Raw genomic sequence first — 57,671 nt, 5'->3', positions numbered from 1 at the left:
TTCCTTGATGACGCTGTGAGAGGTGGTGGCGACCCAGCCCGCGAAAATCGAAAAGGCCGCGCTTGGCGCGGCCTCGAAGGCAAGGGCGATGAGGTGCCCGGGTCGATCCGTCCAAGCCCGCGCCGGTTGCACCCGGCCGCGAGCCTGCGTTTCGCCGGATCAGCTTTCGTCGTCTTCCTCGCGGTTGACGATGTCGCTCATGTCGTCGTCGCCTTCTTCCTCGTCTTCGAGGAAGGTGTCGTCGTCATCGTCGCCCAGATCGACGTCGTCTTCCTCGTCGTCGCCGAGATCGACATCGTCGCTGCCGCCCTTGGCCTCGTCGTCGGCCTCTTCGAGCGAAACGGTGTCGGCGCTTTCTTCCTTCTCGTCGTCGCGCTCTTCCACTTCCTCATCCTGATCACGCACGCTGCTCGCGGGCGAGCTCGTTTCGAAATAGGTGCGCGGATAAGCGGTGCCCGTATAGGGCGACACGATCGGATCCTTGTTCAGATCATAGAATTTGCGGCCCGTTTCCGGGTCGATGCGTTTTGTTCCGAGCTTGGGATCGGCCACGGCTGAAAACCTCGCTTGAGAGCCTTTTTCGTCCCTTAGACACAGATGCGCCGAGCCGTCAAACGCAAATGGCGGCTCTTGGGCCATGCCGTGCGAAAAGCGTTCACGGATGCCTTGTGATGCGCTAGGGCACTGACGCAATCACTGAAAACGACCCGAGCACGCGTCCGCCTATGTCCCACGACCAGCCGCCCCGCCCCGCCACCGCCCATCGCGCGCATAGCCTGAAAGGCCATGTGCGCCTGCCGGGCGACAAGTCGATCTCGCATCGTTCGATGATGTTTGGGGGCTTGGCGTCTGGACAGACGCGGGTGACCGGCCTGCTCGAGGGCGAGGACGTGTTGCGCACGGCGGACGCCATGCGCGCCTTCGGTGCCCGCATCGAACGGACGGTCGGAGACGATGGTGGCGCGGAATGGGTGATCGACGGCGTCGGCAACGGCGCCCTTCTCGAGCCGAAGGAACCGCTGGATTTCGGCAATGCCGGCACCGGGGCGCGCCTCGTCATGGGCTTGGCCGGCACCTATGACATGGAAACGACCTTCACGGGCGACGCGTCGCTTTCCAAGCGCCCGATGGGCCGCGTGCTCGACCCGCTGCGCCTGATGGGCGTGCAGGTGCTGCAGGCTTCGCCCGGCGATCGCATGCCGATCACCCTTCGCGGACCGCGCTTTGCAGCCCCCATCACCTATCGCGTGCCGATGGCCTCCGCGCAGGTGAAGTCGGCCGTGCTGCTCGCTGGCCTCAACACGGCCGGCGTCACCACCGTGATCGAGCCTGTCATGACGCGTGATCACACCGAAAAGATGTTGGTCGGTTTCGGCGCCAGGCTCGATGTCGAAACGGATGCGACGGGCGTGCGTACGATCCGAATCGAGGGGCAGGGCAATCTTTCGGGCCAGCGCATCGCCGTGCCGGGTGATCCGTCCTCCGCCGGCTTCCCGCTGGTCGCGGCCCTTCTCGTTCCGGGCTCCGAGGTGGTGATCGAGAACGTGCTGATGAACCCGACCCGCACCGGCCTGATCCTGACATTGCAGGAAATGGGCGGCGACATCGAAGTGCTCAACCCGCGTCAGGCGGGCGGCGAGGATGTGGCCGATTTGCGCGTGCGGGGCTCGCACCTGCGCGGCGTCGTGGTGCCGCCAGAGCGCGCGCCTTCCATGATCGACGAATATCCGGTGCTCGCCGTCGCCGCCTCCTTCGCGGAAGGCGAAACGGTGATGGATGGGCTCGATGAGTTGCGCGTCAAGGAATCGGACCGCTTGGCGGCCGTCGCGCGCGGGCTCGAAGCCAACGGCGTCGATTGCACGGAAGGCGAGGCCTCGTTGACCGTGCGCGGCCGTCCTGGCGGCAAGGGCTTGGGCGGCGGCACGGTCGCGACCCATCTCGACCACCGCATCGCCATGAGCTTTCTCGTGATGGGTCTGGCAGCGGAAAAGGCCGTGAGCGTGGACGACACGCTGATGATCGCGACCAGCTTCCCCGAATTCATGGGGCTGATGGCCGATCTGGGTGCGGAAATTTCCGACGTGGAAACCGCACGCTGAACCATGGGCGCGCAGGCTGAATTTTTCGCTTCCGCGCTTACCACGCTTCTGCTTTACGCGATGCTCGGCATTCCTTTCGCGGTCTGGTCAGGCAAGATAGCGTTCGCGAGCGCCTCGGTTGAGGTGGATGGCAGGTCGCGCGGAAGACCGGGCAGGGCGGCGACAGTTTTCCTTCTCATTCTGCCGCTCGTCCTGATCGCCTTCTACGTCGTCAGCGGCATCGGGCGCGTGGAGGTGGACCCGCTTGGTGTCGGGGTGGCGGTGGCTCCGGTAGAAAAGCCGGTGAGTGAATGGGGTGCGTATGCTTTTCTCGCTCTCTCGCCCGCCTTCGGCTCGATCCTGGGCTATATGATCGGCACCATCCTCGCCGGAAAAAGCCTCGCCGGAAAAAGAAAGACGAACGCATGAAAACCAATCTGGTGATCGCCATCGACGGTCCAGCCGCGTCCGGCAAGGGCACGCTGGCAAGGCTTCTAGCGGAGCGCTATCGGCTGCCCTTCCTGGATACGGGTCTGAGCTATCGCGCGGTCGCGCAGATGCTGTTGTCCAAAAACCTGCCGCTCGATCGCGAGGAACTGGCGGCGGAGGAGGCGGGACGCGTCGATCTCGGACGCATGGACAAGGCCATGCTGTCGCTTCACGCGGTAGGCGAGGCGGCGTCGCGGATCGCGGTGTTTCCGATGGTGCGAAGGGTGCTCGTCGAAAAGCAGCGTGCCTTCGCGCAGAATCCCAAGGGGGCGGTGCTCGACGGGCGCGACATCGGCACGGTGGTCTGTCCCGATGCCGATGTGAAGATCTATCTCACGGCCTCGCCGCAGGTCCGTGCCGAGCGTCGCTTGGCCGAGATCGAGGCGCGAGGTGGCACGGGCGATCTGGAAACGATCCGCAAGGACATAGAGGCCCGCGATGCGCGTGACAGCGGCCGCGCGGATTCGCCCCTCAAGCCTGCAGCCGACGCGCACTTGCTCGACACAAGCGAACTCGATATAGACGCCGCATTCACTGCGGCCTGCGCCATCATCGACAAGGCGTTGGACGCAGGAAGCTGAGCCGGCCCATGGGGCGCCAGTGTTTCGCATCGTTGCGGAAGGCGGCGCAAATCCCCATATCGGCACCATAACCCGTTCTGCCGGATTCCATTCGCGCCGGACGCCATCCTGACCGGATGGCTCGTTCAGGTCTCGTACCTGTTCCGGAATCCTCCGCAGAGCAAACGCAACACGAACCCATACCCGGCGCTGCCTCTTCATGAAGAGGCGTTTCCAGGAGATCAAATGTCACAAACCGTTGCCCAATCGGCAAACCCCAGCCGCGACGATTTCGCGGCGCTGTTGGAAGAAAGCTTTTCCGATGGCCATTCCGGTGAAGGCCAGGTCGTTCGCGGCCGCGTCGTCGCCGTTGAAAAGGACATGGCCATCATCGATGTCGGCCTGAAGGTCGAAGGCCGCGTTCCGCTCAAGGAATTCGGCGCCAAGGCCAAGGACGGCCAGCTGAATGTCGGCGACACCGTCGAAGTCTATGTCGAGCGCATCGAAAACGCGCTGGGCGAAGCCATGCTCAGCCGCGACAAGGCACGCCGCGAAGAGTCGTGGGTCCGCCTCGAAGAGAAGTTCTCGCGCTCCGAGCGCGTCGAGGGCATCATCTTCAATCAGGTCAAGGGCGGCTTCACGGTCGATCTCGACGGTGCGGTGGCGTTCCTGCCCCGCTCCCAGGTCGATATCCGTCCGATCCGCGACGTCACGCCCCTCATGCACACCCCGCAGCCCTTCGAGATCCTCAAGATGGATCGCCGTCGCGGCAACATCGTGGTGTCGCGCCGCACTGTGCTCGAAGAGAGCCGTGCCGAGCAGCGCTCGGAGATCGTGCAGAACCTCGAAGAAGGCCAGGTGGTCGAGGGTGTCGTCAAGAACATCACCGATTATGGCGCGTTCGTGGATCTGGGCGGCATCGACGGCCTGCTGCACGTCACCGACATGGCATGGCGCCGCGTCAACCATCCGACCGAGATCCTGCAGATCGGCCAGACGGTTCGCGTGCAGATCATCCGCATCAACCAGGAAACCCACCGCATCTCGCTCGGCATGAAGCAGCTCGAGAGCGATCCATGGGGCGACATCGGCACCAAGTATCCGATCGGCAAGAAGATCCACGGCACGGTCACGAACATCACCGACTACGGTGCGTTCGTGGAACTCGAGCCGGGCATCGAGGGCCTTATCCACGTGTCCGAGATGTCGTGGACCAAGAAGAACGTCCATCCGGGCAAGATCCTGTCCACCTCGCAGCAGGCGGATGTGGTGGTGCTCGAGGTCGATCCAAGCAAGCGTCGCATTTCGTTGGGCCTCAAGCAGACGCTCGAGAACCCATGGGAAGCCTTCGCCCGCAATCACCCCGTCGGCACTCAGGTCGAGGGCGAGGTCAAGAACAAGACCGAGTTCGGTCTGTTCATCGGCCTCGAAGGCGATGTGGACGGCATGGTGCACCTTTCCGACCTCGACTGGCAGCGTCCGGGCGAGCAGGTCATCGAGGAGTATCAGCGCGGCCAGATGGTGCAGGCTCAGGTTCTCGACGTCGATGTCGAGAAGGAGCGCATCTCGCTCGGCATCAAGCAGCTCGGCCAGAGCGGCGGCGGTGCTTCGAACGAGGTCTCGACGGGCGGCGAGCTGCGCAAGAACGCCGTCGTCACCTGCGAAGTGATCGCGATCAAGGATGGCGGCATCGAGGTGAAGCTGGTCGATTTCGGCTTCGACACCTTCATCAAGCGCAACGATCTGTCGCGTGACCGCGACGAGCAGCGCCCCGAGCGCTTCACGGTCGGCCAGAAGGTCGATGCCCGTGTGATCGCCTGGGACAAGAAGACCAAGAAGCTGCAGGTCTCGATCAAGGCGCTCGAGATCGCCGAAGAAAAGGAAGCGGTTGCCCAGTACGGATCGACCGATTCCGGCGCTTCGCTCGGCGACATTCTCGGCGCTGCCCTCAAGGGCCGCGGCGACGAGTAAGCTTTTCAGAAGCTTCAAAACAAACCCAAGCCCCGCGGGAGCGATCCCGCGGGGCTTTTTCTTGGGTTCCGACCATGGTCGTGGTCGAAGCCAGACCCTTGGCTCCAAGGTCCGCGCAGAAGTCTCGGCCGGATCGACCGCTACCATCCGGGCGGCCATTCTCCACCTTGTTCGAAACACGAGACCGAACTCGGCATAGACGGTTCGGCGGGATCACTGGAGAAACCCCCATGAAACTTTCCCTTTCCACGGCAAGCCTAGGCTTGGCCCTCGCGCTCGGCTTCTCGGCCGCCCCTGTTGCCGTCCAGATTTCCAAGGAAGGCATTCGCGTGAGCGAAGCTCAGGCGCTTGCCCGTCGCGGTGCCGACGATCCGGCAGGCCATGTCCGCCAGGGACGCGGTGCCGATGACCCGGTCGGCCATGTGCGCGGCGGCGATGACCGTGCTGGCGATGACCACGGCGGCAATCGCGGTGGCAATCGCAATGGCGGGGATGATCATGGCGGAAATCGTGGCGGCAGTGGCAATCACGGTGGCGGTGACGACCATGGTGGCAACCGTGGCGGTGGTGGCCATGAGGGTGGCAACCATGGCGGCGGGCACGGCTCGGACGACTGATCCAACCGGCGGGCGGCGGTTGCCATCGCTGCCCGCAAGCCCTTTTCGCCCAGCCGTCCTTTCGCAGGGCATGACGTCCGACCATGGTCCGGCGACACGCCCTTTTCGCTGGCGCATAATCAAACCGTTGTCATTGATCTCCTGAGGGGACGGATGACGGCTTCAAGCAACGCAGCGGTTCCATGGCAGATCCTCGAACGGCCCCGACCCGAAAACTTTCGCCCGTGCGGTTGCCGCAGAACGTCTGCCGAGCGTTTTTTTGCGCGTCCTTCTTGTTCACTGCAACTGCCGGCATGACCCTGACCCTTATGCCTCAACCAGCTTTCGCCAAGGATGGTGGCAGCGGCGGAGGCCATGGCGGATCGGGTGGCAGCGGAAGTGGAAGCGGAAGCAGTGGCGGCAGTGGCCATGATGGCGGTTCCAGCGGAAGTGGCTCGGGCAGCGGTGGCGGATCGAGCAGTGGCGGTTCCGGCAATAGCGGTCATGGCGGCAGCGGCGGCGATGATGGCAACGGCCATAGCGGCGGATCGGCAAACAGCGGCCACGGCAACAAAGACGATCGGGGAGAACGTTCCGGCGGCCGGCGCGACGGCAGTGAAGCCCGAAAGGGGGATGATCGCCGCAGCGACGTGATCTGGTCCGATCACACGGGCAATGCCGTCGAGTTGCGCTATGGAGATGGCTGGAGCGAGGCCGTTCGCGACAGTCGCTACACGTTGCGCGATTCGAGCCGTCGCGTGGTCATTGATCGTCCCGCGCGCCGATCGGACCGTGCGCGGCTCGAAGCCGGGCTGCCCTGAGCGCTCGGCTCTCTAGTCCTTGCGCCAGCTTTCGCGTGCGAGCACGGCGGCTTCCGTGCGGTTGCGCACATGCAGCTTCTGAAGCACGTTGGTCATGTAGTGCTTGACCGTTTTCTCCTGCAAGGTGAGCTTGCGGCCCACTTCCTTGTTGCTCAACCCGTCTGCGACGAGGCGCAGGATTTCGGTCTCCCGCTCGGTGAGTGAATCGAGCGGCGAAGCCTTTTGAGCTTCTGGCCGGCCGCCGCTCTTCATGCTGCGCAACAAGCGCGCGGCAAGGCGAGGCGAGACATAGGAGTCCCCCTCGGCCACCGTCGCCACCACATCGAGCAGCTCTCCGGCATCCACACCCTTGAGCACATAGCCTTTCGCGCCGGCCTCAATGGCCCCCATGATATCGGCATCCGCTTCCGATACGGTCAGCATCGCCACATGCGTGTCAGGCGCGGCTTCGCGAATGCGACGCGCGGCCTCCACGCCATTGCCGGGCATGGAAATGTCGAGCAGCGCCAGCGTGGGCCTGTGGCGTGCGACGAGGGCCACCGCATCGTCCGCGCTCGCACCTTCGCCCACCACGTCGAAGCGCCCGTCATCGAGCAGCGTGCGCACCACGCCCGCGCGATAAAGCGGGTGGTCGTCCACGACGACCAGCGTCGCTTTCGTGTCAGTTTCGGTCATCATTGCCTCCCGTTTCCAGTCCGATGCGCATCGTGGTTCGGGCGAGCTGGCCCTTTTCCGAGTGAAAGCTGAAATGCCCCCCGAGACTTTCCACCCGCTCGCGCAGCCCCGACAGGCCGAGCCCGCCCTGTCGGCCTTCCCGCTCCGCATCGTTTGCCGGCGCATTCTCCGTCACGAGCAACAATTCATCGCCTTCCCGATGCGCTATGATCCTCTGGCCGTCGCCGCCAGCATGGCGGTAGGCGTTGTTGAGGCTTTCCTGCACGAAGCGGAAGACACAAATCTTGAGTGCCTCGCTCGCATCGTCAGGCAAATCCGGCGATAGCGTCAGCGCAACATGCGTGCCTGTGCGCCGCTCATGCGCTGCGACGGCCTGTTCGATCACCGCAACCAGCGAAGCCGCGCCGATTTCGGGGAGCGACAGCCCGGAACAGATATCGCGGATGTCGCCGATGGCTTCGCCCAGCGCGCCCTTGACCAGACGCAGGTCTTCGAGCCGGGTTTTTTCATCACGCCCTTTGGCGAGACCGTCGAGGCGCAATGCGGCCAGCCCGATCAGCTGCGCGGGTCCATCGTGGAGATCGGCGCTGATACGGCGCAGGTAGCGCTCGTTGAGCTCCGTGCCGCGCGCCGAGGCGCGTTCGACGCGCAGACGCAGGAGACGGTTCTGTTCGGCGAAACGCTCGGCTTCCGCGATCCGGTCCTTGAGAGCCGCGCGCTGCTGCTCGATCGTGCCGCTGGCCTGCCTCACGATACCGAACAAAGCAAGCCCGATCAGGGCAGCCGCACCGCCGACGATGCCGCCCGTCTGCCACCGTGCACGCGTCAAGGCCTGCTTGAGATCGGTTCCGTTCTCGTAAAACTCGACCACCGCGATCACTTCGCCCGTCCAGGCCTTTCGGATCGGGGAGTAGATTTCCAGGAGCGGCAGGTTCTTCGTGCGCTCGGCCGCGCTCTCCTCATTGTCGAGCTTGTCGAATTCGTAGACGACGCGCCCGCTGAGCGCGCCTTCCAGTTCTTCGAAAAGAGGAAAGCGGCGGCCAATCAGCGTTTTGTCCTCGGCATAGGCGATCAGACCGTCGGGTTTCCAGATCTTCACCGACACCACGCGCGCACCGAGCGCACTGCCTTCGAGCGATTCCTCGATGGCGCGCACCGGGCCGATCGAAAGCGTGTCGGACGCTTCCAGTTCCTGTGTGAGCGGCGTGATGAAGCTGTCCATGTAAAGCGCGGTCGCACTCGCCGTGCTCGACACCACATTGCGCTCGATGATGCCTGTCACCCACACACCGATGAGGATGGCGGCGAGAAGCATGACGATGCTGCCCGTCAAGGCAAAGCGCGCCGAAAGGCTCATCTCCTTGAAGGAGACGGGAAGCTCGCGAAACGACGAACGGGCGAGGGCCATTCCTCGCTGCTAGAGCGGTTGAAGGGCGAGCGCAACCGACGGGCGGCGAGGGTGTGTTCGGACCAAGGTCCTAAAGCGCGGCCAGTTGGCGGAGAAGTCCAAGAGGTGGAGATGACGTGGCCGCCTGCACCTCAAACATCCAGTGCCTCACGCACCTTGGACGCCAACTGTTCCAGGCTGAACGGCTTGGGCAGCAAGCCGCGCGTGTCGAAGGCACGGTCTCCCATCACCTGCGAACCCGTATAGCCGCTGGTGAAAAGCACCCTGAGATAGGGCCGTGCCCGCAGCGCGAGTTCCGACAGCTGGCGGCCGCTCATGTCGGGCATCATGATGTCGGTGAAAAGGAGGTCGATCTTCTCGCCGCTTTCGATGAGCCGAAGCGCTTCCGTGGCATTCGCGGTTTCGACCACTTTGTAGCCGAGCTCGCGCAGAGCATCGACGGAAAAGGCCCGCACGCGCTCTTCGTCCTCCACCACCATCACGATCTCGCCCGAGCGCGCGCCTTCCGTGGAAAGCGTCTGGCGCGCGCGTGGCAAGCTGTCCGCCTCGCCCTGGAAGCGGGGCAGGTAGATCGAGACCGTGGTGCCCGAGCCCAGCTCCGAATGAATGCGAACCTGCCCGTCCGACTGGCGGATGAAGCCGAAGACCTGGCTCAGGCCAAGGCCCGTGCCCTTGCCGACGCCCTTGGTGGTGAAGAACGGATCGAAGGCCTTGGCGATCACGTCTTCCGACATGCCGCTGCCCGTGTCGGTCACCGCGATGCGCACATAAGGGCCGGGTTCGATCCCTTGGGCTGCATCGCCTTCCAGCGAAACATTAGCGGTCTGCAGCGTCAGCTGGCCGCCATCCGCCATCGCATCGCGGGCATTCACGCAAAGGTTCAGAATGGCGTTCTCGAGCTGGCTCGGATCGGCCCGCGTGCGCCAGATGTCGCGTTCGAGCACGGTTTCGATGCGGATATTGTCGCCGAGCGTGCGCGACAGGAGCTCGATCATGCCTTCCAGCATCGCGTTCGGATCGACGGCTTCAGGCGTCAGCGGCTGCTGGCGCGAAAAGGCGAGCAGGCGCTGGGTCAGCGAGGCGGCACGCTCCGCCCCGTCCATGGCGCCGTCGATGAAGCGGCCGACATCCGTGTCGCCGCGCGCCAGCCGGCGCTGCAAGAGGTTCAAGCCGCCGATCACGACCGCCATCATGTTGTTGAAGTCGTGCGCGATGCCGCCGGTGAGCTGGCCCACCGCCTCCATCTTCTGCATCTGCCGGACCTGGTCTTCGGCCTTGGCGAGCCGCGCCTGGGCAGCCAGACGCTCGGACACGTCGTAAGCGAACTGGTAAGCCGCGATCAGCTGGCCGTCCTTGTCGCGTAGTGCATTGAACTTCAGCTCATAGAAGCGGCGCGCATGGGCCGAATGGCCGAACTCGCTGATGAGTGTGAATTCCTCGCCATTGATAGCGCGTTGCCATGGGCCGCGTATGGCTGCCTGATGGTCGGGATATGGGGCGAGCGCTTCGAGAATGGACTGTCCCACTTCCGGCCGGACGCCATAAATCTGCTCGAACTCGTTCGCCGCCGCCTTGTTGATGGCAAGCCAGCGGAAATTCGGATCGACCACCTGCACGAATGCGTCGGTGGTTTCGAGCACGGTGGCGAGCAGGTTGCGCTCGGCGGTGCGCTCGGCGACCCGCTCCTCGAGCAGGGCATTGAGTGCCTTGATCTCGCCTTCCACGCGACGCCTCTCGACGGCCGCACGCGTTCGCTCCGCGACTTCGCGCATGAAGGAAAGGTCGTCTTCCGTGTAAAGGCGCGGCTCGGCATGATTGAGATAGAGCAGCGCCACGAACTCGTTGTTCTCGGTCAGCGGCATGTTGACGAAAGAGCGCGCGCTGATGGCTTCCAGAACATCCGAGGTATCCGCCGTGCGCGGGTCGGTCCGGGAATCGGTGACCAGAGCGGTGTCGCCACGCTTGAGATCGTCGATATAGGAGCCGTGATCCCGGAAATGCAGCGTGCCGGCGATCGTCTTGATGCCCGGCGCGTTCCAATCGCGCTCCACGGTGATCGTTTCCGCGACCGGATCGATCGTGCCGTAGCCCGCGCGTGAGACGCCCAGCGTGGTGCCGAGCGTTTCCGCGCCCGCATAGGCGATGTCGACCGGATCGGTGAGGTCGCGCAGGCGGTCGCTGAGCTCCAGAAGGGCGGCGCGACGGCGCATGACCGCTTCCGCCCGGCTGCGCTCCACCGCATCCCAGGCAAGTTGCGCGACTTCCTCGACAAGCAGGCGCTCGCGCTCCGACCAGCGGCGCGGAACGGCATGGCTTGCATAAAGGCCCGCTTCCCAGCGCTTTCCGCGAATCAGGGGAATGTTCATGCCCGCCTGGGTGCCCAGTGAGCGCACACGCGCCATGCCTTTGGAAAGCACGGGCTCTTCGCCCTCGAAGATGAAGGGGCGGCCGCCGCGCAGGGTCCGCTGATAGTCTTCGCCGAAGGAGGCGAGCGTCACGGAGCCCTCCGGAACGGGCAGCGTCCCATCGCTCCATCCGGTCTGGTAGTGGACATGACGATTGTCACTCACACTGTAGAATCCGACGCGCGTGATGCCGAGATAGCGCCCCAACCGCTCGGCGGTCAGGGCCATGACCTTTTCCGGCGAACCCGAATTGCGCTGCTCGTTGGCGAGCGCATAAATGAAGTCGCGGTCTTCCTTGGCGGTGCGCGTGGCGTTTTCCGCGACACGACGATCGGTGATATCGAAGGCGACGCCGGGAAAATGCAGCGGCGTGCCGTCATTTCCCCGCGCGCATCGGCCCTGTGCGATAATCCAGAGCGGTTCACCGTTTTCGCGAAGCACGCGATACTCGCTGGCGAAGTCTTCGCCAGTGCGAAGCGCCTGCTGGATTTCTCCTTGCACGCGCGGCAGGTCTTCGGGGTGGATGCGGGCGAAGAATTCCTTGATCGGTGCGCCTTCGGCCGCCAACTTCGGATCGACACCGAAAAGGTTTGCGAAACGCTCATCCGCCGTGACGCGGTCGGCCTGCACATCCCAGTCCCACGTGCCGAGGCCGGAACCGGCGGAAAGGGCGAGGCGCAGGCGTTCGTTCGCGTCGGACAGGGCCCGCGTGGCGGAAACGCGGTCGGAAACATCCGTCGCTTCCACGAAGATGCCGGTGATCGTGTCGGAGTCGTCGCGGATCGGCTGATAAACGAAATCGAGCAGGCGCTCTTCACTTGGGCCGTCGGGCTGCCTTTGCAGCTTCACCGGCATAGCATGGCCGATGAACGGCTCGCCCGTCTGGAAAACGCGATCGAGAAGATCGACGAAGCCTTGGTCTTCGACCTCCGGCAGCGCGAGCCTGATCGGCCGTCCTTCGACTTCGCGATGGCCGATCAGGGCGCGATAGGCCTTGTTGACGATCTCGAAGACATGATCCGGCCCGCGTAACAGTGCCATCGCGCCTGGAGCCTGGCGGAACATCTCGCGCAAGCGGTCGGCATCCTTGCGGCGTTCGCGTCCGGCTATCACCTCCTGCGTATTTTCGAGACATGTGCAGAACATGCCCAGCACATCGCCCGACAAATCGTCGTGCACCGGCGTGTAGCCGAACGAGAAGTGTGTTTCTTCCGGATACCCATTGCGGGTCATGGTGAAGGCGATGTCGTCCATCGAAGTGGAAACACCCGCATAGGCTGCTTCCATGATCGGTCCGACCGTGTCGATGATGTCGGCCCAGACCGCATTGAACGGCTTGCCGAGCGCCCAAGGGTGCCGCGCACCGCATAGCGGCGCATAGGCATCGTTGTAGAGCATCGTGCGGCTCGGACCCCAGGCGATGAACATGGGCTGGCGCGCGGCCAGCATCACCCGAACCAGTGTGCGCAGTTCGGCCGGCCAGGAAACGGGCGCGCCGAGCGGCGTCTTTCGCCAGTCGAGCCGACGGATCAGTTCTCCCATCTCGCCGCCCTCGGCGAGAAAGGACGGAGACTTCGCTGGCATGGTCTCGCTCAACGGCATGAGTCCCACATCAGACCTCTCGACAGAGAGATGAGCGAGCAGAAGGCACCGGGCCGGAACCGGGCAAATGAGAAGCGGCAAGGATGGTGGCGCTGTGAAGTCAAAGGCGGCTCAGTGCTGAAGGAAACGGGCCGCATGGCCACAGAGTGCGGGCAAGACTTAATGGGGCGCGACCCTCTGTCAAGAACGGGAAAGGTAAGCTTCGCGTGGGCTGCGGCGCCACAGGAAGGCTTGACGGACGCAGCGGACGCTGGCACCGCTCTGATCACCATGAACGATATCGCGCGCGAAACCAATCTTTCCCCTTCAGCCCACATGGCGTTGCGCACCCGCACGGCTGCTGCGCATGAGGCTATTGACGGCGCTTTCGCCCGCTTCGACTTGGCCGATCGCGACAGCTACCGCGCCTTTCTTCAAGCGCATGCGCGCGTTCTCTTTGCGCTCGAAGCCATGCTCGAATCCGAGTCCGGCCTGCCTGTCTGGCGCTCGCGAAAGGAGGCGCTCGACGCCGATCTCGCATCGCTTGGTGACACGCGTCCCGAGCCGCTTGCGATCGAACCGATCACGGGCGAGGCGGCCCTGCACGGCCTTCTTTACGTTTTGGAGGGCTCGCGGCTGGGCGGCAAGCTCTTGTCGCGTCAGGTCGGCGAAGGCCTGCCCTCGGCATTCCTTGCCGCCACCCACGAAAAAGGCGAATGGCGCGCGTTTCTCTCGCATCTCGACCAGCGCGCGCAGGCGAACGGTCCCGAATGGCTGGATCAAGCGGTGGACGGCGCTTCGCGCGCTTTCACGCTTTACGGCCATGCCGCCAAGGCGGCCTGACTACCGGTTCAAACCTCGTTATCCGCAGCGCTCAGTCCGTCGGCGCTTTCGGTCGGCGCCATGACGACGACGCGCATGCCTGGATCATTGCTGCCGTAATCGATCGTCCCCGACAGGCGGTCGACCATGGCACGGATCATCTGCGTGCCGAAGCCGCGGCCCGCGCTTCGGCTTTCATCCAGTTCCATCTTTTCGAGTCGTGTCGAGCCCTTGCCCTGATCGGCCACCACCAAGCGGAACTGGTTGCGGTACTGGTCGAGTGAGATCGCGATCGGCCCGGCCGCACCGTCATAGGCATATTTCGAGGCATTGATCACGAGTTCCGTCAGGATCAGGCCCACCGTCACCGCGCGGTCCGCCGAAACCAGCACGGGCGAGATGTCGAGCCGCATCTGAGCGGCCCACTCCTCGCCCATGGTGCTTTTCATGTCCTCCACGAGTTCTTCAAGATAGCGGCTCAAATCCACCGCGCCGACGCTGTCGTTGCGGTAAAGGCGGCGGTGAACGAGCGCCACGGCGGACAAGCGCCGCTGAGCCTCCTTGAGATGGTTCGACACCACCGGATCGTTGGCCTGGCGGCCTTGCAAGCCGAGAAAGGCCGAAACCAGCTGCAGGCTGTTTTGAACGCGGTGGTTCACTTCCTTGATGAGGTAGTCCTTCTCGCCCAGCAGCGCTTCCTTTTCGGCGACGAGCGTCGTCAAACGGCGGTTGAGCACGCGCAGCTGGCGGTTCTGACGCAGGTCGAGAAGCGCGCGGCGCAGCCGGTTCGCCGCTTCGATCTCGACCAGCGTCCAGGGACGCGACTGACCACGGACGGTTTCGCTCCAGTTTTCGAAGGAGGTGCGCGGAGTCAGGATCGCGTTGCGGTCATGCGCCACCGCCTTGTGCGGATTGCCGGCCCAGTTGATCACGGCGATCTTTTCCGCGCGGAACCAGAGATAGAACTCCGGCTCATCGCCTGAAATGCGCAGGGCAAGCAGGCCGCTCGCGCGGTCGGCGAATGTCTCGGCCAGCGCGAAATCGGTCGGCAGGCGATAGGTGGAAAAAGTCTCCGCCATGCCGCGGTCCGTCAGCCAGCGGACGATGCGGCGGATATCGGTGGCAGACGGTGTCCGCTCTGTCTGGCGGATATCAGGGCCGCGTACCAGCGCGAAGCCGTCTGCCCCGAACAGGCGGCGCATGTCCTCGCCGGTGGAGTGAAACAGCGCGTCGAAGGTCGTATCGGCGTCGAGTTCGGACAGGATCTGGTCCTGGCCGGTGCGCAGGCGCAGGCGCTCACGATAGATCTCCGCATCCTCACGCGCCTTGATCTGGCGCGACAGGCTGGCCGCCAGCGCCTGGGCCGCCGCGCGCGTTTCGAAGGGAATGAAGCGGGACTGGTCGTGGTGGCAGGCGACGAGCCCCCAGAGCACGCCGTCCTTGACGATGGAAACGGATGCCGAGGCGTTCACTTCCATGTTCTTGAGATACTGCACATGGATCGGCGAAACCGAACGCAAGCCCACATCGCTCAGATCGATCGTGGCGAAGCCTTCGCCGGGCCGGATCGGTTGAGGCAGGTAGGAAACGTCCGGGATCACGCGGATGCGGTTGCGCACATAAAGCGCGCGGGCCTGTCGCGGAATATCGGATGCCGGAAAATGGTGATTGAGAAAGGCGGACTGGCCCTCGGCTCGGTCTTCGGCGACGACCTCGCCTGCGCCATCATCGAGAAAGCGATAGATCATGACGCGCGCGAAGCCAGTCAGGTCGCGGAACGCGGTGGCTGCGCGCTCGCACAAGTTCTGCAGATCGGTGGAGCGCTCGAAGAAGCCGTTCCACACGTCGAGGCGTGCCAGCATGGCGGCGGCCGAGATGGGTTTCTCCGTTGCGGGCTCAAGTTCTGCCACGAGATAGGTGCCCGAGCGATGCAGCGTCACGTCAAGCCGTTCGGAAAGCCCGTTTGTAGCACCGAGCGACAGCCCGCCGCCGGGCCCGAGATCGGTAGCCGCGAGCGCCGCCGTCACATCCGCGCCGACCAGATCGGGCAGCGAACGGCCGAGCCAGTCGGGGGTCAGTCGCGTCTCGATGTCACCGGCGCCCGCCACGACTTCCAACGAAGACGCATCCGCGACGAGCAACAGGCCATGCGGCTGGATCGATCCGGGAACGTGGATCGGCTCGCGATCGCAGGCATTGAGCGCCACCTGCATGTCAGGCGTGGCCTCGGTCGCGTCCGAAATCTGAGCGGTCAAGAACTGTCCTCTCGGGGAAAGGATGGGCGGGCACCACGCCTGGCATCAGCCGTTGACGCAACTGCGGAAGAATTTCAGCTGACTCATGACGGCTGCAATCCCACATGACAAGTCAGGTGCAGCGACAGATGGGGAACATGATCAATGAAAACAATGAAAATTGATTGCTCGGTCCGCTCCAGCCGACCCTCAGGCGTACAGACTTGGTTTGCGGAAGACCGAAACATGAAGGGAGCATGTTTTCACGAACGCGACGACATCATCGGACTAATGCTGTCCGGCTGCATGGACGCGAGCTAGTCATGTCGCGCGCCCAGCTCTGCCACGCCATCCGCCAGCGTTTCCTGGTGCAACTGCGCTATGGCGACGATCGTCTCGCCCGCGTCTTCGCCCCTCACGTGGTTTACCGCTCGTCTGCCGACAACCTTCTTGTCGGCGGCTCGCAGCTCTTCAATGCGGCAAAGCCCGAAGACGACGAAGCGCCGCGCTTCCTGGCTTTGACCAAGATCCATGATCTTCGCGTGACCGCCGAGCGTTTCGAGCCACGCTCGTGGTTCGACCCCGCGGATGAGCGCTTTCGCGAAGGCACCGTCTGCCACATCTTCCAACAGGATTGATGCCACGGGCATGCTCCAGCCTACCATTCCGCACGATGCGGCGGAGTGGAAGCGGTCAATCACCAATTTTGCCTGCCACAATCCAAAGGTTAACGGCTGGGCGATCGACAATGTCATGACGGTTGTCACCAAGCAGTTCGCCGACATGACCAGCCCCGAAGTGATGGTCTATTTCAACAAGCGTGGGTGAAGCAACGACTCGGTCGGCAAGCTTGTGGCCTGGGAATCCGACAATCAGGCAACCGGCGAGGAGGGCGCCAAGCACTTTGTTCAAGAGAGCAAGGACATTTGAACCAAGGGGTTCCAGAGGATGTCGCTGAAAAGATCGAGGCCACACTGTAACATACGGCCTCTCCAAGCCGGCTGAAGGCGTGTAGCGCGTCAGCGCCACACTGCTCGACTGACGCACGAGATGGACGTCCAAACGAATGGGGCTGCCGGAGTGGCAGCACTCTGTCGGCGGTACGGCAAGCCTTGTGCATATCGGCACGCGCGCGTGTAAACTCCTCGGCAGAACGCATGGCTCAATCCCCGCGACTCGCTGCATGCAGTTCCGCAACGAATCTATTGTTTTCCTTCTGCGAGAATACCGTTCGCTGGAAGCTTTCGAGCGCTGCTTAACGCTCCATACTGCCCGCTTCCGGCAAGCAATGCCGCGTCGCATGCGGTTGCGTTCGTATGGCCAGCCAAGTTCGCCCTGCCGCGTTCCGCGGACAGGACCGTTGACCAGACCCGAGCGGGTGGGCGAGCGAGGTCATCGTCTGCGATATGCTGCCGGCCTATGTGGAGTATCGGCCCTTTGAATGCTGGACCTTCGGATTAGAATGCGATGGCACCACTGTCCTGAACGCCAAGACAGCGCTGGACTTGGCTTGCTGGGACGTATTCGGCAAGTCGGTCGGCATGCCAGTCTGCGATCTTCTAGGCGGACGCTGCGGCATGTTGCTTCGCCGGCCGCGCGATAATTGCATACATGAATCTTACGGTGGCCGGTCACCTTACCAGATCCGGCCTTCGCCGCTGCCCCAGTTTTCCTTGACGGTTTCCATAGCCACGTTAGTGGAGGTGCTAGCGACGTAGGGAAGCTCGGAAATTCGCTCGCCCAGCACCTCGCGATACCGGCGGATGTCGCGCGTTCGGATTTTCAGGAGGTAGTCGAAACGCCCCGCGATCATGTGGCATTCCTCGACTTCCTTGATCTTCTTGACGGCTAGATTGAAGGCATGCAGTGCCTCCTGCTGGGTGTTTGACAGCTTCACCTCGGCGAAAGCGATGTGTTCGAGCCCCAGTCTCGAGGGATTTATGACGGCCTTGAACCCGTCAATATAGCCGTCCGCGATCAGTCGCTTCATCCGCAGTTGGCATGGCGTCTTGGACAGGCCCACCTTTTCCGCCAGATTCGTTACTGAAAGCCGTCCGTCCTCGGATAGCGCTTCGAGGATTTTCCGATCAAACTGGTCGATTTCACTCTTAAGGCTAGTATCTGTGGTCATTCTCTCTGCTACGACAGTCAATTTTGATCAAAGACGCCTAGGAGTTAGCCTAATCAGGTCTGAAATCACATCGGAAAGTTGGTAGGGTCTCACCATATGATCCTCGCGGATCGAAAACGACCGTCCCGTCTCGGGCCATGCCGCAGCCCGGAAGGAACGGTTCCATGAGTGCCATCTGGAAACACACGACCCATGTCCGCTGCATCTGCTTCCCTGAGGTTGGTTGAAACGGAACCCGCACGGCCGTTCGCGGATTTCGCGCCACCAATCCGCGCGCAGTCGCCGCTTCGCCAAGCGATCACCGCCGCCTATCGCCTTCCCGAAACCGAATGCCTGCCTCTGCTTGTCGAGGCGGCAAGGCTGCCCGAGAGTTTGAGGGCTGAAGTGGCTGGAACGGCGCGAACCCTGATCGAAGCCCTGCGGGCCAAGCACAAGGGTAGCGGCGTTGAGGGCTTGGTGCAGGAGTATTCCTTGTCGAGCCAGGAAGGGGTAGCACTGATGTGCCTTGCCGAAGCGCTGTTGCGCATTCCTGACAACGAAACCCGCGACGCCCTTATCCGCGACAAGGTCGCCGAAGGCGATTGGAAATCGCATCTCGGCGGTACCAAGTCCATGTTCGTCAATGCCGCGACATGGGGCCTCGTGGTGACTGGAAAGCTTACCTCCACCGTGAACGACCGGAACCTCGCGGCGGCCCTCACTCGGCTGATCGCGCGTGCCGGAGAGCCGGTCATTCGCCGCGGCGTCGACATGGCGATACGGATGATGGGCGAGCAGTTCGTCACGGGCGAAACGATTGCCGAGGCGCTCAAGCGTTCCCGGCCGCTCGAAGCGCGGGGCTTTCGCTATTCCTATGACATGCTGGGCGAGGCCGCGACCACGGCGGCCGACGCAGCGCGCTATTTCCACGATTACGAGAACGCCATCCACGCCATCGGCAAGGCTTCGGACGGGCGCGGCGTCTCTGAAGGGCCCGGCATTTCCATCAAGCTTTCCGCCTTGCATCCACGTTACAGCCGGGCTCAGTCCGGCCGCGTGATCGGCGAGCTTCTCCCGCGTGTGAAGCAGCTCGCTTTGCTCGCCATGAAATATGACATTGGACTCAACATCGACGCCGAGGAGGCCGATAGGCTCGAACTGTCGCTCGACCTCCTTGAAAGCCTAAGCTTCGACAAGGAGCTGGCTGGCTGGAACGGCCTTGGTTTCGTCGTGCAGGCCTATAGCAAGCGCTGCCCCTTCGTGCTCGACTTCATTATCGACCTTGCCCGCCGCTCCGACCGCCGTATCATGGTCCGCCTCGTCAAGGGCGCTTATTGGGACGCCGAGATCAAACGTGCCCAAGTCGAAGGCTTGGAAGGCTTTCCGGTCTATACACGGAAGGTCCACACCGACGTGGCCTACATTGCATGCGCCCGCAAGCTCCTAGGAGCGCGCGATGCCGTGTTCCCGCAATTTGCTACCCACAACGCCCAGACGCTCGCCGCCATCTATCATTTGGCCGGACCGGATTTTCGGGTGGGCGAATACGAATTCCAGTGCCTTCACGGCATGGGCGAGCCTCTTTACGACGAGGTGGTTGGCAAGGAAAAACTTGGCCGCCCCTGCCGCATCTACGCGCCGGTCGGCACGCATGAGACGCTTCTGGCCTACCTCGTGCGGCGCCTTCTCGAGAACGGCGCCAACTCGTCCTTCGTGAACCGTATCTCGGACCCTAGGGTTTCCGTCGACGATCTCGTCGCCGATCCCACCGATGTGGTCGAAGCGATGCCTGTGATCGGGCTGCCTCACGATCAGATCGCGTCACCAGCAAAGCTCTATGGTCGTGAGCGTCGCAATTCGACGGGGCTCGACCTTTCCAACGAGAACACACTGGCCGCGCTCTCCCGCATCCTCGAGGCCAATGCCGCTGCTCGCCTGCACGCGAAGCCGCTCCTGGCCGACGGCTCGGAGGAAGGCGTGACGCGGCCCGTGATTAATCCGGCAGACCATTCAGACGTCGTGGGATCCGTCACCGAGGTCGAGGTGGAGGATGCATCGTGGATCGCGCGCCTGGCCGCAAAGGGCGCCGTACAATGGTCCGCCGTTCCGCCTGCCGAGCGTGCCGCATGCCTGGAAAAGGCCGCCGACCTGATGCAGGATCGCCTCGAGTTCCTGATGGCGATCGCCATGCGCGAGGCCGGAAAGTCTGCGGCGAACGCAATCGGCGAGGTGCGCGAGGCAATTGATTTCCTGCGCTATTACGCGGTACAGGCGCGCAAGACCCTTGGGCCGTCTCACGCACCGCTGGGAGCGGTTCTCTGCATCAGCCCCTGGAACTTCCCGCTGGCTATCTTCACGGGACAGGTCGCGGCAGCCCTCGTTGCCGGCAATGCGGTGATGGCGAAGCCTGCAGGCGTCACCCCGCTCATTGCATTCGAAAGCGTGAGAATCCTGCACGAGGCCGGCGTGCCGCGTGGCGCGCTGCAATTCGTGCCAGGCAGCGGCCGTCTCGGAGCGGCGCTTGTCGCCGCGCCTGAAACGGCAGGCGTCATGTTCACGGGTTCGACTGAAGTCGCGCGGCAAATCCAGACGCAACTGAGCGAGCGCCTCTCGACTACGGGCAAGCCCATTCCGCTGATCGCCGAGACCGGTGGCCAAAACGGCATGATCGTCGATTCATCCGCGCTTGCCGAACAGGTCGTCGCCGACGTCATCGCGTCCGCCTTCGACAGCGCCGGCCAGCGCTGCTCCGCGCTTCGCGTGCTCTGCCTTCAGGAAGAGGTCGCCGACCGTACGCTTGCCATGCTGAAGGGCGCGCTTGCGGAATTGACCATCGGCCGCACCGATCGCCTCCGCATCGATATTGGCCCGGTCATCAACGAGCCGGCCAAAACGGAGATCGACAGCCACATCGAGAGGATGCGCGCGCTCGGCTGCAAGGTGGAGCAGCTGCCGCTGCCGGCGGGCACAGAGCAGGGCACCTTCGTGGCTCCCACGATCATCGAGCTGACGAAGATGTCGGATCTCACGCGCGAGGTCTTCGGCCCGGTCCTGCACGTGATCCGTTATCGCCGCGAGGACCTCGATCGTCTGATCGATGACGTGAACAACTCTGGCTACGGTCTGACCTTCGGCCTGCATACGCGACTGGACGAGACAATCGAGCATGTCACGGGCCGCGTGAAGGCGGGCAATCTCTACATCAATCGCAACATCATCGGCGCCGTGGTCGGCGTGCAGCCATTTGGCGGGCGCGGGCTGTCTGGAACGGGGCCGAAGGCGGGCGGTCCGCTGTATATCGGCCGTCTTGTCCAGCATGCGCCCGTCCCGCCGCAGCACAGCTCGATCCACACGGATCCGGCGTTGCGCGATTTCGCGTCGTGGCTGGGCCGCAGGGGACACAATGCGGAAGCGGACGCGGCACGTGAATTCGCCGGCATGTCCGCCTTGGGCCTGCAATACGAATTGGCGGGGCCGGTTGGCGAACGCAACCTGTACGCACTCCATCCGCGTGGCCGGATCCTTTTGGTTCCCACGACGGCTGGCGGGATGTATCGCCACGTGGCAGCGGCGCTCGCGACCGGAAACACCGTCGCCATCGACCGTGCATCCAATCTCGAATCAGCCCTTACAGGGCTTCCCGCTTCGGTTGCCGCAAGGGTTTCCTGGACCTCGGACTGGAACAAGGACGGACCGTTCTCGGGCGCGCTGATAGAGGGCGACGCCACACGCGTAAGCGTCGTCAACAAGCAGGTCGCGGTGCTCGATGGACCGCTCGTTCTCGTCCAGTCCGCGACCACCGAAGAGCTGACCGAGGATCGCGAGGCCTACTGTCTCAACTGGCTGCTCGAAGAGGTTTCGACCTCCATCAACACTGCGGCAGCAGGCGGCAACGCCAGTCTCATGACGATCGGCTGACGATGGCGATCATGACCTCGACAACGCGACCGGAGGCCACGCCGATGAATTCCACCGACGAGCCAAAGGAACAAAGGGCCGACGGGCTTCTCCAGAGATATCGGCCCCTTGGCATCCGGGCCGTGCTGACGGCTTCCACGGTGAAACCATCCGTTGAGCAGCCCAAGCCTTCGGTTCAGGAGCCGCATGGACGCCTGCCGGCGGGCTTTCACATGCCACATGACTTGGACGACTGACGAACGGCAGAGCGCAAAGTCGAAGCCAAGTTGAGCAATGCCCTCATCTGCGTCCGACTCGATGCAAGCGGGAAACGTGATTTTGAACGCAGACTTGGGATCGCCGTTGATGCGCCCTTCGCGAAAGGATGCAGTCTGAAACGAAGCGTTCGAGAACAACTGGCTAAGTCGCCGACAACGGAGTTCATGAAAGGATGCCTTTGATGAACCGGTCGCTTCAACCCTGATTGCGGCAGTTCATTGATCAAGGCCAGCGCGATCGGCTGATCATCAACCTATGCTTGGTTGATGCCCGGACCATTGATGGTTCGCTGCCAAGCCGACTGCCAGTTGCACAAGCTCGTTCTGATAAGCTCTCCCGATGGCCTGTCCCGCGAAAACGATGCGGTAGATTACTGTCGCCACGAGGAGGTCCATGAGATGATCTGGGGCAGGTGCCGGCTCACCGCGTTCAGCAGCTCGCCAGACGAGCGTTTCGAGGTTGGCGAACGCTTAGTCTGCCGCAATCCGTGCCAGCGAGACGTTTTCAACACGCTCGCGGATCATCGCGCGACAAACCCCTGTTGAGATGTCTTCCATGAACTGGCCGAGCCGAACGAGGAGATCGCCTTCCAGTGTTTCAGTGCTGACGGGTTGGTGCGGCTAGTCGGCACCTCGCGACCAGACATCATCGGCCGCAATGGCGCACTGCTGGCAAACGACCTGCGCGTTGCGTCCTTGTATGCCGAACTCCGGCGCATCCCGGATGTCGACGAAGTGGTCGAAGATCTGTCAACGGCGCTGCCCGAATTTCATCACGAGGGCACCTATCACAAGCTCAAGGGAAAGGCGGGTTTGTCTGGCTTAAACCACAACTGACGCCACGCCAGCAGCATGATATCCTCGCGCTCGGGCTGCCGGGCGTTGGGCCCCGCCTCGGGATCAAGCGCTTCTATCCCGACGAGAGTCAGATGGCCCATGTTCTGGGCCTCACCAACATTGACAATCAGGGCCTGTCGGGCACGGAAAAGTGGATCGCCCAGCAATGCTTGGTCGGTCTGCGCATGAGCTGGCTTGGAGTAAAGGGGGCATTCGAACCTGTTCAGCTCTCGCTCGATGCGCGTGTCCAGCACATCGTGCATGATGAACTGACCAAGGCGATGGCGTTGTACAAGGCGACGACGGCCGGTGGCATCATCCGCGATAACAAGCCGATGAACGATGCGAGCCTCCGCCGCTGCCTTCAGGACGGTCTCATGCCGGAAGACTGGTACCGTATCCTCAACGCCCGCGTGTTCTTCTGGCTGTCCAAAAAGCGTCTGCTCAAGCTTCTCGCGGCGCGCTCCTATGCGCAGACCGAGCATGAGGTGATCACAATCGACGCGCGGCCCCTAGTCGAGGCCCATCGCTGCCAGATCACGCTTTCGCTCATAAACAGCGGGGCCACCGGCAGGTTTCCCGTGAAACGCGGCCTTTCCACCTTCCTGTCCCTCGATGCCTATCCTTATGCCAAATGGCGCAGGAAGCGAACGAAGGACGAGCGCGCCGTGGAGCTGGCCGTGCTTGGCGGCGTCCCCGACATCGCCCGCTTCACCCGACGCGTGGTGCGGATGAAGGGGGACCGGGAGGTCGCGGTGCTGTTCGAGGCGTCTCAGTCGCCGTAGCCGATGACGCCTTTGGTTTCCACGAAGTCGTGGATGGCCCAATCGGCATATTCGCGGCCATTGCCGGACTGTTTGTAGCCGCCGAAGGGCGCGAAGGTGTCCCATTCCGGATAGTTGATCGAGACCTGGCCCGCGCGCAGCCGGGCCGCCACCTTGCGTGCATTCTCGATCGAGCCCGACTGCACATAGGCTGCAAGCCCGTAGACGGTGTCATTGGCGATGCGCACCGCATCGTCTTCGTCCTGGTAGGAGATGACCGAAAGCACGGGGCCGAAGATTTCCTCGCGCTCGATTGTCATGCCGGGCTTCACATGACCGAACACGGTGGGCCGCACATAGTAGCCGCGATTGAGATGCTCGGGGCGCCCCGGGCCGCCGGCCACGAGCGTCGCCCCTTCCGAAATTCCCTTTTCGATGAGGCCCTGGATCTTGTCGTACTGGATCTGGCTGACGACCGGGCCGAGCTTGGTATTCTCGGCTTGCGGGGCGCCCACCACATGGGCGTCGGCGGCCTTCTTGGCATAGCTCAGCGCTTCGTCGTGGCGGTCGGCCGGCACAAGCATACGGGTCGGCGCATCGCAGGACTGGCCGGAATTGCCGAAGCAGCCTTCGACGCCTTTGGTCACCGCTTCTTCCAGGTCGGCATCGGGCAGGATGATGTTGGCAGACTTGCCGCCGAGCTCCTGCGCCACGCGCTTGACGGTGTCGGCTGCCGTCTTTGCCACGATGATGCCCGCCCGCGTCGAGCCGGTGAAGGACACCATGTCCACATCCGGGTGCCCGGCCATCACCTGGCCGACCGCAGGGCCCGTGCCCTGCACCATGTTGTAGACGCCCTTGGGTATGCCGGCCGCTTCCATGGCTTCGGAAAAGATCACGCCGCTGATCGGCGCGATCTCGGAGGGCTTGAGAACCACCGTGCAGCCTGCCGCAAGCGCGGGAGCCACCTTGCAGACGATCTGGTTGAGCGGCCAGTTCCAGGGCGTGATCAGCGCGCAAACGCCGATCGGCTCCTTGACCACCATGGTCGAGCCACGCCTTTCCCGCCACTCGAATTCTTCTAGCCCCTTGATCGTCGCCTCGAAATGGGCGCGTCCCGCCCAGGCCTGCGCGTCGCGCGCCCACCCGATCGGCGCGCCCATTTCCTGGCTGACGGCCTGCGCGATATCCTCGAAGCGATTGTTGTATTCTTCCAGCATACGCTTGAGCAGGGCCAAACGTTCTTCCGGCGTGGTCTGAGAGAAGGTCTCGAAGGCCCGCTTGGCGGCCGCCACCGCCTTGTTCACATCCGCCTCCGAGCCCACGGAAATCTGGGTGTAGGCTTCTTCCGTGGAGGGATCGATCACATCGAGCACGGCAGGCACAACAGGATCGACCCATTCGCCGTCGATGAAGAACTGGAGATGGTGGGACATGGGATCGCGCTCCGAATTGGCTCGCGCGATCCTAGCGTGGAGTTGCGAGCGTGGGGAAGGGCAGGCGACGCTTCCTGTTGGGGCAGCGACGGGACGGCTGGGGTGTCGATGCAGGCGGCCAAGCCACCCCGCCCCTTACTGCTTGAGATAAGCTTCGAACGCGTCCTTCCAGTCCGGATGCCACCGTGACAGCGGCGGGCGGTTCTCGACGATGTCGCCGGCGGCCCATGCGATCCGCTTTTCATCCAGCGCGCGGGACACGTCATTGTCCGGGCAAAGAATGTAGAAATCCCCGCGCTCCAAGCTCTTGAGCATGAAGTCCGCCGTTTGCTCGGCCGTCCAGGCGCCGGCCGGCTTTTCAGTCCGCTCGCCCTTGGTCAGTTCCGTCCAGACGAAGCCCGGAACAAGGAGATGCGCCGAAAGCCCGCTCGCCCCTTCCGTGTTGCGCAACTCATGTGCAAGCGCTTCCGTGAACACCTTCACACCTGCCTTCGCCGTGTTGTAGGCCGGGTCGCCGGGTGGCGTGGTGATGCCCTGCTTGGAGCCCGTATTGATCACGAGACCCGGGCGACCGCGCCGGATCATGTTGGGCACGAAGGCGCGGGTGCCGTGGATGACACCCCACAGATTGACGGCGAACACCTTCTCCCAGTTACTCAACGGTCCAAACAGGGCGCTGCCGGGTTGGATGCCGGCATTGTTGACGACCACATCCGTGCCGCCCCAGCGGTCAGCGATGGTTCTCTCGAGCGTGGCCAGGGCTTCGGGGCTCGAAACATCGACCTCGTCGGCAAGCACTTGGGTGCCGTCCTTCGCATCCGCCCGCACGGCCTTAAGTGCAGCATCGAGCCGTTCGCGGCCGAGATCGGCGATGGCGACGTGGAGGCCCAGCCCGGCGAAGCGCTTGGCGATCGCTAGCCCGATGCCCGAGGCGCCCCCGGTGACGACGGCGACCGAGCCGGGCTGAAGAGCAGGGTGGGTCATGGGACGTGCCTTTCGGGTTCTTGCTGAGCGCCGCATAACTGGCGCAGAGCGCCACGCAAGGCGAGCCCCGAACTGGACTTTGGCCCGTCGCCCATGCTTAAGCGCAAAGGATCAAAGGGAGGAATCTTACAGTGCTCAAGGGAATCGATCCGCTTCTCAATGCCCGCGTGCTCGGCGCGCTGCGTGCCATGGGCCATGGTGACGACCTCATCATCGCGGACGCGAATTTCCCGGCCGAATCGATCTCCAAGCAGACCGTGCTCGGCTACCCGCTTCACATCGACGCCTCCGCCACGGATGTCGCCCGCGCGGTGCTTTCGCTCTATCCGCTCGACAGCTTCGTGGACGATGCGGCCGCGCGCATGGAAGTGGTCGGCCGCCCCGACGAGATCACCGATGTGCAGCGCGAGGTGCAGAGCGAAATCGACAATGCCGAAGGCAAAAGCTGGCCGCTTGTCGGCATCGAGCGCTACGCCTTCTATGAGCGCGCCAAAAAGGCCTTCTGCGTGATCCAGACATCCGAGCGCCGCTTCTATGGCTGCTTTGCCTTCCGCAAAGGCGTGATCGCACCCGAAGCCTGAGAGAAATCGCATGAGCAAGCCCCTCGTCATTCTCGGCGTGTTCGTGGCGGATGCCGCCTATCGCGCTCCCCGCCAGCCTCGCATCGGTGAAACCATTCTGGGGCTCGACTTCAAGCTCGGTCCCGGCGGCAAGGGCTCGAACCAGTCGGTGGCAGCCGGGCGTTTGGGCGCGGATGTGTCCTTCATCACGCGCCTGGGAACCGACGACTTCGCCCGCATGGCGAATGAGATATGGGCGGAAGCGGGCGTGAAGCCGGCCATCATCGAGACGCCCGAAAGCTACACCGGCTCGGCCTTCATCTTTCTCGAGGAAGCCACCGGCAACAACGCCATCATCATCGCGCCGGGCGCTGCGGCACTTCTCTCGCCCGCCGATATCGAGAAGAACCGCGCGCTGATCGAAGGGGCTGGCGTCTTCATCACCCAGCTCGAACAGCCAGTCGATGCCGCCCGGCATGCCTTGGAGATCGCGCGTGCCGCGGGCGTCACGACCATCCTCAACCCCGCCCCCGCAGCAAGCCTGCCGGATGAGATCTTCACCCTGTGCGACTATCTCACGCCCAACGAGTCGGAGGCCGAGGAGCTGACGGGCATCGAGGTGCGCACCGTCGATGATGCCCGCCGCGCTGCCGACGCGCTGCTCGCCAAGGGCGTAGGCACGGTCATCGTCACGCTCGGCGAAAAAGGCGCGCTGCTTCATTCCCGCGACGGGTCGGAGCACCTGCCGGTCGTGTCCGCCGGTCCCGTCAAGGAGACCACCGGTGCGGGCGATGCCTTCAATGCCGGTTTCGCCACAGCCCTTGCACGGGGCGACACGCCCTCGAATGCGGTGCGGTTCGCGACAGCCGTGGCCGGCATCTCGGTGACGCGCGCAGGCGCGGCACTCTCCATGCCGACGCTGCAAGAAGTCGAGGCACTGCTCGCCAGGAACTGAATACGCAAATAACTTGACTTAATCAGTCATCTTTGTTCGATGGGATATCTCAACAGGCATCATCATCGAGCATGAGTTTCCATCCCCGCATGGACAGCCGGATCGAGGGCTTTACGCCTCTCGAACCTCTGCGCTGGCGCGGCTGGGCGGGGGCGGTGGCCGATATCTGGACGGTGGCCTGCGCGGAGAATGCCGGCGGGCAGTATGTGTCGCCGAATTCGCGGCTTTTCGTGATGCTGGAAGGTGCGGCGAGCGGTGCGATCTGGCTGGCCGCCGAGGGCGATGATGCGACGGTCAAGGTCACTTGCGAGAACCCCATTGCTTTCGTGCCGGCCGGCTGCGTGGTCTATAGCCGCGTCGAGGGGATCGCGCGCCTGTCTCACCTCGACATCCATTTCGATCTTGGGGCCTTGCGGCGCAAAGCGGGCATGACGCTCGACGAGGACCGACTCGTTCTCCCGCGCCTCGGCTTCGCCGATCCGCGTATTCTGGCTTTGGCGGGTCTTGTCGCCGACGAGGTGCGCTCGGAAAATCCCTTGGGCGATCCTTACGGCGAGGGAATGATCACCTCGCTCTTTCTGGCCCTATGTGGCGCCCCCCAGCATCGCCCGCGCCTGCCCGGACCCCGGCTGGGGCCGACCCAGCTCGCACGTGTCACCGGCTTTCTGAACGCGAATGCGTTGCGCAATGTGCGGCTGGAAGAACTGGCGAGCCTCGCCGGCCTGTCGCAATCCTATTTCGCCAATGCCTTCAAAGCCTCGGCCGGCGTGACCGCCCAGCAATATCACGCGGAAGCCCGGCTCGGGCGCGTCAAGGCGCTCTTGTCCGAAACCGATACGCCGCTCAACGCGCTGGCCTTGATGACGGGCTTTGCCGATCAGGCGCATCTGACCCGTGTCTTTCGCCGTCTCACTGGCACCACGCCCGCCGCATGGCGGCGCGAGCATGTTGCAAAAAAGCCATAGGGTCTGGAATCGCGGCGCCGATTCGCAGGATCAGTCAAACCGCCGCAAGAGCGTTCAAGCCTTCGCTTTAAAACCTGATGTAACGACTCCGCTTATCAAAGCTCCGTCTGGACTGGCTTCGTGGGGAAGCGGGACGGTGCGGTTCGGGTTCGGGGAATGGGTAAGATGATGCGTCAAGGGCGGACGGCACTTCTGGGCAGCGCGGCCATGCTATTGGTCATGATCGGCGGTCAGGCCCACGCGCAGGAAAACGGCAACACCGCGCAGCTCGAAGAGGTCGTGGTGGAAGGCCAGGGTGGGGGGCAGGGTGCCGCGACCGGCCCCGTTGACGGCTATGTCGCCAAGGCGACCGCCACCGGCTCCAAGACCGCGACGCCGATCCAGGAGATTCCGCAGGCTGTGTCCGTCGTCGGCCGCGACGAGATCGACGACCGCGGCGCGCAGAAGGTGGATGAGGCGCTGCGCTACACGGCGGGTGTCTTCTCCCAGCCCTTTGGCAACGATGCCGACACCAACTGGATCTATGTGCGCGGCTTCGATGCCACCCAGACGGGTGTCTATCAGGATGGGCTTCAGCTCTACGGCTACGCCTTCGGCTCCTTCTTCGTCGACTCGTATCTGCTGGAACGCATCGAAGTGCTGAAGGGGCCGGCCTCGGTTCTTTACGGTGGCGCCAATCCCGGTGGTGTCGTCAATTACGTCTCCAAGCGCCCGACGCCTGACGCGTTCAACCGCTTCGAAGCGGGCATCGACTCTTTCGGTGTCGGTTATTTCGGATTCGACATCGATGGCCCCGGCACGGTCTCGGGCGGGTCCGATGGCTCGCAGGGCGGGGTCGACTATCGCGTGGTCGGGCGTCTTTATGGCGGCGAAGGCTTCTACGATAATGAGGAGCAGTTCCGCGGCGTGATCTCACCGAGCATCACATGGAGCCCGGACGAAGCGACCAAGCTGACGGTGCTTGCCAATTACACGTACATGGACAACCTCCACGGCGTCGGCTCCTTCCTGCCTTATGTCGGCACGGTGGAGCGCGCGCCCTTCGGCCGCATCGATCGCGACTTCAATCCGACCGAGCCGGACATCGACAATTACAGGCGCAACCAGGCCTCGATCGGCTACGAATTCGAGCATACCTTCGACAATAACGTAACGTTCCGCCAGAACGCACGCTACAGCCACGCCAAGCTCGAGGAGGCCTATCTCTACGGCAACGGGCTGACCGCCAGCGGTTTGCTTCTCGACCGTGTGAACTTCTCCCACGACACCGAGGTCGGCTCGTTTCTCATCGACAACCAGGTGGAGGGCAGGGTCAACACAGGTCCCGTCGAGCACACGCTGCTTGCCGGCATCGACTACAAATACTTCAATATCGATCAGGTGCAGAGCTCGGCGCTGTTCGGCACGACCACGCCGATCAACCCCGAAGATCCGGTCTATGGCGTGCCGCAGACGGAGCCTGTCTCCTACATCAACCAAGACCTGACCCAGCAGCAGCTCGGCGTCTATCTCCAGGATCAGCTTCGTTTCGGCGGCGGTTGGCTGGTGACGCTGAACGGTCGCTATGACCGGGTGTGGACGGATACCGAGGACGGCCCGACCTTCTACGCGCCGACGCAAGACAATCAACGCGATGGCACGGACGGCCGGCTTTCGGGCCGTGCGGGCATCGCCTACGAGTTTGCGAACGGCGTAACGCCCTATGCGAGCGTCGCCACCTTCTTCAATCCGGTCATCGGCGTGGACTTCTTCGGTGACAACTTCACGCCTGAAACCGGCGAGCAATATGAAGTGGGCGTAAAATATGCCCCGACCTGGTTCGATGGCATCGTCACGGCTTCGCTCTTCGATCTGACCCGTCAAAACGTCGTCACCACTTTGGAAAACAATGCCTTCGCCAATGTGCAGGTCGGCGAAGTGCGTTCGCGTGGCTTCGAGTTCGAAGCCAAGGCCAATCTGGACGCCAACTGGCGCATGACTGCTGCACTCACCGCCTTCGATCTCGAAATCACCGAGGACGATGATGCCAGCCTGATCGGCAACCAGCCCTTCCTTGTGCCCGATACGCAGGCTTCGCTGTCGCTCGACTACACCTTCCATGAGGGTGCGCTCGACGGTTTCACGGTGGGCGGCGGCGTGCGTTACATCGGTTCGTCCTGGGCGGATCGCGCCAATACGCTGGAAGTGCCATCGGCAACTCTCGCGGATGCCAAGATCGGCTATAAGAAGGACAATTGGGGCGCCGACCTCGTGGTGACCAACCTTTTCGACAAGGACTACGTCGCCGGGTGCCAGGGCGCGAATGTCTGCTCCTACGGCGAAGCCCGCAAGGCGTTGCTCAAGGTGAATGTCGAGTGGTGACGGTTGAGAACCTTTCCGCTAGAACCGCGCCCGGCTGCAGCCGGGCGTGAGCTTTTTGGCGCCATGAAGCCCTTCTTCGCCCAAGGCAGCCGCATGCCGGTTACCCACGCTCTGATCGCACCCGTGCCGCCGTTTGGCGGTGTTCCCTCCTAACCGGGAGTTTCGTTTGCCATGAGCATCAGCCTGCCGCCCAGCGCGCTTCGTGCTGCCGCTCGCATCGCGCTTCCCGATCCGAGCGACACCATGCATTGCCTGTGCGACCGCTTCCGCGAATGGGGCGATGTGCGGATCGATGGAGCGAACGCCTCGATCACCACCTCTTTCGGCTGCGCCTTTCTGTGCGCGGAAAAGACCATGCTGCGGCTCGAAGCCGGCGGCGACGATCCGACCAAGTTCGCCTATGTGAAGCTTTCGATGGCCGAGCATCTGCTGCAGCTCGCCAGTGAGGCCCGCATCGTTTGGATAGGCGATGGCGCGGCCGGCACGCCGCTTCCTTATTTCCGCGAGATGCAGGTGGTGGGCGCGCGGCAACTGACGCCGCATATGCGCCGCGTGACACTGAAGGGCAACGATCTCGCGAGCTTTGCCGGCCCCAGCATGCATATCCGCCTGCTTTTTCCGCCTGAAGGTGTTTCCCCACCCCAATGGCCGGTGAATGGCGAGGACGGCCGCCCGCTTTGGCCGACCGGCGCCGAGCGGCCGGTTGCGCGCATCTACACGCTGCGCCGCATCGATGTGGGGCGCGGCGAAGTCGAGATCGACATGGTGCTCCATGAGGGTGCGACTTCGCCCGGCAGCAGCTTTGCCGCAAGCGCCGAGCCCGGTGATATCGTCGGCATGACCGGTCCTGGTGGCGGAACCGTAGGCGAGGCGGACCACTATCTTCTGGCCGGCGACGAGACCGCGCTTCCCGCCATTGCCCGCATCCTTGAAAATCTGCCCGAGAGCAAGACGGCCACCGTCTTCATCGAGGTGGCCGATGCCCGCGAGGAGCAGACGATCGAGACCAAGGCCCGGGTCGATCTCCACTGGCTGCACCGCAACGGTGCCGAGCCCGGCTCGACCACGCTGCTTTCCGATGCTATTGCGGCCGCACGCTTGCCGGAGGACCGCTCCAATTTCGTCTGGAGCGGCAGCGAATGCGCGGCCTTCCGCCTGATCCGCAAAAACCTGCGGAGCGAGCGCGGCCTGCCCCGCGAACAGCACCTGGCCGCCACCTATTGGCGGCGGGGCCATGCTGGCGAGGATGCAAGGAAAGACGGCTGACAGTGCTTGCTCAGGCTCCGAAACCCGAAAAGGCCGGCGCGCTTCTGCGCCGCTTCTTCGGCTATTACCGTCCGCACCGGAAGCTGTTTCTGCTCGATTTCGGCTGCGCGGTTTTGTCGGGCCTGCTCGAACTCGCCTTTCCGCTCGCCGTCACCGCCTTCGTGGACCGCCTCCTGCCAACCGGCCAGTGGGGCCTGATCCTGGCTGCGGCCGCAGGCCTTCTCGCCCTTTATATCGGCAACACGGCGTTGCAGGCCATCGTGGTCTATTGGGGCCATATGCTCGGCATCAACATCGAAACCGAGATGCGCCGCAAGAGCTTCGACCATCTCCAGAAGCTGTCCTTCCGCTTCTTCGACAACCACAAGACCGGCACGCTGGTCGCACGCCTGACCAAGGATCTCGAAGAGATCGGCGAGGTCGCGCACCATGGTCCGGAAGACCTGTTCATCGCGGTGATGACCTTCATCGGCGCCTTTGCGCTGATGCTGTTCGTCAATGTCGAGCTAGCGCTGATCACCGCGGCCATCGTGCCGGTGGTCGCCTGGGTGACGAGCCGCTACGGCGCGCGCATGACGCGCAACTGGCAAGCGCTTTATGGCCGCGTCGCCAATTTCAACGTGCGCATCGAAGAAAATGTCGGCGGCATGCGCGTGGTGCAGGCTTTCGCCAACGAGAACCATGAGCGCGGGCTGTTCGCGAAGGACAACGCCGCCTATCGCCAGACCAAGCTCGATGCCTACCGCATCATGGCCGTCTCGACCTCGCTTTCCTATCTCAGCCTGCGCCTCGTGCAGCTGGTGGTGCTGGTCTGCGGCTCGTGGTTCGTGCTCAAGGGCGAACTGACGAATGGCGGTTTCGTCGGCTTCCTTCTGCTCGTCAATGTCTTCTTCCGCCCCATCGACAAGATCAATTCGGTGATCGAAACCTATCCGAAGGGCATTGCCGGCTTCCGCCGTTACCTTTCGCTCCTGAACACCGATCCCGACATCGCCGACACGCGGGGCGCGGTCGATGCCCCTAAGCTCTCGGGTGCCATCAGCTTTCGCGATGTGGGTTTCGGCTATGAGCATGGCCGTTCGATCCTGTCGCACATCAATCTCGAGGTGCGACCCGGTGAAACAGTGGCCTTTGTCGGGCCTTCGGGTGCCGGCAAGACCACGCTTCTCTCGCTCCTGCCGCGTTTCTATGAAGTCGGAGCGGGTTCGATCGAGGTGGACGGCATCGACATCCGCAACCTGACGCTCGCCTCCTTGCGCTCCCAGATCGGCATCGTGCAGCAGGACGTGTTCCTGTTCGGCGGCACGGTTCGCGAGAACATCGCCTATGGCAGGCTCGACGCATCAGACGCCGATATCCGCGAGGCCGCACGTCGGGCGCGGCTCGACGAAGCCGTGGCTGCCATGCCCGACGGGCTCGATACGATTATCGGGGAGCGCGGGGTGAAGCTGTCGGGTGGGCAGAAACAGCGACTGGCGATCGCCCGCATGTTCCTCAAGAACCCGCCGATCCTGATCCTGGACGAGGCGACATCTGCGCTCGACACCCAAACCGAGCGCGAGATCCAGCGCTCGCTGGCCGAACTGTCGGAGGGACGCACCACGCTTGTGATCGCCCACCGTCTGGCGACAGTCCGCGATGCGGATCGCATCGTGGTGGTGGACCGCTCGGGGATTGCCGAAGAAGGCTCGCACCAAGCGCTCCTCGAACTGGGCGGACTCTACAGCCGCTTGGCCCAAGCGCAGCATCACTGAGCCGGGTGCGAGCGCTCGGCGAGGGAAATCCGCCGACGTGTTTTGCTTTTTGACACGATAGGGCTTGCGTTTCGGGGAACCTTCCAAGAAAAGCTGACATTAATTCTCCACAAATCGGTGCTTCCAGCGCTGGCTCATTGTGACGGGTTCGATGTCGAATTTTTCTCTGATGCGCGGTCTGCTGATAGCGGGCCTTTTGGTTTCTGCGAGCGGTGCCGTTTTGGCGCAGGAGGCGTTGCCGCCGGCACAAGCGCCCGCGCAAACCGCGCCAGCAGAGGCCACACCGACCCAAGCCGCTCCTGCACCGGCGGCCCCCGCTGCTAGCGAGCCAGCGGCACCTGCGCAGACTGTCCCTGCTCAGCCTGCGCCGGATGCGTCAGCATCCCAGCCAGCGACGCCCACGGCGTCGAGCCCTGGCACGCCGGCACCGGCTGCATCATCGAATAGGGCAACGCCCGCTGCCGAGCCGGTTGCGGAAGGCCGCTCCGTCAATCTCAGCCTGCCACACGATTTGTCGCCATGGGGCATGTTCATGGCCGCCGACTGGGTGGTGAAGGGCGTGATGATCGGCCTAGCCTTCGCCTCGCTCGTCACCTGGACGGTGTGGCTCGCCAAGACGCTGGAACTCGGCGCGGCGCGTGTCGCTGTGGGCCGCGCGCTGAACGTTATCACCGCGTCCGCGTCGCTGCGCGAGGCCTCCGATAAGCTCGGCAGGAACAAGAGTGCTGCCGCGCGCTTCGTGCATGCCGCCGCCGAGGAGGGCCGTCTGTCCAATGCGGCCCTCGACCATTCGGGCGGGGAGGGCCTCAAGGATCGCGTCGCCTCGCGCCTGTCGCGTATTGAGGCAGGTGCCGCGCGCAAGATGAGCCGAGGCACGGGCGTGCTCGCCACCATCGGCTCGACCGCGCCCTTCGTCGGCCTGTTCGGCACGGTCTGGGGCATCATGAACTCGTTCATCGGCATCAGCCAGGCGCAGACCACGAACCTCGCCATCGTGGCACCCGGCATCGCGGAAGCGCTTCTCGCGACAGCCATCGGCCTCGTCGCCGCTATTCCAGCGGTGGTGATCTATAACGTGTTCGCGCGTGCCATCACCGGCTACCGCCAACTCCTTGCCGATGCCTCCGCCGGCGTCGAGCGTCTGGTCAGCCGCGATCTCGATTTCCGCAATCTGCCCGCGAGCCGGGCCGCCAAGCTCGCGGCGGAGTAAAGGGCGATGGCTTCCCGAATCCGCGAAGGCGGCGGCGACGATCTCGAGGAGAACCACGAGATCAACGTCACGCCCTTCATCGACGTGATGCTGGTGCTCCTGATCATCTTCATGGTGGCGGCCCCGCTTGCGACGGTGGACGTGAATGTCGACCTGCCTGGCTCCACAGCTTCGCCCACACCGCGCCCCGACGAGCCGGTCTTTCTGACGGTGAAGGACGATCTGAGCCTCAACCTCGGCAATGAGATCGTCGCACGCGACCGTTTCGGCGCGACCCTCGATGCCCAGACCGGCGGCGACAAGAACGCCCGCATCTTTCTGCGTGCCGACAAGGCGGTACCTTACGGCGACATGATGGAAGTGATGAACCTCCTGCGCGGCGCGGGCTACTTCAAGGTGGCGCTGGTCGGGCTCGAAACGCTTTCGGGCGCGAGCGCAGCGCCTGCGGCCAATCCGTGAGCCGCCCGCGATGAGCGCTTCCGGCTTCGCCGCTCCGGAATCTGCCATGCCGCAACTGCCTTCCTTGCGCGAGGCGGGGCTGTGGGGCGGTGCGGCGGCATTCGTGCTCGCGGCGCACTTGGGAGCTGCCTACTACCTTCGCGACATCGAGCCGGCTCCCGTGGAGAATGCGGCGCTCGAGCAGTCGATGGAAATCGAACTCGCACCCCTCGTCATCGACACGCCCGAAAGCGTGCAGAGCGAAACACTGGCCGAAGCGCCCCCGGTCGAGGAGGTTCTTCAGCCCGAAGAACTGACGCCGTCGGTCGAGGAAACCGTGCCCGAAGAGGTGACGGAAGCACCACCCGAAACGGTGACCGCGGAGACGCCCGCACCCGTGACGCCGGAAGAGGTCGTGCCCGAGCCGGTCGAAACCGCCGAAGCCCCGCCGGTCGAGGAAATCACGCCTGAAACGCCGGTCGAAGAGGTCGCGCCCGAAGCGCCCGAACCGGTGATCGAGGAACAGATCTTCGCCGCGACCCCCGAGGTCGAGGTGCCGTTGCCCTTGGCACGGCCCGAGATCGTCCGACCCGAGCGGCAAGTCGCGCAGGAACGTCCACGCCAGCGGCCGCGTCCCCGGCAAGAGCGCCCGGTCGAGCGCCGCGAACAGCCGGTACGCGAGCGCCCCGCCCCACGCCAGCAGGCGCGCTCCGAAGCCTCGCAGGCGCAACGCGCCCCGCGTGCGCCGCAGGTCAGCCCTGCACGCTGGCAGGGTCAGGTCGTGGCGCGCATCCGTCAGTTCACGCGGCGTCCCGCCGGCCTTCAGGGCGAGGGCACGGCATCGGTGTCCTTCACGATCAACGATTCGGGCGCCATCACCTCGGCGCGGGTCGCGCGCTCGTCCGGCGATCCGGAAATCGATGCGGTGGCGGTCGCCATCGTCCAGCGCGCATCGCCGGTTCCAGCGCCACCCGAAGGGATCGCCACGCGCCGCCTGTCGGTGCCGGTTCGCGTCAAGCGGTAAGGCGAAGCCGCCTGGCGGGCCGGCGCTGAACGATCGGCCCGGTTCTCACGCTATCGCCCGCCGCGCCACCCAGCGCGGATAGAGCACGCCGAGCGCCAAGCCCCCGATCACCAGCCCTGCTGCCCCAAGCTTCCAGGCCGGCAGCGGTTCGCCGAGCCAGAAGGCCGAGGCGCTCATGCCGAAGATCGGCACCAGAAGCGCCATCGGCGTGATGCTCGCGGCCGGGTGCCGCGCAAGCAGCCAGCCCCAGACAGAATAGCCGAGCAGCGAATTTGCCGCCGACTGCCAGAGGACTGCGATCCAGGTCGGCAAGTCGGCGGCGAGGAGGCCCGCGCGGATTGCCGGCCAGCCTTCGAGCAGGAGGGACAGCACGAAAAGCGGGGGAAACGAGAATAGGCTCCCCCACACGACGATGGGCAGGATGTTCTGCGCGCCACTGCGCTTGGCTGCCATGTTGCCACCGGCCCATGACAGCGAGGCGAGCAGGGCGAGACCCAGACCCAAAGGCGTGGTCGAAGCGTCGGTGTTGAGTCCGATCACCAGAATGCCGGATGCCGCGAGCAGCACGGCGACCAGCTGAAACGCGCGCACGCGCTCGCCCATCAGCCAGACCGAGAGCCCGATCGTGAAGAAGACCTGGCATTGCAAGACCAGCGAGGCGAGTCCGGGTGAGATGTGCCCGCGCATGGCGACGAAGAGCAGGCCGAACTGCCCTGCGCCGATCATCAGCCCGTAGCCTGCGAGTGTCTTCCACGGCACGGGCGGTCGGCGAATGAACAGGGTGGCGGGAAACACCACGAGCAGAAAGCGCAGGCTGGCGAAAAGCAGCGGCGGCAGATGGTCGAGCCCGATCCGGATCACCACGAAGTTCGTTCCCCAGATCGCGACTGTCAGAAGCGCGAGGAGCAGGTGGGAGAGAGGAAGGGCAGCCATGGCGTGGCGCTTGTTCCAGATTGCGGCGACACTGCCAAGGGCAGGACATTGTGCCAGCACGTGCGCGCACTCGCAAAACTTGACAATCGTAGTTTAGAATAATTCTAAGTTCTTGATCCTGCGACGTTTTTGCCGTTCCCGTTTGCTTGACTCTTTCGCAACCTCCGTCCTAATGCGGGTCCATGGGAGGTTGACGGCATCGTTGGCGTCCCGGCCGGCAGGCTTTACAGTCTGCCGTGCTCAACAAATCATGACATCGCATGTTTCCGCGGCCCACCTATTGGCAGGCGCGGTTTTCGCAGGAGACTCGCTCATGTTCCCCACGCTTTCGACACCGCGACAGGTGCGCCTGTGCTGGGCCTTTGCTGCCGCGACCGCATTGACCGCCGCTGTCTTCGTCCTGCCCGCCCGCGCGGCGGAGACCGATCCGAAGGCTGTCATCAAGACCTATGCCGACATCGCGCAGGCCGGCTATGAGGATTCGTTGAACACGGCGAAGGCTCTCGACGAGGCCGTCAAGACGCTGATCGCCGAGCCGAACGATGCGACGCTCGAAGCTGCACGCACTGCCTGGAAGGCCGCGCGCGTGCCCTACCAGCAGACCGAAGCCTTCCGCTTTGGCAATGCCGCCGTGGACGAGTGGGAAGGCAAGGTGAATGCCTGGCCGCTGGATGAGGGCCTGATCGACTATGTCGATCCTTCCTATGGCACCGAGTCCGACGAGAACGCGCTTTATACGGCCAATGTGATCGCCAACACGGAGATCGAGATCGACGGCGAAAAGGTCGATGTCTCGGTGATCACGCCTGAACTCCTGTCGGGCAAGCTGCAGGAGGCCGGTGGCATCGAAGCCAATGTGGCGACCGGTTATCACGCTATCGAGTTTCTGCTCTGGGGGCAGGATCTGAACGGCACGAAGCCCGGTGCAGGCAAGCGGCCCGCCACCGATTACAACACGGCAAGCTGCACCAACGGCCATTGCGACCGCCGCGCGCAATATCTCAAGGCCGCGACCGACCTGCTCGTCTCCGATCTCGCCGATATGGCCGCGAAATGGGGACCAGACGGTGAGATCCGCAAAGGCCTCGAAGTGGAAGCTGCGAACACCAGTCTTTCCACGATCCTCACCGGCATGGGCTCGCTTTCCTATGGTGAACTGGCCGGCGAGCGCATGAAGCTTGGCCTGCTGCTGCACGATCCGGAAGAGGAGCATGACTGCTTCTCCGACAACACCGACAAGTCGCACCTTTACGACGCGATCGGCATCCGCAACGTCTATCAGGGCCGCTACAAGCGCGTGGACGGCTCGGTGGTCGAGGGCCCGTCGCTGCAGGCGCTGGTGGAGGCCGCCGATCCGGCGATCGATGTCGAGCTGTCCGGCAAGCTCGACGCGAGCGTTGCCGCCATGGAAGCCATGACCAAGCGCGCCGAGGGTGGCGAGGCCTATGACCAGCAGATCGCGGAAGGCAATGCCGAGGGCAACAAGACCGTACAGGCGGCCATTGACGCATTGGTGGACCAGACCAAGTCGATCCAGCGCGCGGTTTCGGTGCTCAAGCTCGATGCCATCGCCTTCGAAGGCTCGGACAGCCTCGACGCGCCCGACAAGGTGTTCCAGTAATGCGAAGGGCCGGAGCGCACGAACACGGCGCTCCCGACAAAATGTGATGCCGCTTCGAACGCCTGCCGCCTGTGCGCGACTTGACGCGAACGGCGTTCGAAGACAAAGCGCAGAGCGGTTCCGACTGCGCCGTTATCGCGCCGGACCCTCTGGGCCGAGCGATCCATGAACCGACCATTTTTCAAGCGGCATACGCTTCTGGCACTGCTTCCTGTGATGGGAGCAGTCGGCCTTGGCTTGGCCGTGGGTTTCGCGCCCGCACCCCATGCGCAAGCCGAAGCACCGGCCCTGCCCGCCACGCGCAACGACCTTGATCAACAAACGCTGAGCCGCGTGGTCCGCGTCACCACGCCGACGCTCGACTTCTCCAAGCCAGAAGATTTCGAGAACATGCCCGGCGGGGCCGCGACCACCAGGAAACGCGTCAACAGCAACATCTTCTCGCAGTCTTCGGCGAACATCACATTCGAGCAGGAAGGCACGTTCAAACTCGGCAATGCGCTGTTTCGGAAAGTCTGGGTTTCCGCCCCTTCCTCGACGCAGGCCTCGGACGGTCTCGGACCGCTCTTCAACGCGCGCGCCTGCCAGAACTGCCACATCAAGGACGGCCGCGGTCATCCGCCCGAAGGCGGAGCGGATTCCACCTCCATGCTGTTCCGCTTGGCGCATGCACCGACGACGGATGACGAAAAGACCAAGCTTGCGGACAAGCGCCAGCTGGTGATTCCCGATCCGGTCTATGGCGCGCAGCTCCAGGAACTCGCGGTGCCCGGCCTGAAAGGCGAGGGGCGGATCGACATTTCCTACGAGGAAATTCCGGTCACGCTCGCAGGCGGCGAAACCGTTTCGCTGCGCAAACCGAGCTACCAGGCGAAGACGCTGAGTTATGGCCCGCTCCATCCGCTGACGACACTGTCTCCGCGCGTCGCGCCGCCGATGATCGGGCTGGGGCTGGTGGAGCAGATCCACCCGGCTGACATCCTGGCCCATGCCGACCCGGACGACCGCGATGGCGATGGTATCTCCGGCCGTGTCTCAATGGTGCGCGAACCCAGGACCGGCAAACCCGCGCTCGGCCGCTTCGGCTGGAAGGCGTCGGTGCCCACTATCCGCCAGCAATCGGCCGAGGCCTTTGCCATCGACATGGGCCTTTCGACCCCCGATGTGCCGCTTCATACGGGCGACTGCACCCAGAACGAGCCGGACTGCCTCAGCCTGCCCAACGGCGTGCAGAAGCGGCTCGGAGACACCGAAGCCCCTTCGCCCGTGCTCGACCTCGTGACGTTCTATTCGCAGAACCTCGCCGTTCCCGCCCGCCGCGATGCGGGCGATGCGGACGTGCTCAAGGGGAAGCAGGCCTTTTACGGTGCGGGCTGCGCCTCGTGCCACATGCCCAAATATGTGACGCGCAAGGATGCGCCCTACCCGGCCCTCGGCTTTCAGCTGATCTGGCCCTATTCCGATTTCCTGCTTCACGACATGGGCGAGGGGCTTGCGGACGGCCAGACGGTGGGCGATGCAGGGCCCACGGAGTGGCGCACCGCGCCGCTTTGGGGTATCGGCCTTACCAAGACCGTAAACGGGCATACATTCTTTCTCCATGATGGCCGAGCCAGAAATCTGTCCGAAGCAATCCTTTGGCATGGCGGGGAAGCGAAACCTGCGCGAGACCGCTTTGCCGCGTTGCCAAAGCCGGAGCGCGATGCGTTGATCCGCTTCCTGGAATCGCTCTGATGGCAAAGCTTCTCGCAATGCTCTTGATGGCCGCGCTAGCCCTTCCCCTGAATGGTGGCAGCGTGAGCGCGCAGGACAATGAAGCGCCGGCCGCGCCCATTGCCGCAGCCCCGCCGCCTCCCGCCTTTCAGGATGCCACGCCCTTCCTGCAAGGCGCCGTGGATGGCTTCGTGCGCCCTGCCTATCGTGCCTTCCGCGATCGCGCTCAAGGCATGGCCGATTCCATGCGCAACCTTTGCGAGAAGCCGTCGAGCGAAGCTTTGGAGGCTGCGCGCGACACCTTCCGCAAGACCGTGCGTGCCTGGGGCCAGGCCGAGATCATCCGCTTCGGGCCGATCACCGAAAGCAACCGCCTCGATCGCATCCTGTTCTTTCCCGACCGCAAGGGCACGGGCCTGCGCCAGATCCAGCAGGCGCTCGCCCAGAAGGACGAGTCGGTTGCGACCGCGGAAACGCTTGCGCAGAAAAGCGTGGCGATGCAGGGCTTGGGCGCGCTCGAATATCTGGTTTGGGGCGATGGCTCGGACGAGCTGGCCGGCACCGATGGTGCGTTTCGCTGCCGCTTCGGTCGTGCGGCAGCCGAAAACGTGGCAGGCATGGCCCGCGCGGTGGATGCCGCATGGACCGACCCCAAGGGCTTCACCGCACAGTTCACCAACCCCTCACCCCCGAACCCGCTTTATCGCACGGGCTCGGAAGCCCTGGGCGAACTGCTCGGCGTCTTCATCGAGGGTCTCGAGCGCACCCGCGACGTGCGCATCAAGGGTTTTCTGGGCGACAATCCTGAATCCGACAAGCCCAAGCAGGCGCTGTTCTGGCGTTCCGGCATGACGCTCGCCGTAATCGGCTCGAACCTCGCGGCATTCTCGAGCCTGTGGGAAGCCTCGGGCCTGCTCGCGGCCCTCCCGCGCGACCAGCGCTGGGTGGGCGATTCCGTGCGCTTCGAATTTGCCAACGCCAACAAGGCCGCGGCCGACCTCGACCGTCCGGTGGGCGACACGCTCGCCGAGCCGCGTCTGCGCTCGCGGCTCTCCTACCTCTCGCTCGTCACCTCCAGCCTGTCAGAAATCCTGGGTGTCAGGCTTTCCGGTGTGCTCGGCCTGTCCGCCGGCTTTTCCTCCCTCGACGGGGATTGACCGCATGCTTCTCGGCCGGCGTGACTTTCTGAAAGGCGCCGGGGCGCTTTATCTCGCCAGCCTCGGCACCCATGCCCGCGCGGGCGTGGAGGACGCCGACGCGCTTTTTGCCGCTGCCTTCCAGCGCAAGAGTGGCGGGCACGGTGTGGCCATCATGGGCGAGAACGGCCTGCCGATCCATCTGGTCGATCTGCCCGATCGCGGCCACGACATCGTTTTCGACCGCGTCTCGCGCCGCTCGGTCGTGTTCGCCCGCCAGCCCGGAGCCTTCGCGCTGGTGTTCAGCCATGAGGCGAAGACCGAACCGCTTCTGATCGCGAGCCGGCCCGACCGCCACTTCTTCGGCCACGGTGCGTTTTCGCCGGACGGCCGCATCCTTTGGGCGACCGAGAACGACTTCGACGCCGCGCAGGGGATGATCGGAGTCTATGACGTTCAGGCCGGTTTCAAACGCGTCGGCGAATTTCCGACCGGCGGCATCGGCCCCCACGAGTGCCTGTTGATGCCCGATGGCATGACGCTCGCGGTCGCCAATGGCGGCATCGAGACCCATCCCGATTATGGGCGCGAGGAACTCAACCTTTCCACCATGCAGCCATCGCTCGTCTTCATCGACACGGCGCGGGGACAGATCCTCGAAAAGCACATCCTGAAGCCCGATCTGCATCAGCTCTCGATCCGCCACATGGATCTCGATGCCGACGGCACGCTCTGGTTCGGTTGCCAGCATCGCGGGCCCCTGAGCGAACGCCCCGCCCTTGTCGGCCGTGCGGTGCGCGGCAAGGACCTCGATCTGATCGACCTGCCCGAAGACGCGCTTCTGAATTTACGCAACTATGTCGGATCGGTCGCCGTGAACAGAAAGACCGGCACGGTCGCCGTTTCCTCACCGCAGGGCAATTCCTGGCTGGAGATCGATGCTGCGACAGGCAGGCTCAAAGCCCAGCGCACTGTCACCGAAGTCTGCGGCCTGGCGCCTGACCGGGATGGATTTCTGGCGACGACCGGCATGGGCGCGGTGCTGAAGCCGGATGGAGGGGAGGCGGACCTGCCGGATTACGCGTGGGACAACCACATTTTGCGGATCGGGTGAGGTCGCCCTCACGCCACGCGCCGCCCCTCGCGCCAGACGCCACGCACCACCGGCAATCCGCCCTGCACGCCAACGCGAACGAAATCCGCCCGCAAGCCGCCAGCCAGCGCGCCTCGATCTTCCAAGCCCACGGCGCGCGCCGGATTGCTTGTCGCCATCCTCACGCTTTCCGCCAGGCTCACTCCCACGACCACTTCCGGCAGCAGAAACACCGATTGCAGGATCGAGTAAGGCACGTAGTCAGAGGACAGGATGTCGAGCTCATTCACGCCCGCGAGTTCGCGCGCGGAGACATTGCCGGAATGCGACGAGCCGCGCACGAGGTTGGGTGCTCCCATCAAAACCGCCATGCCTGCCTCGCGCGACAGGTGTGCCGCCTCGCGCGTGGTCGGGAACTCAGCCACCCGCACGCCTTGGCCCTCGGCTTCCCGCACATGGGCGGCCGTCGCATCGTCATGGCTGGCGAGCACGATCCCCTTGGCCACGGCGCGCTCCGCAATGGCCACGCGGTTCTTCGCCGAATTGCGTTCGGATTCCGCGACACGCCGCTCGCAATAAAGGCGGAACACCTCTTCGCTCATGCGCAGCTTTTCGACATAATAGGCGCGGTAGCTTTCGATCTTGGCGAACTGCCGCTGTCCCGGCGCGTGGTCCATCAGCGAGGCCATGCGGATCAGCGGATGGTGCGCGAGCGCGTCGAAGCCTTCGAGGCAGTCGTCGGCCGAAACCTCGCAGCGCAGATGAATGAAGTGGTCGGCGCGCAAGCGCCCTGCGCGGGCACCCGCCTCGACCGCTTGCGCCAGAACTTCCATATCGTCGCGCCCGAGATGCGCGTCGTAGTCCATCCCGACGCGCAAGGCGTCGAACACGGTCGTCACGCCCGATCCCGCCATCTGCGCGTCATGTGCCATCACGGCCGCATCCGCATTCCAGCGCAGATTGGCGCGCGGGTTGTAGTGCGTTTCGAGATGGTCGGTGTGCAGTTCGATCAGGCCAGGCAGGAGGAAATCGCCCTCGAAATCCTCGCCCACCGTGGAGGCGCCACCGTCCACGCTTGCGATCACGCCATCGCTGAAAGCGAGCGAGCCCGACACCACCTGATCGGGGAGAACAAGGTGCGCATTGCGAACGGCTTCCATCACGCGCGCCCTTCGAGTCTGAGAAGTTTTTGTACGGTGAAAGGTGCGCCGGGCTCGGGCTCGACGAACAGCGCCAGATGATCCACCGCCAGCGGCTTGCCGATGAAGGACGCGAATTCCCGCTCCAACTCTGCGCGCATCGCGTCGCTTTCTTCGGGCGCGATCTTGTCGGTCAAAGTCATGTGGAATTGAAACGCGTCCATCACATAGGGGTAGCCCCAGCGCAGGAGGTTGTCGCGCTCGGGCCTGGGCAGCGTTTCAGGGCTACGCTTGGCGATCTCGGCCGCCGAGAGCGGCGCACGGAAAGGTTCGAATGCTTCCACGACGCGGGCGGCGAACGCGGTCAGCTCAGCGGGTTGCTCGTCCGGCACAAGCGCGAAGAAACGGCCGAGTTGCTTGAGCGCCAGAACGGGGATCGTGACCGGCGCGGTCTCACGCGCGAAGCGGTCGAGCGCCGCTTCCAGCGCTTCGACGCTTTCGCCCTCGTGCAGGCGGAAAGGCGCTTTCAGCGTAGCATGAAACCCATAGCGCCGTGCGGATTCCGTGACGTTTGCGCGAGCCTCGGGAATGGCCCTCGTCTCGCCGCCGAACGCATCGCGGCCGAGCCAGCTGGCAGCGCGGCCCACGAGCGGATGATCGGCGGGCGGCGTAAAATAAAGCGCGAAACGAATAGGACACCTCGAAAAATGGCGTTGCTGCCTAGCAAGCTCGGGAACGCAAGTCATCTAGGCCCGATGCATGACGACAAATTGTCGGATGTCGGTCCGAGCCTAGATTGACCACTGACCGAGCCCGATGCTCAATCGCGCGGGCTCTCGGCCGCTCTCACGGAGACACCATGCGCAGGCTTCTCGCCGCTTTCGGACTTTCCCTCGCCCTGCTCATACCCGCCTATGCGGCCGACCCCGCCGATTGGAACGCGGTGCTCGCCGAGGCCAAAGGCGAGACGGTCTATTTCAACGCCTGGGGCGGCTCGGAAAACATCAATGCCTATCTCGAATGGGCGGCCGGCGAACTCAAAAGCCGCTACGATGTCACGCTCGTCCAGGTGAAGCTCGACGACACGGCCAATGCAGTCGCCAAGGTCGTCGCCGAAAAGGCTGCGGGGCAGGCGCAAGGCGGGTCGGTCGATCTGATCTGGATCAACGGCGAGAATTTCGCTGCGATGAAGGCGCAAGGCCTGCTGCTCGGCAACAACTGGGCCGAGAAATTGCCCAGCCGACGCTTTGTCGATGCCAACGAGAAGCCGACGATCCTGTCCGACTTCACCGTGCCGGTGGAGGGCCAGGAAAGCCCCTGGGGCATGGCGAAGCTCGTTTTCTTCCATGACAGTGCGAAAACCAAGCCGGAGGACATGCCGAAATCGGCGGCCGACCTGCTCGCATGGGCAAAAGAGCATCCGGGTCGTTTCACCTATCCGCAGCCGCCGGACTTTTCCGGCTCGTCCTTCCTGAAACAGGTGCTGGTCGAACTCGCACCCGATAAGGCGGCACTCGCCAAGCCGGTGGACGATGCGAGCTTCACAGCAGTTTCCGCGCCGCTCTTTGCCTATCTGGATCAACTCAATCCGCTGCTGTGGCGAGGGGGCAGGGCGTTTCCGCAAAACTATCCGGCGATGAAGCAACTGCTCGCCGACAACGAGGTGGACGTCATCTTCGCCTTCAACCCGTCGGAAGCGTCGAGCGCGATCGCGAGCGGCGAACTGCCCGGCACAGTCCGCTCCTTCACCTTCACGAAGGGCACCCTCGCCAACACGCATTTCGTCGGCATTCCCTTCAACGCCAAGGCGGAAGCCGGCGCACTGGTGGTCGCCGATTTCCTGTTGTCGCCCGAAGCGCAGGCGCGCAAGCAGGACCCGAAAGTCTGGGGCGACCCCACCGTGCTTTCGCTCGCCAAGCTCGACAGCGCGGACCGTGCCCGCTTCGAGAGGATCGATCTTGGGCCCGCCACGCTGAAGCCCGACCATCTCGGCCCGGCCCTCGACGAGCCTCACCCGAGCTGGATGGAGCGTCTCGAAACCGAATGGACCAAGCGCTACGGCGCGAAGTGAACGCCGACAGTCGTCTTGCCTTCACCCAAGCGGCATGACGCCCGCTGCGCTTTCGCGCCTTGGCCCGCCGCTGCTGGTGATCCTGCTCGGCGGGCCGATCGGTCTCGGCCTCCTCTTCACCGTGCTTCCGGCCTTCGGTTATCTGCCAGCCCTCGGCGGCAACGTGTTTTCGCTCGAACCCTTCCAGCGGCTGCTCGCCGAGCCCGGCCTGTGGAAGTCCGCAGGCTTGAGCCTCTGGACGGGCCTTGCAGCTGCTTTGCTCTCTGTTGCCCTCACCACCGCATTCCTCGCCGCCTGGAGCGGCACCCGACCCTTTCGCGCTGTCGAACGCCTGCTCGGCCCCTTGCTGGCGCTGCCCCATGCCGCGGCCGCCTTCGGCTTGGCTTTCCTGATCGCCCCTTCCGGCCTGTTTTTCCGCGCTCTCTCCCCCGGCCTGACAGGCTCGGCCACGCCGCCCGATCTTCTGATCGTCAACGACCCGCTCGGCCTGGCACTGATTGCGGGCCTCGTCGCCAAGGAAGTGCCGTTCCTGCTTCTGGTGGCCCTCGCCGCCATGCCGCAGGCGGATGGGGAACGGCGGATGCTCGTCTCCGCCTCGCTCGGCTATGGCCGCATGGCAGGGTTCCTGTTCACGGTCTGGCCGACGCTCTACCGTCAGATGCGGCTTGCGGTGTTTGCGGTCGTGGCGTTCTCCTCATCGGTGGTCGATGTCGCCGCGATCCTCGGCCCCACCACGCCGCCCACTTTGAGCCTGCGTCTCGTGCGCTGGAGCGCCGATCCGGACCTTTCCCTGCGCTTTCTCGCCAGTGCCGGGGCACTGCTGCAACTGGCATTGAGCGCTCTGGCGATCCTCGTCTGGATCGGCTTTGAGCGCATCGGCCGTCATGGCCGCGAAAACCTTGCCGCGAATGGCCAACGCTTCCCCGGAGACCGAGCCGTTCGCTGGCTCGCGCTCGTGCTTCAAGCCCTCACCGTCTTCGCTCTTCTAGCCGGCATCCTCGCCCTCATGCTCTGGTCCGTTGCCGGTCTCTGGCCCTTTCCTGACTTTTTGCCTTTGACCGTTTCCATCCAAGGCTGGAGCAATCTACTGCCGCGCTTGGCCGAACCGCTCGGCAATGCCGCACTGATCGGCGTCCTTTCCGCACTCTTCGCGCTGCTGCTGGCCCTGTTTTGCCTCATCCGCGAAGACGCCACCGGCTTGGCCCCCCGCTGGCGCAGCCCTTTGCTCTACCTGCCGCTGATCGTGCCGCAGGCCGCGTTCCTGTTCGGCCTGCAACTGATGGCGCTGTGGGGCGGGCTGGTGCCCAGCATCCTCTCACTCACCCTCGTCCACCTCGTCTTCGTCGCGCCCTATCTCTTTCTGGCGCTTGCGCCCGCGTGGAGCGCCTATGACCGCCGCTATGAGCAGGTCGCCGCCAGCCTCGGGGGAAGCGCCTGGACAGTCCTCTGGCGCATCAAGCTGCCGATGCTCAGCCGCGCGGTGCTTGCGAGCCTTGCCATCGGCTTCGCCGTGTCGGTCGGCCTTTATCTCCCCACGCTGCTGATCGGCGCGGGCCGCATCACCACGATCACGACCGAGGCCGTGGCGCTGGCCAGCGGCGGCAACCGGCGCGTGATCGGCGCTTATGCGCTGGCGCAAATGCTTCTGCCCGCGCTCGGCTTTCTCCTTGCTGACCTTTCCGCACGGCTGATATGGCGGCGGCCGTGACCGGCCTTCAGCTCAGCCAGATCGAAATCCGTTCGAACGCCGCGAAGCTTTTGGGCATCGACGCCCATGTCGCGCCCGGCACCGTGTTGACCGTGATGGGCCCGTCCGGCTCCGGCAAATCCACGCTTCTGGGCTTTCTCGGCGGCTTCTTGGCCCAAGCCTTCACAGCGTCCGGCCGTGTCCGGATCGACGGCGAGGACATCACCGCGCTTGCACCCCAGAGCCGTGGCGCAGGCCTCCTGTTTCAGGACGCGCTGCTGTTTCCGCATATGAGCGTGCTCGGCAATCTCCTTTTCGCGCTTCCGCCCACGGTGAAAACCCGCGCCGCCCGAGAAGCCGCCGCCGAACAGGCGCTGACCGAGATGGATCTCAAGGGCTTCGGCCCCCGCCATCCCGACACGCTGTCCGGCGGCCAGCGGGCGCGGGTGGCCCTGGCGCGCACGCTTTTGTCGCAACCGCGCTTCCTGCTTCTCGACGAGCCCTTCTCACGCCTCGACGCGCCGCTTCGCGCCCAAGCCCGCAGGCTCGTCTTTTCCGAAGCGCAGAAACGCACGCTTCCCGTGGTGCTCGTCACCCACGACATGGCCGACGCCGAGGCTGCCGACGGCCCCGTGATCCGGATCGGCACCCCCGCATGACCCTGCCCGATCTTCCCGTCCGCGCCATCCTGCCGGACCTCCTCCAAACGCTGGAAGCGCGTCCCAACGCCGTGCTCGTCGCCCCGCCGGGTGCCGGCAAGACGACGCTCGTGCCGCTCGCCCTTCTCGATGCACCATGGGCGGCCGGCAAACGCATCCTCTTGCTCGAGCCCCGCCGCCTCGCAGCCCGCGCGGCCGCCACCCGCATGGCCGAGTTGCTCGGCGAGGAGCCGGGAGGCCGCGTCGGCTATGCCATGCGCATGGAAAGCCGCGTGTCGGACAGGACGCGCATCCTCGTCGTCACCGAAGGCGTCCTCGCGCGCGCCATTCTTGACGATCCCGAACTGACGGGCATCGCCGCCGTGCTTTTCGACGAGTTCCACGAGCGCTCGCTCGACGGCGATTTCGGTTTGGCCTTGGCACTCGACGTGCAGGACGCCTTGCGCCCCGATCTGCGCCTGCTTGCGATGTCGGCGACGCTCGACGGCGCGCGCGTCTCACAACTGATGGGCGGCGCACCCGTACTTGAAAGCCAGGGCCGGTCCTTTCCCGTTGAAATCCGTTACCGCGAGCGTGGGCCCGACGAGCGGGTCGAGGACGCAATGGCCACGGCCATCCGCGCGATGATGGCCGATGAACCCGGCAGCCTTCTCGCCTTCCTGCCCGGCCAGCGCGAGATCGAACGCACGGCCGAGCGGCTCGAAGGACGGCTGGCGCCGAACATCGAAATCATGCCGCTTTACGGCGCGCTCGAGCCCCAAGCCCAGCGCCGCGCGGTGGCGCCGGCAAAGGATGGCGCGCGCAAAGTGGTGCTCGCCACCAGCATCGCCGAAACCTCGCTCACCATCGACGGTGTGCGCGTGGTGGTCGATTCCGGCCTCTCGCGCGTGCCGCGCTATGAACCCAATACCGGCCTCACCCGTCTGGAAACCGTGCGTGCGAGCCGTGCTTCCGCCGACCAACGGGCAGGGCGCGCCGGCCGCACGGCACCGGGTGTCGCGCTTCGTCTCTGGCGCGCCGAGCAGACGGCGGCGCTTCCCGCCTTTTCCCGGCCCGAAATCCTCGAAGCCGATCTGTCCGGTCTCGTGCTCGATTGTGCCGCTTTCGGCGTGGCCGATCCCAGCACTCTGCGCTTCCTCGACCCGCCCCCGCGCCCCGCGCTCAACGAGGCACAGAGCCTTCTCCGCGATCTCGGCGCGCTTGATGCCGACAACCGCCTTTCCCCTTATGGTGACGCCATGCGTCGCGTGGCGCTGCCTGCGCGCCTTGCCGCCATGGTGGTGGAAGCGCCGACCGCCGAACGCCTCGCTGCCGCGCGGCTCGCCGTGCTCCTGTCCGAACGCGGCTTGGGCGGCAACGAAACGGATCTCGACGCCCGCCTCTCGCGCTTTGCCAACGAGCGCGGCCCCCGCGCGGATGCTGCCCGCAAACTCGCCGCGCGCATCGCCAGGCAAGCCGGCGGTGGCGGCGATGAGAGCGCCCGAGCCGGCCCGCTGCTGCTTCACGCCTGGCCTGACCGCGTCGCCAAGGCGCGGGGAGGGCGCGGCCGTTTCGTGCTTGCCAACGGTCGCGGTGCAGCCATCGATGAAGCGCATGCGCTCGCCGGCGCGCCCTTTCTCGTCGTGGCCGATCTGCAAGGCGAAGCGCGCGAGGCCCGTATCGCGGCGGCGGCCGCTCTGTCCGAAGACGACATCCGCGCTGTGATGGGCGACCGCATCGAGCGCAGCACCGTTTCCGCCTTCGACCTTTCCACCCGTTCGCTCCGCATCAGCGAACGCGTGCGGCTGGGCGCGATCACGCTTGCCGATCGTCCCTTGCCGCGTCCCAAGGGCGAGGAGGCAGATCGCGCGGTGCTCGATGCGTTGCGCGAACACGGCCTCGACCTGCTCCGCCCCGCTCCCGCCGCGCAGAGCTTGCGCGAACGTCTCGGCTGGCTTCACCGCGAATTCGGCGCGCCATGGCCCGATGTGAGCGACACGGCATTGCATGACGGTCTCGACCTCTGGCTTGCACCTTTCCTCTCAGGCGAGGCATCGCTTTCCGCCATCGAGGGCGAGCCCCTCTATCAGGCCCTGCTCGGCCTCGTCCCCCATGAATTCGCCCGCCGGTTGAACGACTGGGCGCCCACCCACTGGGATGCACCCTCGGGCAGCCGCGTGGCCGTTCTCTACGATGGTGAACATCCGCGCATCGCGTTGCGCGTGCAGGAATTGTTCGGCCTCGACCGCCATCCGTCCATTGCTGGGGGCCAGGTGCCCCTGACCCTCGAACTCCTGTCGCCCGCCCATCGCCCGATCCAGACCACGCGCGATCTTCCCCGCTTCTGGCGCGGCTCATGGGCGGATGTGCGCGCCGACCTGCGTGGGCGCTACCCCAAGCATCCCTGGCCCGAAGATCCGCTTTCCGCTCCGCCCACCGCGCGTGCCAAGCCGCGCGGGACTTGAGGACGGGGGGCTTCTCGCCGCATAAGGGCCGATGGCCCATTTGCACGACCCGCAAAGCCACCGGCTTCGCCTCAACACACTGATCCGCCTGCGCTGGTTGGCCGTCGCAGGCCAAAGCCTCGCTGTGCTTTTCGTGGCCTACTGGCTCGAATTCCCGCTGCCCGTCTCCACCTGTTTCGCGCTGATCGCCACCGCCGCCTGGCTCAACCTTTTTCTGACTTTCCGCTATTCCTCGACCCACCGGCTCAAGCCCTTCGCGGCCTTCGTCGCGCTGGTGTTCGACGCGGCCCAGCTGTCGGGACTGCTCTATATGACGGGCGGGCTTACAAACCCCTTCGCACTTCTGCTGATCGTGCCGGTGGTCGTGTCCGCAACCTCGTTGCCCTTGCGCTACACGGCCCTTCTTGGCGGCTTCGTCGGCCTCGCTGCCACGCTTCTCGTCTTCTTCCGCCTGCCGCTGCCCTGGCACGACGAGCAGGCTTTGTTCATGCCCTACATTTATGTGGCGGGAATCTGGGTGTCGGTGGTGTCCACCATCGTCTTCACCGCCGTCTATGTCTGGCGCGTGGCCGATGAGGCGCGGCAACTGTCCAATGCGCTGGCCGCGACCGAACTCGTGCTCCAGCGCGAGCAGCATCTCTCGGCACTCGACGGCTTGGCGGCCGCTGCCGCCCACGAGCTTGGCACGCCGCTCGCCACGATCACGGTGGTCGCCCGCGAAATGGAAAAGACGCTCGGCACCGATCCGCGCTTCGCCGAGGACGTGACGCTTCTGCGCAGCCAGAGCGAGCGCTGCCGCGAAATCCTCAAGCGCCTCACCAGCCTATCGAGCGAAAGCGAGGAGCATCTGGCGCGCTTGCCGCTCACTTCGCTGATTGAGGAGGTGACCGCCCCGCACCGCGATTTCGGCATCAGGATCAAGCTCGAGCCCACCACGCTGACCGGCCCCGAACCCGTCGCGCGGCGCAATGCGGGCGTGATCTATGGCCTGGGCAATCTGGTCGAGAACGCCACCGATTTCGCGCGCGAAGCCGTCACCGTGCGCTGGCGCTGGGACGAGCATCGCGTGGCGATCACGATTCTCGATGACGGCCCCGGCTTTCCGCCCGAAGTGATGGACCGCATCGGCGAACCCTATATCTCCACCCGTGCCGGCAACGAGCCTGGCGGCGGGCTGGGCTTGGGGCTCTTCATCGCCAAGACGCTTCTCGAACGCTCGGGCGCGAGCCTGAACTTCAACAACTCGAATCAGCCCACGGTGGGCGCTGCCGTAGAAGTGACCTGGACGCGCGAAGCCTTTTCCCGAACGGGCGCGCTGCCCGGCCTCGACGTCGAAGCCGCGTGAAATTTGACCAAAACCTTGGAAAGAAAAGGCTCTCTGATTGGAAAAGCGACACATCGTCGCTTATATTCTGAGCAGAAGATTCAAGGTTGAGTATGATGACCGAGCATGTTTCGGGCGCCACGGGGGAAGCCGTGGCCCAAGCCTTTGCCCAAGGCGACGCCACGCTGCTGATCGTGGATGACGACAAGCCATTCCTGCAACGCCTCGCCCGCGCCATGGAAACGCGTGGTTTCGCGGTCGATACCGCCGAAAGCGTGGAAGAGGCCGTGGTCAAGGCCCGCGCCAAGCCGCCGGCCTTTGCGGTCGTCGACATGCGCCTGGGCGACGGCAACGGTCTCGACGTGATCTCCGCTATCCGCGATCGTCGTTCGGACACCAGGGCGGTGATTCTGACCGGCTATGGCAACATCGCGACTGCGGTCACTGCCGTGAAGCTCGGCGCGGTCGACTACCTGTCCAAGCCTGCCGATGCCGACGACATCTTCGCGGCTCTCACCAACACCGTTGGCGAACGCGCTGCGCCACCTGAAAATCCGATGTCCGCCGATCGCGTGCGCTGGGAGCACATTCAGCGGGTTTACGAGATGTGCGAGCGGAACGTGTCGGAAACGGCGCGGCGCTTGAACATGCATCGCCGGACGCTGCAGCGGATCTTGGCCAAGCGCGCCCCGCGGTGAGTTGTCGGACGCTGGAGATGGTTCGCCAAGAACTGTCTGCTGGATGACCGGGTGACGTTCCCGCCAGGCTGGGCGTCCCTGCAACCAACCACCTACTCGCTCTCGCCGTCCAAAGCTGGCACTGGTACCCCTGCAAGCTCCGCCGCCAGCAACCGAGCCGCGCCCGCCCGTGCCAGCCTCAACATTAGCGCTTTGCGCAAATGCGGCGCGAGCCTGTGTTCCGGTGCATCCCGCATCATCTCGGCGCCATAGCCGTCCGACAGGATGAACCCTGCTTCTTCCGGGAAAATCTCCGCCGGCACGTCCGGATGGGTCGCAAAGAAGAAGCGGTCGCAGTGGAGGCGGTATTCCGGCCATTTGCGGTCCACCCGAAAGTCCTCGATGGAGGATTTGATTTCGACGATCCAGATGTCGCCCTTGCGCGTCAGCGCAACCAGATCGGCGCGGCGTCCGCCGGCGAGCGAAATTTCGGGCAGCACATGCGCGCCCATCGTGGCGAGCAGGCGCTGGACGCCACGGCGCACGATCATGGCACGCTCGGACTGGCGCCCGTCGATCAGCGGGTTGGAACGGAGAGAATTGACGATTGGCATGTGCCGGACCATGCCACTGAATTTTTTCATTTTGAAGCGCCCGACCCCTTAACGACCGATTAACGATTTCGTGAGGCTTAAGCATTCGTGTTGCGAAACGGCAACGCGGAATCATCGGTGTGCCGCGACGTCGCCTCCAGCAGTTGGCAAGTTGGACTTCGCCCTCCATGAACAGCACTGACTGACATTGCCGGGATGCCCGAATCGGGCCTGCGGCGCATTTCCTGTGGGGCAGACTGGCATGCGGTTGAAGGGGATTCTGACGGGCGCGGCACTCGCGCTGACGCTTGCAGCGGCAGGCTGCTCGACCTTCGGCTCGACGCAGATCTTCACGTCCGACTACACCGCGCGCCGCGACCTCGGCTATCAGGTGCCATCGATCCCGATCTACAAGGTCGAGCGCAAGTATCACCGCCAAATCGTTTCCTATGACACGGCCGAAGCGCCGGGCACGATCGTGGTCGATACGTCGAACAAATTCCTTTATTTCGTGCTGCCCGAAGGTCGCGCGGTACGTTACGGCATCGGCGTCGGCCGACAGGGCTTCGAGTGGAAGGGCACCGCGCGCATCGCGCGCAAGGCGGAATGGCCCGTCTGGACCCCACCTGCCGAAATGATCGGCCGCCAGCCGGAACTCGTCAAATGGCGCGGCGGCATGCCTGGCGGTCCGCAGAACGCGCTCGGCGCGCGTGCGCTCTATCTCTACAACAAGGGTGGCGACACCGGTTACCGCCTCCATGGTACGCCGGAATGGTTCTCCATCGGCAAGGCCATGTCGTCCGGCTGCATCCGTTTAATGAACCAGGATATCATTGACCTCTACAGCCGCGCGGAAGTCGGCGCGAAAGTCATCGTAATGTGAGGTGAACGAGCCTCTGAATACGAAAACAGGCCCGCTTGCGGGCCTGTTTTCGTTTGGGGAGCTGACTGGTCGAGAGGCTGCCTCAGGCCACCTGTTCCACTTGCTGAACCTCGGGCACGAAGTGCCGAAGCAGGTTCTGGATGCCGTGCTTGAGGGTTGCCGTCGAAGACGGGCAGCCGGCACAGGCGCCCTTCATGTGCAGGAATACGGTGCCGTCCTGATAGCCGCGGAAGGTGATGTCGCCGCCGTCCTGGGCGACCGCCGGGCGCACGCGCGTGTCGAGCAGTTCCTTGATGGTCACGACGATCTCCTCGTCGGCCTTGTCGAAGAACTCCTCGCCGTCTTCCTCCCCAGCACCCTCGGCCTGCTCAACCAGAACCGGGCGGCCGGACATGAAGTGCTCCATGATGGAACCGAGGATCGCGGGCTTGAGATGCGCCCAGTCGAGGTTCGCCGCCTCATCCTTGGTAATCGTCACGAAATCGTAGCCGAAGAACACGCCCGAGACGCCGGGAATTTCGAAGAGCCGTGCTGCGAGCGGCGAGGACAGGGCGGCCGTGTCGCGGTCGCGGAAGTCGGCGGTGCCGCCATCGGCCATCACTTCGCGGCCGGGCAGGAACTTCAACGTAGCCGGGTTCGGCGTGGATTCGGTCTGGATGAACATAGGAAGGCTCGCTTCTCAGCCCCGATGGGCCGTCATCGAAGGGCTGGCACCACGGCTCGCCCTTCCTCGAATTGGAATAATTCTAAAATAAGCTCATCGAAGCGCGCCTGCAAGCATGGTGTCAGGCAAGACTTTCGATATCCGCGTCGGACAGGCTTTGCGGTACGACCGTGACCGGAATGGGGAAGGCTGCGGCCTTTCCCGCGATCGACGCCACCAGCGGCCCCGGTCCCTCCTTGGAGGCCCCCGCCGCCAGCACCAGGATGGCGATGTCCTGGTCTTCCTCGATCAGCTTATGGATTTCTTCCGAAGCCTTGCCTTCCCGCACCACGAGTTCCGGCTCGATGCCGAGCCCCGTGCGCACCTTGGTGGCCATGGCGTCGAGTGCTGCGCCCGCATTCGCCGCCGCCTCGTCGCGCATGATCTGCTCGACGCCCAGCCAGCCTGCGAAATCGCCCGGCTCGATTACGAAAAGGAGTACCAACCCGCCATTCGTCGCCAGCGCACGGCGCGAGGCATAAGCGACCGCGCGCTCGCATTCGGGCGTCTCGTCCACGACGGCGAGGAATTTTCTGCGGTGGCCGGCTTCCCGGCTGAGACGTTTCGAGACCATCGGGATTCCGGGACTGGTGGAAGGGAAATGTGGCACCGGGCAGGGGGCGGGGCAAGGGGTGAGAAGCGACGGCCAGAAGGCCGGCGAAAAGCCATGAAGATGGCTTTTCGAGCTTCAAACGCCCTGAGCCGTGCGAAGGGCAGGCAGGGGGTGGCGACGAAAGGTTTTTGATGCCAGCCCGTCAAACTCGACGCATCAAACCCAGAATCAGATCATCCCTGGCTTAACCCGATGATCCCACGCACATCCTTCATCGTCGCTTCGGCCAGCTTTCCGGCTCGCTCGCCACCGTCGCGCAGCACAGCATCGACATAGGCGCGATCATCGAGAATCCGGCGCATCTCAGCAGCGATCGGCGCGAGCTTCTCGACCGCGAGATCGGCGAGCGCCGGCTTGAACACCGAGAACTGCTGTCCGCCATACTCGGCCAGCACCGCCTCCCTAGTGGTATCCGCAAGCCCCGCATAGATGCCGACGAGATTGTCGGCTTCCGGCCGGCCTTCCAGCCCTTCCACCGCACTCGGCAGCGCCTCGGGGTCGGTCTTGGCCTTCCTGATCTTCTTCGAGATCGTGTCGGCATCGTCTGTCAGGTTGATGCGCGACAGGTCCGACGGGTCCGACTTGGACATCTTCTTCGAACCATCGCGAAGCGACATGATGCGCGTCGCGGGACCGCCGATCAGAGGTTCGGCCATGGGGAAATAACCCTGCACCTTTTCCTCGCCCACCTGCATCGTCACGCCCAGATTGCGCGCGGCGATGCGGTCGGAGAAGTCGTTGTTGAATTTCTGGGCGATGTCGCGCGTCAGTTCCAGATGCTGCTTCTGGTCGTCCCCCACCGGCACATGGGTGGCGCGGTAGAGCAGAATGTCGGCGGCCATCAGGCTGGGATAGGCGAGCAGTCCCAGCGAAGCGTTCTCGCGGTCCTTGCCGGCCTTGTCCTTGAACTGCGTCATCCGGCTCATCCAGCCGATGCGCGCCACGCAGTTGAAGATCCAGGCGAGTTCCGCATGCCCCGGAACGCGGCTCTGGTTGAAGACGATGTGCTTGGCCGGATCGATGCCGGCCGCGAGATAGGCGGCCGTGATCTGGCGCGTCTGGTCTTCCAGATCGTCATGGACGAGTTGGGCGGTCAGCGAATGGAGATCGACCACGCAATAGATGCAGTCGTGGGTCTCCTGCAGCGCCACGAACTTGCGGATCGCGCCGAGATAGTTGCCTAAGTGCAGATTGCCCGTCGGCTGGACGCCGGAAAAGACGAGCGGCTTGAAGGCGGACATGGGCGGAAAGCTCGGAGAGAGAAAAGTTGCGCGCTTATGGCGGGAAGCGCGGAGAGGATCAAGTTCAGAGCTGGGATTCGACCGGGAGAAGCCCGATGAAGCCCGACATCATGCGCCGCCAGAGATGCGCGCCCGGTTCCTGCGAGCGGGTGCGTGGGCCGGTTTCGCTCTCGTCCTGCCAGAGAAGACGGGAACCATCGAGCTTCAGCGCATAGGAGCTGTCAGGCGCGGTTTCCTCGGCAAAGATCGTGTCGATCTCTCTGGCCAGCGCCTCGTCACGGAAGAGCACGCCCATCTCGGTGTTGAGCGAGATCGAGCGCGGATCGAAATTGAACGAACCGACGAACCCGCCCGCACCGTCCACGGTGAATGCCTTGGTGTGCAGGCTCGCCCCGCTCGAGCCGAACAGCGACATCCGGTGCTGGCGAAACTCGGGCTGCAGTTCGAAGAGCCGCACGCCCGCGCGCAGAACCGGCTTGCGGTAGCCCGAATAGGCGCCGTGCACCGCTACGACATCGGTCGCGGCCAGCGAGTTGGTGAGAACCGCGCAATCCACCCCGCGCTTCACCAAGTCTTCCAGCATCGCGACGCCTCGTGCGCCCGGGATGAAATAGGGCGAGATGATCGCGATGCTCTTTTGGGCCGTTTCCAGCGCCGGCAGG

At 64.2% G+C, this 57,671-nt stretch carries 48 protein-coding genes and 2 pseudogenes (1 of these 50 running past the window's edge); 33 read left to right on the top strand and 17 right to left on the bottom strand.

Annotated features, from left to right (window positions below):
* Positions 1–159 precede the first annotated feature (159 nt).
* Positions 160–552: a TIGR02300 family protein gene (locus NGM99_RS11865; protein ID WP_252819115.1), complete on the bottom strand. Its 393-nt coding sequence runs from the start codon at positions 550–552 to the stop codon at positions 160–162.
* Positions 553–725: 173 nt separating this feature from the next.
* Here NGM99_RS11865 and aroA point away from each other — a divergent pair, with 173 nt between their 5' ends.
* The 6 genes from aroA to NGM99_RS11835 all read left to right on the top strand — a co-directional run bounded on the left by aroA (position 726) and on the right by NGM99_RS11835 (position 6,515).
* A complete protein-coding gene (gene aroA / locus NGM99_RS11860) occupies positions 726–2,099 on the top strand; it encodes a 3-phosphoshikimate 1-carboxyvinyltransferase (protein WP_252819114.1) in 1,374 nt (457 codons plus the stop codon).
* A 60-nt stretch (positions 2,100–2,159) separates the two neighbouring features.
* Positions 2,160–2,507, top strand: coding sequence for a hypothetical protein (locus tag NGM99_RS11855; RefSeq protein WP_252819112.1), 348 nt, complete (start codon positions 2,160–2,162; stop codon positions 2,505–2,507).
* Entirely contained in the window at positions 2,504–3,148 is a 645-nt protein-coding gene (gene cmk / locus NGM99_RS11850) for a (d)CMP kinase (RefSeq protein WP_252819110.1), read from the top strand. The genes NGM99_RS11855 and cmk overlap by 4 nt, the downstream gene beginning before the upstream one ends.
* Positions 3,149–3,373: 225 nt before the next feature.
* Positions 3,374–5,098 (top strand): 30S ribosomal protein S1, encoded by a 1,725-nt coding sequence (rpsA, locus tag NGM99_RS11845; RefSeq protein ID WP_252819109.1) that lies wholly within the window; start codon positions 3,374–3,376, stop codon positions 5,096–5,098.
* A 230-nt stretch (positions 5,099–5,328) separates the two neighbouring features.
* Positions 5,329–5,715 carry a hypothetical protein gene (locus NGM99_RS11840; RefSeq protein WP_252819107.1) on the top strand — a complete coding sequence of 129 codons (387 nt, stop codon included), beginning with the start codon at positions 5,329–5,331 and terminating at the stop codon, positions 5,713–5,715.
* Positions 5,716–5,987: 272 nt separating this feature from the next.
* Positions 5,988–6,515: a hypothetical protein gene (locus NGM99_RS11835; protein WP_252819105.1), complete on the top strand. Its 528-nt coding sequence runs from the start codon at positions 5,988–5,990 to the stop codon at positions 6,513–6,515.
* A 12-nt stretch (positions 6,516–6,527) separates the two neighbouring features.
* On the opposite strand, the gene NGM99_RS11830 is transcribed toward NGM99_RS11835, so the two are convergent.
* The 3 genes from NGM99_RS11830 to NGM99_RS11820 all read right to left on the bottom strand — a co-directional run bounded on the left by NGM99_RS11830 (position 6,528) and on the right by NGM99_RS11820 (position 12,587).
* Positions 6,528–7,190 carry a response regulator gene (locus tag NGM99_RS11830; RefSeq protein ID WP_252819104.1) on the bottom strand — a complete coding sequence of 221 codons (663 nt, stop codon included), beginning with the start codon at positions 7,188–7,190 and terminating at the stop codon, positions 6,528–6,530.
* The gene (locus NGM99_RS11825; RefSeq protein WP_252819102.1) at positions 7,177–8,598 is read right to left on the bottom strand and encodes a sensor histidine kinase; all 1,422 of its coding nucleotides are present in this window, start codon (positions 8,596–8,598) and stop codon (positions 7,177–7,179) included. The genes NGM99_RS11830 and NGM99_RS11825 overlap by 14 nt, the downstream gene beginning before the upstream one ends.
* A gap of 131 nt (positions 8,599–8,729) precedes the next feature.
* Positions 8,730–12,587: a PAS domain-containing protein gene (locus NGM99_RS11820; protein WP_252819101.1), complete on the bottom strand. Its 3,858-nt coding sequence runs from the start codon at positions 12,585–12,587 to the stop codon at positions 8,730–8,732.
* Positions 12,588–12,836: 249 nt separating this feature from the next.
* Between NGM99_RS11820 and NGM99_RS11815 the strand changes: the two genes are divergently transcribed.
* The gene (locus NGM99_RS11815) at positions 12,837–13,427 is read left to right on the top strand and encodes a biliverdin-producing heme oxygenase (RefSeq protein WP_252819099.1); all 591 of its coding nucleotides are present in this window, start codon (positions 12,837–12,839) and stop codon (positions 13,425–13,427) included.
* 8 nt (positions 13,428–13,435) lie between these two features.
* Here the strand turns inward: NGM99_RS11815 and NGM99_RS11810 are convergent, their stop codons facing one another.
* A complete protein-coding gene (locus tag NGM99_RS11810; RefSeq protein WP_252819098.1) occupies positions 13,436–15,661 on the bottom strand; it encodes a histidine kinase dimerization/phosphoacceptor domain -containing protein in 2,226 nt (741 codons plus the stop codon).
* Positions 15,662–15,963: 302 nt separating this feature from the next.
* On the opposite strand from NGM99_RS11810, the gene NGM99_RS11805 reads away from it, so the two are divergent.
* The 3 genes and pseudogenes from NGM99_RS11805 to NGM99_RS21775 all read left to right on the top strand — a co-directional run.
* Positions 15,964–16,278 carry a WYL domain-containing protein gene (locus tag NGM99_RS11805; protein ID WP_252819097.1) on the top strand — a complete coding sequence of 105 codons (315 nt, stop codon included), beginning with the start codon at positions 15,964–15,966 and terminating at the stop codon, positions 16,276–16,278.
* Positions 16,279–16,288: 10 nt separating this feature from the next.
* Positions 16,289–16,468 (top strand): hypothetical protein, encoded by a 180-nt coding sequence (locus NGM99_RS11800; protein WP_252819095.1) that lies wholly within the window; start codon positions 16,289–16,291, stop codon positions 16,466–16,468.
* Between the two features lie 653 nt (positions 16,469–17,121).
* Positions 17,122–17,211 (top strand): annotated as a pseudogene (locus NGM99_RS21775) (hypothetical protein); the annotation flags it as partial.
* Between the two features lie 65 nt (positions 17,212–17,276).
* On the opposite strand, the gene NGM99_RS11790 reads toward NGM99_RS21775, so the two are convergent.
* Positions 17,277–17,771, bottom strand: a complete 495-nt coding sequence (locus tag NGM99_RS11790) for an Lrp/AsnC family transcriptional regulator (RefSeq protein WP_252819228.1) — start codon at positions 17,769–17,771, stop codon at positions 17,277–17,279.
* Between the two features lie 192 nt (positions 17,772–17,963).
* Between NGM99_RS11790 and putA the strand changes: the two genes are divergently transcribed.
* Positions 17,964–21,668: a trifunctional transcriptional regulator/proline dehydrogenase/L-glutamate gamma-semialdehyde dehydrogenase gene (gene putA / locus NGM99_RS11785; protein ID WP_252819092.1), complete on the top strand. Its 3,705-nt coding sequence runs from the start codon at positions 17,964–17,966 to the stop codon at positions 21,666–21,668.
* A gap of 506 nt (positions 21,669–22,174) precedes the next feature.
* Here the strand turns inward: putA and NGM99_RS21770 are convergent.
* Positions 22,175–22,378 (bottom strand): annotated as a pseudogene (locus NGM99_RS21770) (TetR/AcrR family transcriptional regulator C-terminal ligand-binding domain-containing protein); the annotation flags it as partial.
* A 162-nt stretch (positions 22,379–22,540) separates the two neighbouring features.
* On the opposite strand from NGM99_RS21770, the gene NGM99_RS11775 reads away from it, so the two are divergent.
* Both NGM99_RS11775 and NGM99_RS11770 read left to right on the top strand, forming a co-directional pair.
* A complete protein-coding gene (locus tag NGM99_RS11775; protein ID WP_252819091.1) occupies positions 22,541–22,762 on the top strand; it encodes a hypothetical protein in 222 nt (73 codons plus the stop codon).
* 92 nt (positions 22,763–22,854) lie between these two features.
* A complete protein-coding gene (locus NGM99_RS11770; RefSeq protein ID WP_252819089.1) occupies positions 22,855–23,547 on the top strand; it encodes a DUF7002 family protein in 693 nt (230 codons plus the stop codon).
* Here the strand turns inward: NGM99_RS11770 and NGM99_RS11765 are convergent.
* Together NGM99_RS11765 and NGM99_RS11760 are read right to left on the bottom strand one after the other, a co-directional pair.
* Positions 23,535–24,962 carry an aldehyde dehydrogenase family protein gene (locus NGM99_RS11765; RefSeq protein WP_252819088.1) on the bottom strand — a complete coding sequence of 476 codons (1,428 nt, stop codon included), beginning with the start codon at positions 24,960–24,962 and terminating at the stop codon, positions 23,535–23,537. The genes NGM99_RS11770 and NGM99_RS11765 overlap by 13 nt on opposite strands.
* 135 nt (positions 24,963–25,097) lie before the next feature.
* The gene (locus NGM99_RS11760; RefSeq protein WP_252819086.1) at positions 25,098–25,946 is read right to left on the bottom strand and encodes an SDR family NAD(P)-dependent oxidoreductase; all 849 of its coding nucleotides are present in this window, start codon (positions 25,944–25,946) and stop codon (positions 25,098–25,100) included.
* A 131-nt stretch (positions 25,947–26,077) separates the two neighbouring features.
* On the opposite strand from NGM99_RS11760, the gene NGM99_RS11755 reads away from it, so the two are divergent.
* The 9 genes from NGM99_RS11755 to NGM99_RS11715 all read left to right on the top strand — a co-directional run bounded on the left by NGM99_RS11755 (position 26,078) and on the right by NGM99_RS11715 (position 36,479).
* On the top strand, positions 26,078–26,527 hold the full coding sequence (locus NGM99_RS11755) for an RbsD/FucU family protein (RefSeq protein ID WP_252819085.1): 450 nt from the start codon (positions 26,078–26,080) through the stop codon (positions 26,525–26,527).
* Between the two features lie 10 nt (positions 26,528–26,537).
* Positions 26,538–27,461: a ribokinase gene (gene rbsK, locus NGM99_RS11750; RefSeq protein ID WP_252819083.1), complete on the top strand. Its 924-nt coding sequence runs from the start codon at positions 26,538–26,540 to the stop codon at positions 27,459–27,461.
* Between the two features lie 71 nt (positions 27,462–27,532).
* Positions 27,533–28,426 (top strand): helix-turn-helix domain-containing protein, encoded by an 894-nt coding sequence (locus NGM99_RS11745; protein ID WP_252819081.1) that lies wholly within the window; start codon positions 27,533–27,535, stop codon positions 28,424–28,426.
* Between the two features lie 156 nt (positions 28,427–28,582).
* A complete protein-coding gene (locus tag NGM99_RS11740; protein WP_353937408.1) occupies positions 28,583–30,787 on the top strand; it encodes a TonB-dependent siderophore receptor in 2,205 nt (734 codons plus the stop codon).
* A 171-nt stretch (positions 30,788–30,958) separates the two neighbouring features.
* Positions 30,959–32,053 carry a siderophore-interacting protein gene (locus NGM99_RS11735; RefSeq protein ID WP_252819079.1) on the top strand — a complete coding sequence of 365 codons (1,095 nt, stop codon included), beginning with the start codon at positions 30,959–30,961 and terminating at the stop codon, positions 32,051–32,053.
* 2 nt (positions 32,054–32,055) lie between these two features.
* Complete coding sequence (locus tag NGM99_RS11730) at positions 32,056–33,807, top strand: ABC transporter ATP-binding protein (RefSeq protein WP_252819077.1); 1,752 nt, start codon at positions 32,056–32,058, stop codon at positions 33,805–33,807.
* Positions 33,808–33,958: 151 nt separating this feature from the next.
* Entirely contained in the window at positions 33,959–35,017 is a 1,059-nt protein-coding gene (gene exbB / locus NGM99_RS11725) for a tonB-system energizer ExbB (RefSeq protein WP_252819075.1), read from the top strand.
* 6 nt (positions 35,018–35,023) lie between these two features.
* Positions 35,024–35,476, top strand: coding sequence for a TonB system transport protein ExbD (exbD, locus tag NGM99_RS11720; RefSeq protein WP_252819073.1), 453 nt, complete (start codon positions 35,024–35,026; stop codon positions 35,474–35,476).
* A gap of 46 nt (positions 35,477–35,522) precedes the next feature.
* Entirely contained in the window at positions 35,523–36,479 is a 957-nt protein-coding gene (locus NGM99_RS11715; protein WP_252819071.1) for an energy transducer TonB family protein, read from the top strand.
* Between the two features lie 45 nt (positions 36,480–36,524).
* On the opposite strand, the gene NGM99_RS11710 is transcribed toward NGM99_RS11715, so the two are convergent.
* Positions 36,525–37,412: an EamA family transporter gene (locus NGM99_RS11710; RefSeq protein WP_252819070.1), complete on the bottom strand. Its 888-nt coding sequence runs from the start codon at positions 37,410–37,412 to the stop codon at positions 36,525–36,527.
* 313 nt (positions 37,413–37,725) lie between these two features.
* On the opposite strand from NGM99_RS11710, the gene NGM99_RS11705 reads away from it, so the two are divergent.
* From NGM99_RS11705 to NGM99_RS11690, 4 genes are all read left to right on the top strand, one after another.
* Positions 37,726–39,033, top strand: coding sequence for an imelysin family protein (locus NGM99_RS11705; RefSeq protein WP_252819068.1), 1,308 nt, complete (start codon positions 37,726–37,728; stop codon positions 39,031–39,033).
* 165 nt (positions 39,034–39,198) lie between these two features.
* Positions 39,199–40,767 carry a di-heme oxidoreductase family protein gene (locus NGM99_RS11700; RefSeq protein ID WP_252819066.1) on the top strand — a complete coding sequence of 523 codons (1,569 nt, stop codon included), beginning with the start codon at positions 39,199–39,201 and terminating at the stop codon, positions 40,765–40,767.
* Positions 40,767–41,903, top strand: a complete 1,137-nt coding sequence (locus tag NGM99_RS11695; RefSeq protein WP_252819065.1) for an imelysin family protein — start codon at positions 40,767–40,769, stop codon at positions 41,901–41,903. The genes NGM99_RS11700 and NGM99_RS11695 overlap by 1 nt, the downstream gene beginning before the upstream one ends.
* Before the next feature lie 4 nt (positions 41,904–41,907).
* Positions 41,908–42,996 (top strand): DUF1513 domain-containing protein, encoded by a 1,089-nt coding sequence (locus tag NGM99_RS11690; RefSeq protein ID WP_289852444.1) that lies wholly within the window; start codon positions 41,908–41,910, stop codon positions 42,994–42,996.
* Positions 42,997–43,004: 8 nt separating this feature from the next.
* Here NGM99_RS11690 and NGM99_RS11685 read toward each other — a convergent pair whose 3' ends face one another.
* On the bottom strand, positions 43,005–44,135 hold the full coding sequence (locus tag NGM99_RS11685) for an alpha-D-ribose 1-methylphosphonate 5-triphosphate diphosphatase (RefSeq protein ID WP_252819061.1): 1,131 nt from the start codon (positions 44,133–44,135) through the stop codon (positions 43,005–43,007).
* On the bottom strand, positions 44,135–44,860 hold the full coding sequence (locus NGM99_RS11680; protein ID WP_289852443.1) for a DUF1045 domain-containing protein: 726 nt from the start codon (positions 44,858–44,860) through the stop codon (positions 44,135–44,137). Before NGM99_RS11680 ends, NGM99_RS11685 begins: the two co-directional genes overlap by 1 nt.
* A 113-nt stretch (positions 44,861–44,973) precedes the next feature.
* Here NGM99_RS11680 and NGM99_RS11675 point away from each other — a divergent pair, with 113 nt between their 5' ends.
* The 6 genes from NGM99_RS11675 (at position 44,974) to NGM99_RS11650 (ending at position 52,997) form a co-directional block, all read left to right on the top strand.
* Positions 44,974–46,185 (top strand): ABC transporter substrate-binding protein, encoded by a 1,212-nt coding sequence (locus tag NGM99_RS11675; protein ID WP_252819059.1) that lies wholly within the window; start codon positions 44,974–44,976, stop codon positions 46,183–46,185.
* A gap of 34 nt (positions 46,186–46,219) precedes the next feature.
* Entirely contained in the window at positions 46,220–47,893 is a 1,674-nt protein-coding gene (locus NGM99_RS11670; protein WP_252819058.1) for an ABC transporter permease, read from the top strand.
* Positions 47,878–48,531, top strand: a complete 654-nt coding sequence (locus NGM99_RS11665) for an ATP-binding cassette domain-containing protein (RefSeq protein WP_252819057.1) — start codon at positions 47,878–47,880, stop codon at positions 48,529–48,531. Before NGM99_RS11670 ends, NGM99_RS11665 begins: the two co-directional genes overlap by 16 nt.
* The gene (hrpB, locus tag NGM99_RS11660) at positions 48,528–50,975 is read left to right on the top strand and encodes an ATP-dependent helicase HrpB (RefSeq protein WP_252819055.1); all 2,448 of its coding nucleotides are present in this window, start codon (positions 48,528–48,530) and stop codon (positions 50,973–50,975) included. Before NGM99_RS11665 ends, hrpB begins: the two co-directional genes overlap by 4 nt.
* 31 nt (positions 50,976–51,006) lie before the next feature.
* A complete protein-coding gene (locus tag NGM99_RS11655; protein ID WP_252819053.1) occupies positions 51,007–52,320 on the top strand; it encodes an ActS/PrrB/RegB family redox-sensitive histidine kinase in 1,314 nt (437 codons plus the stop codon).
* A 95-nt stretch (positions 52,321–52,415) separates the two neighbouring features.
* Complete coding sequence (locus tag NGM99_RS11650) at positions 52,416–52,997, top strand: ActR/PrrA/RegA family redox response regulator transcription factor (RefSeq protein WP_252819051.1); 582 nt, start codon at positions 52,416–52,418, stop codon at positions 52,995–52,997.
* 92 nt (positions 52,998–53,089) lie between these two features.
* Here NGM99_RS11650 and NGM99_RS11645 read toward each other — a convergent pair whose 3' ends face one another.
* A complete protein-coding gene (locus tag NGM99_RS11645) occupies positions 53,090–53,590 on the bottom strand; it encodes an MmcB family DNA repair protein (RefSeq protein WP_252819219.1) in 501 nt (166 codons plus the stop codon).
* A 241-nt stretch (positions 53,591–53,831) separates the two neighbouring features.
* On the opposite strand from NGM99_RS11645, the gene NGM99_RS11640 reads away from it, so the two are divergent.
* Positions 53,832–54,452: a L,D-transpeptidase gene (locus NGM99_RS11640; RefSeq protein ID WP_252819050.1), complete on the top strand. Its 621-nt coding sequence runs from the start codon at positions 53,832–53,834 to the stop codon at positions 54,450–54,452.
* Between the two features lie 82 nt (positions 54,453–54,534).
* Here NGM99_RS11640 and NGM99_RS11635 read toward each other — a convergent pair whose 3' ends face one another.
* The 4 genes from NGM99_RS11635 to NGM99_RS11620 all read right to left on the bottom strand — a co-directional run.
* The gene (locus tag NGM99_RS11635; RefSeq protein WP_252819047.1) at positions 54,535–55,116 is read right to left on the bottom strand and encodes a NifU family protein; all 582 of its coding nucleotides are present in this window, start codon (positions 55,114–55,116) and stop codon (positions 54,535–54,537) included.
* Positions 55,117–55,237: 121 nt separating this feature from the next.
* Positions 55,238–55,729, bottom strand: coding sequence for a universal stress protein (locus tag NGM99_RS11630; RefSeq protein ID WP_252819046.1), 492 nt, complete (start codon positions 55,727–55,729; stop codon positions 55,238–55,240).
* A gap of 212 nt (positions 55,730–55,941) precedes the next feature.
* Positions 55,942–57,009, bottom strand: coding sequence for a tryptophan--tRNA ligase (gene trpS, locus NGM99_RS11625; RefSeq protein WP_252819044.1), 1,068 nt, complete (start codon positions 57,007–57,009; stop codon positions 55,942–55,944).
* Positions 57,010–57,073: 64 nt separating this feature from the next.
* Positions 57,074–57,671, bottom strand: partial view of a phospholipase D family protein gene (locus NGM99_RS11620; RefSeq protein WP_252819042.1) — the 3' portion only. It continues 968 nt past the right edge of the window; 598 of the gene's 1,566 nt are visible here — the last part of the coding sequence; its start codon lies beyond the right edge, outside the window — the gene reads right to left on this strand; the stop codon is at positions 57,074–57,076.

The organism is Mesorhizobium liriopis (assembly GCF_024053505.1).
GTDB lineage: Bacteria > Pseudomonadota > Alphaproteobacteria > Rhizobiales > Rhizobiaceae > Mesorhizobium_B > Mesorhizobium_B liriopis.
This window is presented reverse-complemented; position numbering and strand designations above follow the sequence as displayed.

Bases quoted from the DNA above. Each gene is read 5' to 3' on its own strand.
- NGM99_RS11630 (WP_252819046.1), bottom strand. From the start codon at position 55,729: ATGGTCTCGAAACGTCTCAGCCGGGAAGCCGGCCACCGCAGAAAATTC.
- exbB (WP_252819075.1), top strand. From the start codon at position 33,959: ATGTCGAATTTTTCTCTGATGCGCGGTCTGCTGATAGCGGGCCTTTTG.
- NGM99_RS11650 (WP_252819051.1), top strand. From the start codon at position 52,416: ATGACCGAGCATGTTTCGGGCGCCACGGGGGAAGCCGTGGCCCAAGCC.
- NGM99_RS11825 (WP_252819102.1), bottom strand. From the start codon at position 8,598: ATGGCCCTCGCCCGTTCGTCGTTTCGCGAGCTTCCCGTCTCCTTCAAG.
- NGM99_RS11840 (WP_252819107.1), top strand. From the start codon at position 5,329: ATGAAACTTTCCCTTTCCACGGCAAGCCTAGGCTTGGCCCTCGCGCTC.
- NGM99_RS11700 (WP_252819066.1), top strand. From the start codon at position 39,199: ATGAACCGACCATTTTTCAAGCGGCATACGCTTCTGGCACTGCTTCCT.
- putA (WP_252819092.1), top strand. From the start codon at position 17,964: ATGTCCGCTGCATCTGCTTCCCTGAGGTTGGTTGAAACGGAACCCGCA.
- exbD (WP_252819073.1), top strand. From the start codon at position 35,024: ATGGCTTCCCGAATCCGCGAAGGCGGCGGCGACGATCTCGAGGAGAAC.
- NGM99_RS11695 (WP_252819065.1), top strand. From the start codon at position 40,767: ATGGCAAAGCTTCTCGCAATGCTCTTGATGGCCGCGCTAGCCCTTCCC.
- NGM99_RS11800 (WP_252819095.1), top strand. From the start codon at position 16,289: ATGCTCCAGCCTACCATTCCGCACGATGCGGCGGAGTGGAAGCGGTCA.
- NGM99_RS11655 (WP_252819053.1), top strand. From the start codon at position 51,007: ATGGCCCATTTGCACGACCCGCAAAGCCACCGGCTTCGCCTCAACACA.
- NGM99_RS11680 (WP_289852443.1), bottom strand. From the start codon at position 44,860: ATGACTTGCGTTCCCGAGCTTGCTAGGCAGCAACGCCATTTTTCGAGG.
- NGM99_RS11740 (WP_353937408.1), top strand. From the start codon at position 28,583: ATGGGTAAGATGATGCGTCAAGGGCGGACGGCACTTCTGGGCAGCGCG.
- hrpB (WP_252819055.1), top strand. From the start codon at position 48,528: ATGACCCTGCCCGATCTTCCCGTCCGCGCCATCCTGCCGGACCTCCTC.
- NGM99_RS11790 (WP_252819228.1), bottom strand. From the start codon at position 17,771: ATGACCACAGATACTAGCCTTAAGAGTGAAATCGACCAGTTTGATCGG.
- aroA (WP_252819114.1), top strand. From the start codon at position 726: ATGTCCCACGACCAGCCGCCCCGCCCCGCCACCGCCCATCGCGCGCAT.
- trpS (WP_252819044.1), bottom strand. From the start codon at position 57,009: ATGTCCGCCTTCAAGCCGCTCGTCTTTTCCGGCGTCCAGCCGACGGGC.
- NGM99_RS11685 (WP_252819061.1), bottom strand. From the start codon at position 44,135: ATGGAAGCCGTTCGCAATGCGCACCTTGTTCTCCCCGATCAGGTGGTG.
- NGM99_RS11805 (WP_252819097.1), top strand. From the start codon at position 15,964: ATGTCGCGCGCCCAGCTCTGCCACGCCATCCGCCAGCGTTTCCTGGTG.
- NGM99_RS11710 (WP_252819070.1), bottom strand. From the start codon at position 37,412: ATGGCTGCCCTTCCTCTCTCCCACCTGCTCCTCGCGCTTCTGACAGTC.
- NGM99_RS11760 (WP_252819086.1), bottom strand. From the start codon at position 25,946: ATGACCCACCCTGCTCTTCAGCCCGGCTCGGTCGCCGTCGTCACCGGG.
- NGM99_RS11855 (WP_252819112.1), top strand. From the start codon at position 2,160: ATGCTCGGCATTCCTTTCGCGGTCTGGTCAGGCAAGATAGCGTTCGCG.
- NGM99_RS11715 (WP_252819071.1), top strand. From the start codon at position 35,523: ATGCCGCAACTGCCTTCCTTGCGCGAGGCGGGGCTGTGGGGCGGTGCG.
- NGM99_RS11705 (WP_252819068.1), top strand. From the start codon at position 37,726: ATGTTCCCCACGCTTTCGACACCGCGACAGGTGCGCCTGTGCTGGGCC.
- NGM99_RS11645 (WP_252819219.1), bottom strand. From the start codon at position 53,590: ATGCCAATCGTCAATTCTCTCCGTTCCAACCCGCTGATCGACGGGCGC.
- NGM99_RS11635 (WP_252819047.1), bottom strand. From the start codon at position 55,116: ATGTTCATCCAGACCGAATCCACGCCGAACCCGGCTACGTTGAAGTTC.
- NGM99_RS11765 (WP_252819088.1), bottom strand. From the start codon at position 24,962: ATGTCCCACCATCTCCAGTTCTTCATCGACGGCGAATGGGTCGATCCT.
- NGM99_RS11670 (WP_252819058.1), top strand. From the start codon at position 46,220: ATGACGCCCGCTGCGCTTTCGCGCCTTGGCCCGCCGCTGCTGGTGATC.
- NGM99_RS11735 (WP_252819079.1), top strand. From the start codon at position 30,959: ATGAGCATCAGCCTGCCGCCCAGCGCGCTTCGTGCTGCCGCTCGCATC.
- NGM99_RS11770 (WP_252819089.1), top strand. From the start codon at position 22,855: ATGGCCCATGTTCTGGGCCTCACCAACATTGACAATCAGGGCCTGTCG.
- NGM99_RS11690 (WP_289852444.1), top strand. From the start codon at position 41,908: ATGCTTCTCGGCCGGCGTGACTTTCTGAAAGGCGCCGGGGCGCTTTAT.
- NGM99_RS11830 (WP_252819104.1), bottom strand. From the start codon at position 7,190: ATGACCGAAACTGACACGAAAGCGACGCTGGTCGTCGTGGACGACCAC.
- rbsK (WP_252819083.1), top strand. From the start codon at position 26,538: ATGAGCAAGCCCCTCGTCATTCTCGGCGTGTTCGTGGCGGATGCCGCC.
- NGM99_RS11640 (WP_252819050.1), top strand. From the start codon at position 53,832: ATGCGGTTGAAGGGGATTCTGACGGGCGCGGCACTCGCGCTGACGCTT.
- rpsA (WP_252819109.1), top strand. From the start codon at position 3,374: ATGTCACAAACCGTTGCCCAATCGGCAAACCCCAGCCGCGACGATTTC.
- NGM99_RS11675 (WP_252819059.1), top strand. From the start codon at position 44,974: ATGCGCAGGCTTCTCGCCGCTTTCGGACTTTCCCTCGCCCTGCTCATA.
- NGM99_RS11665 (WP_252819057.1), top strand. From the start codon at position 47,878: ATGGCGGCGGCCGTGACCGGCCTTCAGCTCAGCCAGATCGAAATCCGT.
- NGM99_RS11745 (WP_252819081.1), top strand. From the start codon at position 27,533: ATGAGTTTCCATCCCCGCATGGACAGCCGGATCGAGGGCTTTACGCCT.
- NGM99_RS11820 (WP_252819101.1), bottom strand. From the start codon at position 12,587: ATGCCAGCGAAGTCTCCGTCCTTTCTCGCCGAGGGCGGCGAGATGGGA.
- cmk (WP_252819110.1), top strand. From the start codon at position 2,504: ATGAAAACCAATCTGGTGATCGCCATCGACGGTCCAGCCGCGTCCGGC.